The organism is Limosilactobacillus reuteri (assembly GCF_020785355.1).
Taxonomy (GTDB): Bacteria; Bacillota; Bacilli; order Lactobacillales; family Lactobacillaceae; genus Limosilactobacillus; species Limosilactobacillus reuteri_I.
Genome location: NZ_JAJGVH010000075.1, coordinates 1 through 57,671, shown reverse-complemented (window position 1 = coordinate 57,671; position 57,671 = coordinate 1). Strand labels below are relative to the sequence as shown.

55 protein-coding genes and 1 riboswitch (1 of these 56 running past the window's edge) are annotated in these 57,671 nt (G+C 39.3%); of the genes, 43 read left to right on the top strand and 12 right to left on the bottom strand.

Translation table 11 applies throughout. From position 1 onward, the window contains the following. From dnaG to pepT, 6 genes are all read left to right on the top strand, one after another. A protein-coding gene (dnaG, locus tag LMB56_RS06400; protein WP_216578252.1) for a DNA primase crosses the window boundary here: on the top strand, window positions 1-1,212 show its 3' portion. The gene continues 654 nt to the left of window position 1, outside the view; 1,212 of the gene's 1,866 nt are visible here — the last part of the coding sequence; the start codon falls outside the window, past its left edge; the stop codon is at window positions 1,210-1,212. Between the two features lies 1 nt (window position 1,213). Continuing rightward, on the top strand, window positions 1,214-2,356 hold the full coding sequence (rpoD, locus tag LMB56_RS06395) for an RNA polymerase sigma factor RpoD (protein WP_003665864.1): 1,143 nt from the start codon (window positions 1,214-1,216) through the stop codon (window positions 2,354-2,356). Between the two features lie 200 nt (window positions 2,357-2,556). Continuing rightward, window positions 2,557-3,741 carry an aminotransferase class I/II-fold pyridoxal phosphate-dependent enzyme gene (locus LMB56_RS06390; protein WP_229283584.1) on the top strand — a complete coding sequence of 395 codons (1,185 nt, stop codon included), beginning with the start codon at window positions 2,557-2,559 and terminating at the stop codon, window positions 3,739-3,741. Between the two features lie 97 nt (window positions 3,742-3,838). Next, window positions 3,839-4,546 carry a tRNA (adenine(22)-N(1))-methyltransferase gene (locus LMB56_RS06385; protein ID WP_324294724.1) on the top strand — a complete coding sequence of 236 codons (708 nt, stop codon included), beginning with the start codon at window positions 3,839-3,841 and terminating at the stop codon, window positions 4,544-4,546. Beyond that, entirely contained in the window at window positions 4,533-5,357 is an 825-nt protein-coding gene (locus tag LMB56_RS06380; RefSeq protein ID WP_229283586.1) for a Nif3-like dinuclear metal center hexameric protein, read from the top strand. Before LMB56_RS06385 ends, LMB56_RS06380 begins: the two co-directional genes overlap by 14 nt. Before the next feature lie 24 nt (window positions 5,358-5,381). Continuing rightward, window positions 5,382-6,632: a peptidase T gene (pepT, locus tag LMB56_RS06375; protein WP_229283587.1), complete on the top strand. Its 1,251-nt coding sequence runs from the start codon at window positions 5,382-5,384 to the stop codon at window positions 6,630-6,632. Window positions 6,633-6,673: 41 nt separating this feature from the next. On the opposite strand, the gene LMB56_RS06370 is transcribed toward pepT, so the two are convergent. Continuing rightward, window positions 6,674-6,916, bottom strand: coding sequence for a YjzD family protein (locus tag LMB56_RS06370; protein WP_019253448.1), 243 nt, complete (start codon window positions 6,914-6,916; stop codon window positions 6,674-6,676). An 82-nt stretch (window positions 6,917-6,998) separates the two neighbouring features. Here LMB56_RS06370 and dnaE point away from each other — a divergent pair, with 82 nt between their 5' ends. From dnaE to LMB56_RS06265, 21 genes are all read left to right on the top strand, one after another. Next, window positions 6,999-10,346 carry a DNA polymerase III subunit alpha gene (gene dnaE / locus LMB56_RS06365; RefSeq protein ID WP_229283588.1) on the top strand — a complete coding sequence of 1,116 codons (3,348 nt, stop codon included), beginning with the start codon at window positions 6,999-7,001 and terminating at the stop codon, window positions 10,344-10,346. 185 nt (window positions 10,347-10,531) lie between these two features. Beyond that, on the top strand, window positions 10,532-11,953 hold the full coding sequence (pyk, locus tag LMB56_RS06360) for a pyruvate kinase (protein ID WP_003665875.1): 1,422 nt from the start codon (window positions 10,532-10,534) through the stop codon (window positions 11,951-11,953). 141 nt (window positions 11,954-12,094) lie between these two features. Further along, window positions 12,095-12,976, top strand: coding sequence for a CvfB family protein (locus LMB56_RS06355; protein ID WP_229283589.1), 882 nt, complete (start codon window positions 12,095-12,097; stop codon window positions 12,974-12,976). Further along, window positions 12,976-13,869, top strand: a complete 894-nt coding sequence (locus tag LMB56_RS06350; RefSeq protein ID WP_229283590.1) for a tyrosine-type recombinase/integrase — start codon at window positions 12,976-12,978, stop codon at window positions 13,867-13,869. The genes LMB56_RS06355 and LMB56_RS06350 overlap by 1 nt, the downstream gene beginning before the upstream one ends. Window positions 13,870-13,882: 13 nt before the next feature. Then, the gene (locus LMB56_RS06345) at window positions 13,883-14,239 is read left to right on the top strand and encodes a reductase (RefSeq protein ID WP_229283591.1); all 357 of its coding nucleotides are present in this window, start codon (window positions 13,883-13,885) and stop codon (window positions 14,237-14,239) included. After that, on the top strand, window positions 14,232-15,023 hold the full coding sequence (locus LMB56_RS06340) for a segregation and condensation protein A (protein ID WP_229283592.1): 792 nt from the start codon (window positions 14,232-14,234) through the stop codon (window positions 15,021-15,023). The genes LMB56_RS06345 and LMB56_RS06340 overlap by 8 nt, the downstream gene beginning before the upstream one ends. Continuing rightward, window positions 14,986-15,591 carry an SMC-Scp complex subunit ScpB gene (gene scpB, locus LMB56_RS06335; protein ID WP_229283593.1) on the top strand — a complete coding sequence of 202 codons (606 nt, stop codon included), beginning with the start codon at window positions 14,986-14,988 and terminating at the stop codon, window positions 15,589-15,591. The genes LMB56_RS06340 and scpB overlap by 38 nt, the downstream gene beginning before the upstream one ends. Further along, complete coding sequence (locus LMB56_RS06330; protein ID WP_117115200.1) at window positions 15,591-16,304, top strand: pseudouridine synthase; 714 nt, start codon at window positions 15,591-15,593, stop codon at window positions 16,302-16,304. Before scpB ends, LMB56_RS06330 begins: the two co-directional genes overlap by 1 nt. Window positions 16,305-16,439: 135 nt before the next feature. After that, window positions 16,440-16,559: riboswitch (FMN riboswitch) on the top strand. 117 nt (window positions 16,560-16,676) lie between these two features. Continuing rightward, window positions 16,677-17,255, top strand: coding sequence for an ECF transporter S component (locus tag LMB56_RS06325; protein WP_229283594.1), 579 nt, complete (start codon window positions 16,677-16,679; stop codon window positions 17,253-17,255). Window positions 17,256-17,355: 100 nt separating this feature from the next. Then, the gene (locus LMB56_RS10495; RefSeq protein ID WP_229283595.1) at window positions 17,356-18,381 is read left to right on the top strand and encodes a helix-turn-helix domain-containing protein; all 1,026 of its coding nucleotides are present in this window, start codon (window positions 17,356-17,358) and stop codon (window positions 18,379-18,381) included. Then, a complete protein-coding gene (locus LMB56_RS06315; protein ID WP_229283596.1) occupies window positions 18,371-19,810 on the top strand; it encodes a RecQ family ATP-dependent DNA helicase in 1,440 nt (479 codons plus the stop codon). Before LMB56_RS10495 ends, LMB56_RS06315 begins: the two co-directional genes overlap by 11 nt. An 84-nt stretch (window positions 19,811-19,894) precedes the next feature. After that, complete coding sequence (locus LMB56_RS06310) at window positions 19,895-20,467, top strand: hypothetical protein (RefSeq protein WP_042746293.1); 573 nt, start codon at window positions 19,895-19,897, stop codon at window positions 20,465-20,467. Between the two features lie 73 nt (window positions 20,468-20,540). Continuing rightward, window positions 20,541-21,227: a (d)CMP kinase gene (gene cmk, locus LMB56_RS06305; protein ID WP_229283597.1), complete on the top strand. Its 687-nt coding sequence runs from the start codon at window positions 20,541-20,543 to the stop codon at window positions 21,225-21,227. Between the two features lie 72 nt (window positions 21,228-21,299). After that, a complete protein-coding gene (rpsA, locus tag LMB56_RS06300; RefSeq protein WP_003666049.1) occupies window positions 21,300-22,550 on the top strand; it encodes a 30S ribosomal protein S1 in 1,251 nt (416 codons plus the stop codon). Between the two features lie 229 nt (window positions 22,551-22,779). After that, window positions 22,780-24,093 carry a ribosome biogenesis GTPase Der gene (gene der / locus LMB56_RS06295; protein ID WP_229280049.1) on the top strand — a complete coding sequence of 438 codons (1,314 nt, stop codon included), beginning with the start codon at window positions 22,780-22,782 and terminating at the stop codon, window positions 24,091-24,093. Between the two features lie 209 nt (window positions 24,094-24,302). Next, window positions 24,303-24,578, top strand: a complete 276-nt coding sequence (locus tag LMB56_RS06290; protein WP_003666054.1) for an HU family DNA-binding protein — start codon at window positions 24,303-24,305, stop codon at window positions 24,576-24,578. Window positions 24,579-24,712: 134 nt separating this feature from the next. Next, window positions 24,713-25,978, top strand: coding sequence for a tetratricopeptide repeat protein (locus LMB56_RS06285; protein WP_229280050.1), 1,266 nt, complete (start codon window positions 24,713-24,715; stop codon window positions 25,976-25,978). Between the two features lie 125 nt (window positions 25,979-26,103). Further along, window positions 26,104-27,315, top strand: a complete 1,212-nt coding sequence (locus LMB56_RS06280) for a CCA tRNA nucleotidyltransferase (RefSeq protein ID WP_229283598.1) — start codon at window positions 26,104-26,106, stop codon at window positions 27,313-27,315. 1 nt (window position 27,316) lies between these two features. Next, window positions 27,317-29,227, top strand: coding sequence for an ABC-F family ATP-binding cassette domain-containing protein (locus LMB56_RS06275; protein WP_229283599.1), 1,911 nt, complete (start codon window positions 27,317-27,319; stop codon window positions 29,225-29,227). Between the two features lie 17 nt (window positions 29,228-29,244). Then, the gene (locus LMB56_RS06270) at window positions 29,245-30,207 is read left to right on the top strand and encodes a thymidylate synthase (RefSeq protein WP_229283600.1); all 963 of its coding nucleotides are present in this window, start codon (window positions 29,245-29,247) and stop codon (window positions 30,205-30,207) included. Between the two features lie 15 nt (window positions 30,208-30,222). Then, complete coding sequence (locus tag LMB56_RS06265; protein ID WP_229283601.1) at window positions 30,223-30,711, top strand: dihydrofolate reductase; 489 nt, start codon at window positions 30,223-30,225, stop codon at window positions 30,709-30,711. Here the strand turns inward: LMB56_RS06265 and trhA are convergent. Further along, the gene (gene trhA / locus LMB56_RS06260; RefSeq protein ID WP_229283602.1) at window positions 30,700-31,344 is read right to left on the bottom strand and encodes a PAQR family membrane homeostasis protein TrhA; all 645 of its coding nucleotides are present in this window, start codon (window positions 31,342-31,344) and stop codon (window positions 30,700-30,702) included. The two genes, LMB56_RS06265 and trhA, sit on opposite strands and share 12 nt — an antisense overlap. A gap of 178 nt (window positions 31,345-31,522) precedes the next feature. Here trhA and LMB56_RS06255 point away from each other — a divergent pair, with 178 nt between their 5' ends. The 9 genes from LMB56_RS06255 (at window position 31,523) to LMB56_RS06215 (ending at window position 40,067) form a co-directional block, all read left to right on the top strand. Further along, entirely contained in the window at window positions 31,523-32,365 is an 843-nt protein-coding gene (locus LMB56_RS06255) for a DegV family protein (protein ID WP_153701982.1), read from the top strand. Window positions 32,366-32,457: 92 nt separating this feature from the next. Beyond that, entirely contained in the window at window positions 32,458-33,384 is a 927-nt protein-coding gene (locus LMB56_RS06250; RefSeq protein WP_229283603.1) for an SGNH/GDSL hydrolase family protein, read from the top strand. A 3-nt stretch (window positions 33,385-33,387) separates the two neighbouring features. Next, complete coding sequence (locus tag LMB56_RS06245; protein ID WP_003670905.1) at window positions 33,388-33,990, top strand: YpmS family protein; 603 nt, start codon at window positions 33,388-33,390, stop codon at window positions 33,988-33,990. Window positions 33,991-34,008: 18 nt separating this feature from the next. After that, window positions 34,009-34,230: a YozE family protein gene (locus tag LMB56_RS06240; protein ID WP_003670906.1), complete on the top strand. Its 222-nt coding sequence runs from the start codon at window positions 34,009-34,011 to the stop codon at window positions 34,228-34,230. A 20-nt stretch (window positions 34,231-34,250) separates the two neighbouring features. Further along, window positions 34,251-35,123 (top strand): ribosome biogenesis GTPase YlqF, encoded by an 873-nt coding sequence (gene ylqF / locus LMB56_RS06235; RefSeq protein ID WP_019254033.1) that lies wholly within the window; start codon window positions 34,251-34,253, stop codon window positions 35,121-35,123. Beyond that, a complete protein-coding gene (locus LMB56_RS06230) occupies window positions 35,116-35,886 on the top strand; it encodes a ribonuclease HII (RefSeq protein ID WP_229283604.1) in 771 nt (256 codons plus the stop codon). The genes ylqF and LMB56_RS06230 overlap by 8 nt, the downstream gene beginning before the upstream one ends. Window positions 35,887-35,936: 50 nt before the next feature. Next, a complete protein-coding gene (gene dprA, locus LMB56_RS06225; protein ID WP_229283605.1) occupies window positions 35,937-36,812 on the top strand; it encodes a DNA-processing protein DprA in 876 nt (291 codons plus the stop codon). 121 nt (window positions 36,813-36,933) lie between these two features. Next, window positions 36,934-39,054 (top strand): type I DNA topoisomerase, encoded by a 2,121-nt coding sequence (topA, locus tag LMB56_RS06220; protein ID WP_035169862.1) that lies wholly within the window; start codon window positions 36,934-36,936, stop codon window positions 39,052-39,054. Window positions 39,055-39,188: 134 nt separating this feature from the next. Next, window positions 39,189-40,067 carry an aldose 1-epimerase family protein gene (locus LMB56_RS06215; RefSeq protein ID WP_459075849.1) on the top strand — a complete coding sequence of 293 codons (879 nt, stop codon included), beginning with the start codon at window positions 39,189-39,191 and terminating at the stop codon, window positions 40,065-40,067. 41 nt (window positions 40,068-40,108) lie between these two features. Here the strand turns inward: LMB56_RS06215 and plsY are convergent, their stop codons facing one another. Then, on the bottom strand, window positions 40,109-40,738 hold the full coding sequence (plsY, locus tag LMB56_RS06210) for a glycerol-3-phosphate 1-O-acyltransferase PlsY (RefSeq protein ID WP_003666074.1): 630 nt from the start codon (window positions 40,736-40,738) through the stop codon (window positions 40,109-40,111). Window positions 40,739-40,948: 210 nt separating this feature from the next. Here plsY and parE point away from each other — a divergent pair, with 210 nt between their 5' ends. The 5 genes from parE to LMB56_RS06185 all read left to right on the top strand — a co-directional run bounded on the left by parE (window position 40,949) and on the right by LMB56_RS06185 (window position 47,505). After that, window positions 40,949-42,973 (top strand): DNA topoisomerase IV subunit B, encoded by a 2,025-nt coding sequence (gene parE / locus LMB56_RS06205; RefSeq protein WP_267865207.1) that lies wholly within the window; start codon window positions 40,949-40,951, stop codon window positions 42,971-42,973. 18 nt (window positions 42,974-42,991) lie between these two features. Continuing rightward, complete coding sequence (gene parC, locus LMB56_RS06200; protein ID WP_229283608.1) at window positions 42,992-45,457, top strand: DNA topoisomerase IV subunit A; 2,466 nt, start codon at window positions 42,992-42,994, stop codon at window positions 45,455-45,457. Between the two features lie 16 nt (window positions 45,458-45,473). Then, window positions 45,474-45,941 (top strand): NUDIX hydrolase, encoded by a 468-nt coding sequence (locus tag LMB56_RS06195; protein ID WP_229283609.1) that lies wholly within the window; start codon window positions 45,474-45,476, stop codon window positions 45,939-45,941. A 108-nt stretch (window positions 45,942-46,049) separates the two neighbouring features. Further along, a complete protein-coding gene (locus LMB56_RS06190; RefSeq protein WP_003668076.1) occupies window positions 46,050-46,985 on the top strand; it encodes a manganese-dependent inorganic pyrophosphatase in 936 nt (311 codons plus the stop codon). A 130-nt stretch (window positions 46,986-47,115) separates the two neighbouring features. Then, a complete protein-coding gene (locus LMB56_RS06185) occupies window positions 47,116-47,505 on the top strand; it encodes an iron-sulfur cluster biosynthesis family protein (RefSeq protein WP_324294725.1) in 390 nt (129 codons plus the stop codon). A gap of 64 nt (window positions 47,506-47,569) precedes the next feature. On the opposite strand, the gene LMB56_RS06180 is transcribed toward LMB56_RS06185, so the two are convergent. After that, window positions 47,570-47,893: a hypothetical protein gene (locus LMB56_RS06180; protein WP_229283611.1), complete on the bottom strand. Its 324-nt coding sequence runs from the start codon at window positions 47,891-47,893 to the stop codon at window positions 47,570-47,572. A 126-nt stretch (window positions 47,894-48,019) separates the two neighbouring features. On the opposite strand from LMB56_RS06180, the gene LMB56_RS06175 reads away from it, so the two are divergent. Together LMB56_RS06175 and LMB56_RS06170 are read left to right on the top strand one after the other, a co-directional pair. Then, the gene (locus LMB56_RS06175; RefSeq protein WP_003666088.1) at window positions 48,020-48,160 is read left to right on the top strand and encodes a hypothetical protein; all 141 of its coding nucleotides are present in this window, start codon (window positions 48,020-48,022) and stop codon (window positions 48,158-48,160) included. A 28-nt stretch (window positions 48,161-48,188) separates the two neighbouring features. After that, entirely contained in the window at window positions 48,189-48,683 is a 495-nt protein-coding gene (locus LMB56_RS06170; protein ID WP_229283612.1) for a GNAT family N-acetyltransferase, read from the top strand. A gap of 151 nt (window positions 48,684-48,834) precedes the next feature. On the opposite strand, the gene LMB56_RS06165 is transcribed toward LMB56_RS06170, so the two are convergent. The 8 genes from LMB56_RS06165 to LMB56_RS06130 form a co-directional block, all read right to left on the bottom strand. Beyond that, window positions 48,835-49,218, bottom strand: a complete 384-nt coding sequence (locus tag LMB56_RS06165; protein ID WP_003674201.1) for an Asp23/Gls24 family envelope stress response protein — start codon at window positions 49,216-49,218, stop codon at window positions 48,835-48,837. Between the two features lie 17 nt (window positions 49,219-49,235). Continuing rightward, a complete protein-coding gene (locus tag LMB56_RS06160; protein ID WP_019253406.1) occupies window positions 49,236-49,427 on the bottom strand; it encodes a hypothetical protein in 192 nt (63 codons plus the stop codon). 14 nt (window positions 49,428-49,441) lie between these two features. Continuing rightward, on the bottom strand, window positions 49,442-49,987 hold the full coding sequence (gene amaP / locus LMB56_RS06155; RefSeq protein ID WP_016496899.1) for an alkaline shock response membrane anchor protein AmaP: 546 nt from the start codon (window positions 49,985-49,987) through the stop codon (window positions 49,442-49,444). 183 nt (window positions 49,988-50,170) lie between these two features. Next, the gene (locus LMB56_RS06150; RefSeq protein ID WP_229283613.1) at window positions 50,171-51,700 is read right to left on the bottom strand and encodes a gluconokinase; all 1,530 of its coding nucleotides are present in this window, start codon (window positions 51,698-51,700) and stop codon (window positions 50,171-50,173) included. Window positions 51,701-51,751: 51 nt separating this feature from the next. Next, a complete protein-coding gene (locus LMB56_RS06145) occupies window positions 51,752-52,771 on the bottom strand; it encodes a LacI family DNA-binding transcriptional regulator (protein ID WP_019252584.1) in 1,020 nt (339 codons plus the stop codon). Between the two features lie 79 nt (window positions 52,772-52,850). Beyond that, a complete protein-coding gene (locus LMB56_RS06140; protein WP_016496896.1) occupies window positions 52,851-54,194 on the bottom strand; it encodes a gluconate:H+ symporter in 1,344 nt (447 codons plus the stop codon). Window positions 54,195-54,206: 12 nt separating this feature from the next. Further along, window positions 54,207-55,736: a gluconokinase gene (locus LMB56_RS06135; RefSeq protein ID WP_229283614.1), complete on the bottom strand. Its 1,530-nt coding sequence runs from the start codon at window positions 55,734-55,736 to the stop codon at window positions 54,207-54,209. A 353-nt stretch (window positions 55,737-56,089) separates the two neighbouring features. Then, on the bottom strand, window positions 56,090-57,319 hold the full coding sequence (locus tag LMB56_RS06130) for an IS110 family RNA-guided transposase (RefSeq protein ID WP_229282092.1): 1,230 nt from the start codon (window positions 57,317-57,319) through the stop codon (window positions 56,090-56,092). Window positions 57,320-57,671: the final 352 nt, after the last annotated feature.

Genomic DNA, 57,671 nt, shown 5'->3' with positions numbered 1-57,671 from the left:
GGTCGATTAATCGATACCAGTAAAACAAATTTACCTAAATATTTAAATAGTCCTGAGACACCAATTTTCAACAAACGACGGACATTATTTAATTTTGACGTTGCACGAAAAGCAGCCCGAAAAGATGGTCGATTATACTTATTTGAAGGATTTATGGATGTGATTTCTGCTTTTGCCGCAGGAATCGAAAATGGAATTGCTTCAATGGGGACCAGTTTTACCGAAGAGCAAGTAGCGATTATTGGTCGTGCTACAAAGCAATTAGATATTTGCTATGATGGAGATCAACCGGGACAAAATGCAATTGATCGTGCAATTAGTCTCGTTAATGATCATCGACCTAATCAGCTGCAGGTGAAGGTTGTCCAATTACCAGCTGGGATTGATCCAGATGAATATGTTCAAAAGTATGGTCCACAGCAATTTAACGCCTATCTTACTAATAAGGAAGAAACAACAACAGAATTTTACCTGCGCTTTTTAAGAAATGGGAAGAATTTAGATAATCAGAATGAGCTGATGCAATATCTTAATCAAGCACTGAAGGTAATTGCTCAAGTTCAAGCTCCCTTAGAAGAAGATATGTACTTGCAACGGTTAGCAAGTGAGTTCAATTTAGATCGGCAAACCTTAAAGACGCAGTTAGATCAATTGCGACAGCAACTAGGAATTCATAATCAGCCATGGATTAAGCAACAGCCTTCACTAGTGCGTCATCAACAGTTTCAACAAACTAGTGAAGAAGAACATCGAAAAGTTAAACTTAGTAGGACTGAATTAGCGGAACAGATCTTACTAAGGTACATGCTATATGATCGTGAAGTGTGGATGCATGTAACATCAGATCACGATTTTCATTTTGCACATGAAAAATATCAAACCTTGTATTTATTAGCAGCAAGTTATTTTTCTGAAAACGGATCGTATTCAACCGCTGACTTTCTTGATTATTTAGATGAAAGTAGTTTACAAGGTACTCTTGGACAAATTGAAAATTTAAATGTTGACCAAGAAGTTGATATGCGGGCAATTGATGATTGTATCCATATGATCGCAGAACAAACACCGTTAGCTGCGCAAATTGCAGATAAGCAAGCCCAGTTAAAAGAAGCTAATTCATTGCATAATACAGAATTAGCTACGCAATTAACGATTGAACTGGTAAAATTATTAAAGCAGCAGCAACGCTTAAAAACGGAGGAGACTAATTAATATGGCAAAGAGCAAGAAAAAAGACATTGTTATTTCTAACAGCGCCGATTTCGACCAACAAGAATATGACACCGCAGTTGGTAAGTTAATTCGTAATTACAAGAAGCAAAAGCAGATTGAATACGATGAATTAACTACTAAAATTGCTAAACCATTTGAATTGAACGCTGATGGGATTGATAATTTACTTCAAAATATTGAAGATGCCGGAATTAGTGTTGTCGATGAAAATGGGGACCCAGATCCTCGTGCTTTAAAAGCTACTGAAAAATTATCACAATCTGCCATGAAGGATACATCAGCACCAACTGGGGTTAAAATTAACGATCCTGTGCGGATGTATTTGAAAGAGATTGGTCGTGTAAACCTTTTGACGGCTGATGAAGAAGTCCAGCTTGCTTTACGGATTGAAAAAGGTGATGAAGTAGCTAAACAAGAGCTAGCTGAGGCAAACTTACGGTTAGTTGTTTCAATTGCAAAGCGTTATGTTGGCCGTGGGATGCAGTTTCTTGATTTAATCCAGGAAGGTAACATGGGACTTATGAAAGCCGTTGAAAAATTCGATTACCGGCGAGGATTTAAGTTCTCTACTTATGCTACCTGGTGGATTCGTCAGGCTATTACGCGGGCGATTGCTGATCAAGCCCGGACAATTCGGATTCCGGTTCATATGGTTGAAACTATTAACAAATTGATCCGGATTCAACGGCAATTACTTCAAGATTTAGGTCGTGAACCGTTACCAGAAGAAATTGGTGCAGAAATGGATATGCCAACTGAGAAAGTGCGGAATATTCTTAAAATTGCCCAAGAACCAGTTTCGCTTGAAACGCCTATTGGTGAAGAGGATGATTCTCATTTAGGGGACTTTATTGAAGATCAAGATGCAACAAGTCCAGCTGACCATGCTGCTTATGAAATGATGAAAAAGCAGCTTGAAAATGTTTTGGATACGTTAACCGATCGTGAAGAGAACGTTCTTCGGCTTCGTTTTGGCTTAGATGATGGTCGAACACGGACCCTTGAAGAAGTCGGAAAAGTCTTCGGGGTAACGCGGGAACGGATTCGTCAGATTGAAGCTAAGGCGCTCCGAAAATTACGCCACCCATCACGTTCTAAGCAATTAAAAGATTTCTTAGAATAAAAAAATATATATACGTAAAAAATGAATTTACACAAAAAGCAACTTGAGTTAATTAATTATCTTAAGCTGCTTTTTAATTTTATTTAAAATAAATGAGAGAAATCTTATTTTTATATTGAAAACATTCAATTGTTCGGGTAAAATTTTTATAAAGCGTTTTTTAAATCTATTATAAATAAAAATTGAGGAGAGATCGAACAATGCCAGAACTATCTGCTGATTTATATGGAACTGTTAGTCATAAGTTAGATGCGTTACAGCCATCAGGTATCCGTGAATTCAACAAAGAAGTTTCAAAGATTCCGGGGATTATTAAATTAACATTAGGAGAACCAGACATGGCAACTCCTGAACACGTTAAGCAAGCGGCCATTAGAAGTATTGAGGAAGATGATTCTCATTATGCTCCACAAATGGGAAAGCCAGAATTACTTGAAGCAATCAGTGATTATATTCAGAATACTCGTGATGTGCACTATGACCCACAAACAGAAATAATTGCAACTGTGGGAGCAACCGAAGCCCTCGATGCAACCTTATTTGCAATTCTTAATACTGGAGATAAAGTTGTGGTTCCTACCCCGATTTTCTCCCTATATTTCCCATTGATTGAAATGACAGGAGCAACAGTTGTTCAGGTTGATACTTCAGCAGATAATTTTGTTTTGACTCCAGAAAAACTTGAAGAAGTCCTTGAAGAAGAGGGAAAAGGCGTCAAAGCCGTTATTCTTAACTACCCAAGCAACCCAACTGGTCGTGAATATCCTCAAGAAGTTCTAGCAGGATTAGCTGAAGTAATTAAGAAGCATCATTTATATGCGATTGCTGATGAAATCTATAGCGAATTAGTCTATGGGGTAGAGCACTATTCAATTGCTACCATGATTCCAGAGCGGACGATTTTCATCTCTGGACTTTCAAAATCTCACGCAATGACTGGTTACCGTTTAGGATATGTTGCTGCTCCAGCTAAGATCATGGCTAATATTTCAAAGATGCATGCTTTCTTAGTCACAACAGTAACTAATAACGTTCAAGTTGCAGCAGCTGAAGCACTGACAAATGGTTTAAATGATCCATTAGAATTTCGAAAGATTTACCAGCATCGTCGCGATTTACTTGTTACCGGTCTTAAGAAATTAGGCTTTGAAATGTTAACTCCTGAAGGGGCATTTTACCTTTTTGCTAAGATTCCAGCTCAATTTGGAACTGACGATGTTGCCTTTGCAAAGCAGCTTGCTAAAGAAGCAAAGGTTGGAGTAACACCAGGTAGTGCATTTGGTAAGGGTGGCGATGGTTATGTTCGTCTGTCATATGCCTCCTCTGATGAAAACCTAACAGAAGCCATTAAACGAATTGGTGAATTTTTAGACCATCTTGCGTAAATTAGAAGGAAGTAGGAATAGGACTCCTAAGTGGGTGCTATCTTGCTTCCTCTTTTTGTTATAATTAATTTATTAAATAGATAAAGGAATGATTTTTGTGGATGAAAAGCACTTATCAGCACGTCTAGCATGTGTTGCTTCCCTTGTTCCAGCAGGTGTGCGGGTAGCTGATATTGGTTCTGACCATGCGTATTTACCAGCCGCATTAGTGTTAGATGGTAAAATTGATTTTGCAATTGCTGGAGAAGTAGTAAAGGGTCCTTATGAAAATGCCGTTCGTGAAATAAAAGACCACCAATTAGAAGGCCAAGTTATCCCACGTTTGGCAGACGGTTTAGCAGCGATTGAACCAGCAGATAAAGTCGATACAATTACGATTGCCGGAATGGGCGGGAGTTTGATTGCTTCGATTTTAGAGAAAGACAAGAATAAGTTAACAGGAATTAAGCGACTTGTCCTTCAACCGAATGTAGGGGAAAGTCAGTTGCGTGAATGGTTAATGAATAATCATTACCAAATAATGAACGAAAAAATAATTGAAGAAGACAATCATATTTATGAGATTATCGTTGCTGAGCCATCAGTTGTCCCATTTAGATACAGTAAGTATGAGCTTGATTTTGGACCATTTTTATTGGAAAACAAAGGGCCTGTTTTTAGGAAAAAATGGCAAGAATATCTTCAACGTGAAGCCCATGTTATTGATCAGATGCAAAAGGCTCAACAGCCACCAGTAAAAAAGATTAATGAGATAAATCAGTTTTTATCACAAGTAAAGGAAGCGATCGCCGATGACAATCGGTAACCAATTAATTGCGCGTTTTGAAAAATTTGCTAATCCGCAACTAGCAGAAAAATGGGACCATGTCGGTCTACAAATTGGCAATCCAGATCTCCCGATTACTCGACTAATGACCACCCTTGATGTTCGCCCAGAAGTGGTTGATGAAGCAATTGAACAAAATGTTGACTTTATTTTTGCTCATCATCCCATTATGTTTCACCCAGCAAAGAATCTAGATACGCGGGATCCGCAAAATGCAATGTACGCTAAACTTTTGACAAATAATATTACTGTTTATGCAGCTCATACGAATTTGGATACTGCTAATGGCGGAATGAATGACTGGTTAGCAGATCAACTTCACCTAACTAATACTGTGCCTTTAGTGCCAGCAGGAAATGATCCAATAAGCGGTGAACCAGTTGGAATGGGGCGTGTTGGTGAGCTGAATGAACCATTAACACCGCAAAAATTTGCAAATTATTGTATGGGTGTTTTTGGCATCCGCGGATTACGGTTAATTGTCAACCCGCTTGACCAAGAGAGAGAGATTAAACGTGTTGCAGTACTTGGTGGTGCTGGTCAAGATTTTTATCAACAAGCTCTTGAAGCTGGAGCTGATGCTTATGTCACTGGAGATGTAAGTTACCACTTTGCGCACGATATGATTGCTAATCACCTTGTCGTTATTGATCCTGGACATCATATTGAAGTGGTAGCTGCCCACCAGCTTGCTAACTTAATCACCCAGTGGAAGAATGAAAATAATTGGCAGTTTGAGGTGCTAGAGAGTAGAGTTAATACAGAGCCGTTTACTTTTATTACTAAATAGGTTTTAGATAAGGAGATGCTAATCATGAGTGAGGAAAAGTATGAGGGGTTATTACCACGTTTTTTGAAGTATGTTAAAACTGAAACAAGGTCAAATCCAGATTCAAAAACAATTCCTTCTGATCCTAAGGAAACTGCATTTTTAAATGAATTAAAAGATGAATTGATATCTTTAGGGTTGAGTGATGTTCACATTAATCCACAAAGTTCATATTTGGTCGCCACAATTCCAAGTAATATTGACAAGGATGTGCCAACGGTTGGCTTCATTGCCCATATCGACACTGCAGATTTTAATGCTCATAACGTTAATCCACAGATTGTCGAAGATTACGATGGCAAGTCAGATATTAAGCTTGATAAAGATGGCCAATATGTCTTAACTACTACTGAATTTCCATCATTGAAAAAATATCAGGGCAATACTTTAATTACTACTGATGGGTCTACTTTGCTTGGGGCTGATGACAAGTCAGGAGTAGCGGAGATTGTTACAATGGCTGCTTACCTGATGGCTCATCCTGAAATCAAGCACGGAACAATTAAGATTGGTTTAGGACCTGATGAGGAAATCGGCACCGGGGCTGATCATTTTGATGTTAAAGATTTTGGGGCCGATTTTGCCTATACGGTTGATGGTGGCCCACTTGGCGAATTGGAATATGAAACATTTAATGCAGCTCAGGCAGAAATTGAGATTCAAGGAAAAGATGTTCACACTGGGGTTGCTAAGGGAACGATGATCAATGCTATTCAGGTTGCAATTGACTTGCAAAATAGTTTGCCGGCACATGATCGCGCAGAACGGACAGATGGACGGCAAGGATTCTATCACTTATACAAGTTTGATGGCACTGTTGATCATGCCTCAATGACTTATTTAATTCGTGATCATGATAAGCAAACATTTATTGAACGGAAGCATTTACTCGAACGGGTTGTTGATGGTTTAAATGATGAACTTGGTGCAGACTTAGTAACGATGAATCTTTATGACCAATACTACAACTTAAAAGATGCGCTTAAGGATCACATGGAAGTTGTTGAAATCGCGAAGAAAGCTATGGAAAATCTAGACATTAAACCTGATATCTATCCAGTTCGTGGCGGGACGGATGGTTCAACAATTTCTTACAAGGGCTTACCAACTCCTAATCTTTTTGCTGGTGGAGAAAATATGCATTCCCGTTATGAATATGTATCACTGCAAACGATGGAACGGGCATTGGATACCCTGCTTGAGATTGTGCGGTTGACTGCGGAAGAAGATAAATAAATTAAAAAGGATCGAGCCATTTTGGACTCAATCCTTTTTAATTAATCTTCATTTTTGCTAGGATTTGCATCTGCGGTAATCTTATCCACACAATTGATAACGACTAATCCCATAATTACAGAACACCAGCCGACAAGGGTGTAGTCTGGTGTCATCGATTCTAGTTGACTTGTGATGTAAGCTAGGACCTCACCCAGAATAAGTGCCCAAATACCAGCCACGATATTCTTTGATAAAAAGTTCATGTTGGTCATCCCCTTTGAAGTCATACCATATTCTAGCATATTTATTAATGCTTTTGAAAGGGTTGGGTTAATTTCTCTATTTAGTCTGATTTGATATAATTTTATTGAGAGGTGAAATGAAGTGGATTTTACGCCCTTAGATGTTAAGAGTAGTTATAGTTTGCTAAAAAGTCCAACCCGGATTTCTGACCTAGTTACAACAGCTAAGGAACGAGGGTATAAGGCATTAGCGTTAACAGACGAAAATGTTTTATATGGGGCTGTCGAATTTTATAATGCAGCTAAAAAAGCAGGAATTAAACCCATTCTCGGCTTGCGGCTGGTAGTTGCATTAAATGAGACGGATGGTACCAAGCTAGATTTAGTATTTCTAGCTAAGAATCAACGAGGGTATCAGCATCTGATGGACCTATCGACGCTTCAGCAAACACGAAAAGATAAAAAAGTACCTTTAACGGTTGCGCAAATTAGTCCTTTATTGGATGATTTATTTATAATTATTCCTCCTCAAAGTACGGTTTTTAGTGTGCTTGCTCAGCCAACATCAATTTTAACTGAGCTTGCTAATCTGGGGGATGATGATAGCGTTCTGTTAGGAGTCAATTCGCGGTTAGATGACGTTCAAATAGATACCTTGCGACAATTATCAAAACAATTATCTTTGCCATTAGTAGGGACGTCTCCAGTTGATTATTTAAATGCTAATGACCTTTTTGCTAGTCGGGTTTTACAAGCAATTGATGCCGGCGTTGAGTTAAAAGATCCGACGATAGAAGCGGGGCGAAGAGGACAACATTATCTCCATTTGAAAGAACAGGTTGTCCAAGATTACAAGGCAAAGGGGCTTAGTGCAGCCGCACAAAAGACAGTTGAAGTAGCAGCCCTGTGCAACGTTGAACTTCAATTTAGGGCCCCGGTCCTTCCTCATTTTAAAAATCAAGCAGGGGTATCATCGCAACAATATTTACGTTCCCTATGTATTCAAGGATTGAAAAAAAGGCGAGTTGCACCAGGAAAAACTATTCAACAGTACCAAGAACGTTTAGCGATGGAATTAAAAGTAATTCATGAAATGGGCTTTGATGATTATTTCTTAATTGTATGGGATGTAATGAATTTTGCTCACCAGCAAAAGATTACGACCGACCCTGGACGGGGATCAGCTGCGGGATCATTAGTTGCCTATGCTTTAGCTATTACAGAGGTTGATCCTTTGCAATATGACTTATTATTTGAACGCTTTCTGAATCCAGAACGAGCCCAAATGCCCGATATTGACTTAGATATTCCCGATAATCGGCGTGATGAAGTCTTGCAATATGTGCATCAAAAATATGGTCACCAACGCGTAGCCCAAATTATTACTTTTGGGACATTGGCTGCTAAACAAGTCGTTCGTGATGTGAGTCGGGTCTTTAACTTACCCCGTTACGATATGCAAAGGTTAATCGACGCATTACCGCATGGCCTTCACGTGACAATCAAAGATGCATTAAAGGAGTCGCAACAATTAAAAAATCTTCTTGATGATAATCCTAAATTTCGTTTGCTGATTCAAGTTGCACAGCAATTAGAGGGATTGCCGCGGCATTATTCAATTCACGCGGCAGGAATTGTCCTTTCTGAGCAGCCACTACATGAAGTTGTGCCGTTGCAGGATGGTAGTGATGGCTTGTTAATGACGCAGTTTGCCAAAGACACAGTAGAAGCGCTGGGGTTATTAAAAATGGATTTCTTGGGATTGAAGAACCTTTCAATCATGGATAATACTCTTCAAATGATTCGGCAAGAAGATCCTAATTTTGATTTACAAAAAATTAACTTTAACGATCCATTGACTCTCCAACTATTCCAGCGAGGAAAAACTGAAGGGATTTTTCAATTTGAATCAAGTGGGATCAGAAATGTATTGGTCAATCTTCATCCAACGAATTTTGAAGATATTGTGGCAGTGAACGCACTTTATCGTCCGGGTCCAATGGAAAATATTCCTCATTTTACCGCCCGCAAAGCTGGAAAAGAGAAAATTACTTATCCTGCTCCTTCACTTGAAAAAATTCTGGGACCAACTTACGGTATTTTGGTCTATCAAGAGCAGGTAATGCAGCTGGCCTCGGTAATGGCTGGTTTTACCTTAGGAGAAGCGGATCTTTTACGCCGGGCAATGAGTAAGAAGAAAAAGGCCACAATGGAGGATATGCGGACAAAATTTATTGCCGGCGCAACAGAACACGGCTATTCAGCACAAGTTGCTCACCAGGTATTTGAATATATTGATCGCTTTGCTAATTATGGGTTCAATCGTTCGCATGCAGTTGCTTATTCTATGATGGCGTTTGAGATGGCATATTTGAAAGTTCATTACCCTGCAGCTTTTTTTACAGCCCTAATGAATGCAGAAACTAATATTGAGAAATTGAAGCGTCATGTGGGGGATGCAAAGCAATTTGGCGTCAAGATTAGTGGCCCGCGAATCAATATAAGTGAGAGTAGTTTTCTATTACATGATGGAACAGTTTACTTTGGCTTTTCTGCTATTAAAGGAGTACGTCGTGATTTTGTCGCCGCGATTCTTGAAGAACGGCAGGAAAATGGCAAATTTACAGATCTTCGTAATTTTATTACCCGCATTCCAGAACGTTGGCAAAAGCAAGAATTAATCGAACCATTAATCTATAGTGGGGCCTTTGATAATATGGGGTACAATCGAGCCGAGATGATTGACGCCCTTCCTAAATTAATTTCCGGGATTGAGTTGTTTGCCGGTTTTGCTAATTTTGACGATCCTACGCTCCAAACGGCAATCGACCAACGAAACGAATTCCCTCTGTTGACCCGTTTAACGAAGGAGAATGAATACTTAGGAGTATATCTTTCTGGCCACCCAGTTACTCAATATTACCAATTAGGACAGCAGCTCCATGCAACTAAAATTGCTGATTTATACCCGAATTCAGAAGCGACAATAATTGTCCTTACAAATCACGTTAAGACTATTTATACTAAACGTGAACATCGGGAAATGGCCTTTGTTAATGGAACAGATGAGACCGGAGTAGTTGATATTACTGTCTTTCCTAAACAATATCAGCAGTTCAAAGAGCAACTAGAAACAAATAAGATCTTAATTGTCAGAGGTCGAGTAGAATATCGGGAGGGACGAGGCCTACAATTAGTTGCTAATCAATTGCAGGATGTTAAAAAAGTTCAACAGGAGCGCCCTAGTCAACGATGGGTTTTACGAATCTTACCGTCATTAGACACTGAGATGGTGCATCGAGAGTTAAATAATATTTTTAATGAATACCATGGTTCAATTCCTGTCTTGTTGTTTTATCCAGCAAACGATAAGAAGATCCTACTTGATCAAAAGCGATGGTTAAAAAATTCTCAGAAAGCAAAAAAGGCGCTTGTTGCCGTTCTTGGCCAAGAAAACGTTGTCTTACAACAGCTTAATAGTAATCACTGAAAGCTCTAAAATTAAATAACAGTTAGAAAAAATAACTAATTTTAGAATGATAGCGCTTTTTTAAAACCTTTTGCATAAAAAATAAAGACACGTTATTTGAAAAGTGCTATCATAACAGTGTGCAAATGAGGCATACAATTACAGATCGTGATTGATGCTATAGATGCAAAAGGAGAGATTCATTTATGAAGAAAACCAAGATTGTAAGTACACTTGGTCCTGCAAGTACTGATGTTGATACGATCGTTAAGTTGATCAATGCGGGAGCTAACATTTTCCGTTTCAACTTCTCACACGGTGACCACCCAGAACACTTGGGTCGGATCGAAAACGTACACAAGGCTGAAGAAATTACTGGCAAGCACGTTGGTCTTATGCTTGATACTAAGGGTGCCGAAATTCGGACTACTGTTCAAAAAGAAGGTAAGATCAACTTTGAAATTGGCGACAAGGTTCGCATTTCAATGGATCCTTCAATTGAAGGTACTCATGACAAGATTGCTGTTACCTACCCAGGCTTATACGATGATACTCATGTTGGTGGCCATGTTCTTTTTGATGATGGTTTAATTGACATGGTTATTGATGAAAAAGACGATGCAAACAAGGAACTTGTATGTCACGTCTTAAACCATGGTGTTCTTGGTTCTCGGAAGGGTGTTAACGCCCCTGGTGTATCAATCAACTTACCAGGTATTACTGAAAAGGACAGTAGCGATATTCGTTTTGGTTTGGAAAACAAGATTAACTACATTGCTGCATCCTTCGTTCGTAAGGCTCAAGATGTTCTTGACATTCGTGAATTACTTAAGGAAAAGAACATGGAAGATGTTCAAATTTTCCCTAAGATTGAATCTCAAGAAGGTATCGACAACTTTGAAGAAATCATCGCTGTTTCTGACGGTTTAATGGTACCTCGTGGTGACATGGGTGTTGAAATTCCTGCCCAAAATGTGCCAATTGTTCAAAAACACATGATCAAGCGTTGTAACGAATTAGGTAAGCCAGTTATTACTGCTACCCAAATGCTTGACTCAATGCAAGAAAACCCACGTCCAACCCGTGCCGAAGTATCAGACGTTGCTAACGCCGTATTTGATGGTACTGATGCTACTATGCTTTCTGGTGAAAGTGCTAACGGTGACTACCCAGTTGAATCTGTTGCAATGATGAACGACATTGATATCAAGGCTGAAAACCACCTTTGGGAATTCGGTACTGAAAAGTTCGATTGGGACAAGTCTGACGTAACTGAAACTATCGGTTCTGCTGTTGCTAACGCAGCTAAAGACTTAGACATTCACACAATTGTTGCTTACACTGCTTCAGGCTACACTGCTAAGATGATTTCTAAGTACCGTCCTAATGCTGATATCGTTGCATTAACTCCAAACGAACGTGTAGAACGTGGACTTATGATCAACTGGGGTGTTCAACCATACGTTGTTGATGAAATGAAGAACACTGATACAATGTTCGACTTAGCTGCTAAGAAGGCTGTTGAACTTGGCTTTGCTAAGAAGGGCGACAAGATCATCATCGTTGCCGGTGTTCCTTTAGGTGTACCAGGTGCAACTAACATGATGCGTGTTAAGACTATCGACTAATATTTTATAATATTGTCTGCGAAAAGATCGGTCATTGGTAACCGGTCTTTTTTTATACCAATGATAATCATTGATCTTACTAGCAAAATAAGCTTTTACCGTGTAAAATCGATATAGAATAAAAAAGGATAAGTGATAAAAATGAATTCAGCATTAGGAAAAGTTGTTACAGCGGTAATGATTGATGAAAATGATACCGATTATTTTGTTCAACCAGATCGTAATGGGCAAACATATCGATTACCGAAAAGTGAAAGTCCTCAAGAATTACATATTGGTGGACAGGTACGCGGCTTTGTTTATGAAAATGAGGATCATCAACTACAGATGACCTGTGAGCACATTCCAACGATCCAGGTTGACCATTATGATTATGGTACAGTAGTTAATGTTCGTCGTGATCTAGGAGTTTTTGTTGATATCGGTCTTCCCAATAAGGATATTGTTGTCTCTTTAGATGACTTGCCAAGTTTGAAACACTTATGGCCACAACCAGGTGACCGTTTATTAATGTCCCTTCAAGTTGATGATAAGGATCGTCTATGGGGTAAATTAGCAGATGATCAAATCTATCAAACTATTTCAGCAGCTCCAGATAAACGCTTGCTCAACCATGATACTTATGCCACGGTTTACCGCCTCAAGATGAGTGGAACCTTTGTGATTACTGATGACTATCGTTTAGGATTTATCCATCCAAGTGAACGAGACCAAGAACCACGATTAGGTCAACGGGTTAAAGCGCGGGTTATTGGGATTTCATCACATGGTAGTCTTAATCTCTCACTTAAGCCTCGTGCCTACCAAGCTATTGGTGAAGATGCACAAATGATTTTGACAATGTTAGAACATGATATAAATCACCGCTTGCCATATACTGATAAGACGAACCCATCGATCATTCGCGATGTCTTTGGCATAAGCAAGGGGCAGTTTAAACGTGCTATTGGGCATTTGCTTAAAGAAAAATTAGTAAAACAAGAAAATGGCCAATTAATCCTAGTAAAAGAGAATCAAGATTAATGAATAATGAAGTGGCTGCGTTTTTAGCTTTTTTAAAAGATGAACGACAATTAAGCGATAATACCTTGATGAGTTATCAACGGGACTTAGAACAAACTGTGACTTATTTAGAAGATCGAGGAATTGCTGATTGGCAACAGGTGGACCACTATTTGCTAATTGACCTCCTTAATAGTTTTCGTCAGCAGGGAAAAGCTAATTCAACAATTAACCGTGTGATTTCAAGTTTACGGCAATTTTATAAATACATGATCCGTCACCATAACCTAACCATTAATCCAATGGAAATGATTGATCACCAGTATACCTTTAACCAACCACCTGCACCGGTAATTTTAACTGAAAAAGAAATTGAACAACTGCTGGCAGTCCCGGATGTTTCAACCCCAATTGGTCTTCGTGATCGAGCGTTGTTAGAGATTATGGATGCAACGGGAATGAGGGTTAGTGAAGTAATTGCTTTGGATCGGACAGCACTTCATCTCGACGTTAAGCTTCTACAACTAACGGGAAAGAATGAACGTGAACGAATGATTCCCTTAAGTCAACCAGCAGTTAAGTGGCTTACCGACTACCTAGACCGCGGTCGGCCACGTTTACTCAGAGATGAGCACGAAACGCGGGTGTTCTTAAATGCTCATGGTTATCCTTTGACGCGGCAAGGAATTTGGAAAAAAATGAAGGAATGGGTTAGTGAGGCTAAAATCAAAAAAGAAGTTACTCCTCAAACCATGCGCTATTCTTTTGCTGTTCATTTAATAGAAAATGGCGCCGACGTCCAATTAATCCAAGAAATCCTTGGTTATAACGCGATGAAGGCTCTCCAACCATATTTACAGGTTTCGCCGCAACAGTTATCTGCTAACTATATGAAATATCATCCGCGTGCATAGAAAGGAAAATACGATGTTAGTTCGTTATCGAAAAGATTACCAAAAAATCGCCCTAGGTTTATTGTCCTTAGTAAAAGACCTTCGAAAAGATAATCGCTTTATGGAGGAGATGGACTGGGCACTTGCTAATGGTTGGCCAATCTTTTTGTGGAAAGACATGGATGATAGCCACTTTATTGGAATTGTGATTTTAGAAATAGGAGATTGTTACGTACTGATTCGCCGCTTATCATTTACGCCAAGCGAACGAACGGGGCATAATATTTTTTCCTTATTAGATGGCGTTCACGATCAGTATCCTCATAAACGCCTCATGGGAACCTTAGCAACCCAACCAATAATTAGCATGTGGGAGAGAAATAATGAATAAGCAAGTGCAACCACAAAATCCATTTCAACCAGTCATAAAAGTTCATGACTTTGAAGGGCCACTAGATTTATTACTTCATTTAATAAAGCAATCTGAAATGGATATTTATGATATTCAGATTTCGCAAATTACAAGCCAATACCTTGATTACCTTCACCAAATGCAAAGCCACCAATTAGAAGTCGCGGGTGAATATTTTGTAATGGCTGCGACTCTGATGGACATTAAAAGTCAGATGCTGTTACCTTCGTCGCCAGTATTGGATGATGAGCCAGAAGTAGAGGAGATTGATCCCCGGCAAGAATTAGTGGAACAGCTTTTGGAATATCAGCGTTATAAAAAAGCGGCAGATCGATTAAAAGATAAAGAAAATCTGCGTCAACAGGAGTATACTCGGCCAGCAATGCAGGTTCCTCGTGAAATGGTAAAATCTCATGTGGAGCCGGGCATCAAATTAACGGATTTGCAACAAGCTTTTGTAGCAGTTCTCCGCCGCCAACAATTAGCTACTCCATTAGTTGAAACTGTTGCAGCTGAAAAAGTAAGCGTTGGGCAACAAATGAACCACGTGATTGAAATTGTTCATGATGGTCCGGTTAGATTTGAAGACTTGTTTGAAGATTTACATACTCGTGATGGCTTAGTTACAACTTTTTTAGCAATTCTTGAACTAGCAAAACATCAAGCAATTACTATTAACCAAGGTGGCTTGTTTGAACCAATAATTTTAGCGGAGGGACCTAAGAGTGACGAATACGAAACTAACCAACCAAGCGCAGATTGAAGGGTTACTTTTTATTAGTGGGGATGAAGGAATTACCCTAGGCGATTTAGCAAAAATTTCTGGTTTTATGAAACCGGCTGTTCTAGCAATATTACAAAAGCTAAAAAAGAAGTATGAAGATGATCCCACGTCTGCTTTTATCTTACTTGAAAGTGATCAGACCTATCGTTTAGCAACCAAGTCCCAGTTAGCAGAGGTCATTAAACATTACTTTGAAGTTCCATTAACGGTGCCATTAACTAAAGCATTATTAGAAGTATTGGCCATTGTTGCTTATCGGCAACCAATTACGCGACTAGAAATTGACGATATTCGTGGAGTGCAAAGTTCAGGATCATTACAAAAATTAATGGTTCGTGGGTTAGTTGACACTCATGGACGCTTGGATGCACCTGGCCGGCCATTTTTATATTCAACAACTCCGGCTTTCTTAAACTATTTCGGGTTAAGCGATTTGGATGAACTTCCACCGCTACCTGATCAAGATGAATTAGAAATGAGTAATATTAATGGTGATATTTTCCTCGAAGCGTTACAAGCACGAGAAGAACGAAAGGACGATAATTAATGGAACGATTACAAAAGGCAATGGCGGAAGCAGGAGTAGCTTCTCGTCGAGCGTCAGAAAAACTTATCCTTCAAGGGAAAGTTGCAGTTAATGGCAAGATTGTGACTGAACTTGGGACTAAAGTTGGCGTTCATGATGAGATTGTAGTAAATGGGGTTCCAATCCATCATGAACAACACGTTTACTACTTGCTAAATAAACCGCGGGGTGTTATCTCAAGTGCTCATGATGATAAGGGGCGGCGAACAGTCGTTGACATTATTCATGATGCTGATATTGATGAACGCATTTATCCAGTTGGTCGATTAGACTATGACACAACCGGGATTCTTCTCCTAACAAATGATGGTGCTTTGGCAAATAAACTGATGCATCCTAAATATGAAGTTGAAAAAACTTATGTTGCTAAGGTTGAAGGAATCGTTAAAAATGATGAGTTAAAACAATTACGTTTAGGGGTGGTCATCGATGGGCGAAAGACAAAACCGGCTAAATCGAAGCTCCTGAATGTTGACCGTGCCAAGAAGACAAGTCTTGTTCAATTAACAATCCATGAAGGACGAAACCACCAAGTTAAGAATATGTTTAAGGCAGTAGGACATCCGGTGACTAAACTTCATCGTGAAACATATGGACCATTAAATTTATATGGTCTTCAGCCGGGTGAATTTCGCGCATTAAAGCCTGAAGAAGTGCAGTTGCTAAAGAAGTAAAATTGAATTTGTGAAATGATCTGAGGGGTAGTTATGGGGCAAACTTCTTGGAATTTTACGAAAAAAAGAGCCAAGCTATAAACGTTGACATGACGGCAAAAGCCTATTAGAATAGGATTTGTAAAAATATAAAACGTTTGTCTTCAAGGCGCGGTGAAATTCCCGACCGGCGGTGACAGCCCGCAACCCATTGTTAATGGTTGATCTGGTGTAATTCCAGAGCCGACAGTATAGTCTGGTATAAAGAAGATTTCTGTATTAAATAATCTTTAAATAGTTTATTTGCGTTGCTGACAAACAAATGGTAAATCGGCAACGCTTTTTTAATACAGGATGCCAAATGGAGACAATCTCAGATGGAGGTTGTTATTAATGACAGTAACGCATCAACGTATTCAACGATTGGTAGGTATAGCATGTTTGGGTGCCCTAGCATTTATTTTAATGTTTTTTGAGTTTCCGGTTTTGCCGATGGCGCCCTACCTTAAACTGGATTTTTCTGATGTCCCTGTTTTGCTAGGGGGGTATATCTATGGGCCAGTTGGCGGAATTATTATCGCCGCAATTAAATGTTTAATTCATGGAATGATTCACGGCTTTTCTCCAGCTGAATTAATTGGAGTTACTAGTGATTTCATTTCATCCCTCGCTCTTCTGCTTCCGTTTTGTTGGATATGGCGTCATCATAACTGGAGTAAGAAAAGACAAGCGATTACTGGAATTGTTTTGGGAACGGTAACATTGACTGTCTTAATGTCCCTGTTGAACCTGTGGATCCTTACGCCTTTATATATGGCGGTTTGGAACTGGAAGTCGACATTACCAGTATCCCAGCTAGTGGCGATTGGTGTGTTGCCTTTTAACATTATTAAAGGTTTGGTTGTTACAATTGTATATATAATTATCGCGGGTCGGTTACGTTCATGGCTAGACCAGCATAGAATGATCTAAAAAGATAGATTAAGAGGCTGAGATTTTTTCTTGGCCTTTTATTTTTATGGTAGAATTTTTAAATAAATTACGTATATAAATATATAGGGGGGTGAAATCCGTGAATAAATTATTACGCTTTTTTAGCTATCACCAGCCACGGCGAATTCGTGTAATTGAAAACACTCTTCGAAGCCGGCGAACAGTCGCAACCCTCTTTTGGGCTCGACAATATGGAATTTTAGAGTGGTTAGGGGCAGACCGCGCAATGAACCGTCAAGAATATGATCAGCTTATTAATCAACTTGTTGCTGATAAATTATTAGCGATTGATGATCAATCCCAAGCAATTCTTACAGAAGAGGGCGCGAAAGTCTTAAAAAACGAAGAAGAGAGTTTCTACATTCCGTCGTTTTACGACTGGTACTGGTTAACCAATACTCAACGGATAATTCAACGACTTTTTTTGGCTATTCAAGTCGTATCAGAGTTCTCACATCATCAAAGAAAATATGTCCCATTGGCTATTTCATATAGTGAAATGGTTGCGGTGAAGCAGTGGTTTCGACAAAATTATCATCACGATCTGGTTAAAAATCTCTATACTGATCTCCATCGGTTTGGCAGCGCTTTGGAAAGTGAAGATCCACGAATGATAACAGACCTTTTTAATGTCATGATTGGTTATCAGCGATCAGGATGGACAATTAATCAAGCAGCTCAAGATTTGAAAATAAAAATCGATGATATCCAGTACTTACGTCATGACGAGATGTTAGCAGTTAGCGCTTATGCTCGTAATTTTCCTGGTCCACTGCAACAATTGCTCCTTCCATTGATCAATGAGAGTCCACTAAATCGGAGTGCCCAAGTAACATTTGACTTGTATACCCAGGGAGAGCCAATTGAACTGATTGCTCAAGAGCGACGGTTGAAAGAAAATACAATTAGGGAGCATCTTTTAGAAGCAGCAATCCTCATTCCTGACAAGCTAGATTGGGATATTCTTTTGCCAGAGAGTAAGCGTGACGAACTTAGTCGATTCTATAAGGGCGAACCAACAACATGGAAATTCGATGAGCAAATTGCCAGTTTTTATGAATATCGCCTATATCAAATATTTCAAGGAATAACAAATGAAAAATAAGCAAGAAATTCTAGATGTTTTACAAAATCATTTTGGCTTTGATAATTTTCGTCCAGGCCAAGAAGAGACAATTAACGCCTTGCTGGAAGGAAAAGATACTTTGTCAATTCTTCCCACTGGTGCCGGAAAATCCCTTTTATATCAATTACCAGCTTATTTATTGCCAGGAACGATTCTCATTGTTTCACCGTTGATTTCGCTAATGCAGGATCAAGTTGACCGTCTTCATCGTCAGGGAGAAAAACGAGTCATTATGTTAAGCGGCCAACTTGTCGGAAAAGAGCGAGCAAGTGTCCTCCGCAATTTGAAATCATTTAAATTTATATTTACTTCTCCGGAAATGCTTGATAACCAGCAAGTTTTAACCGCGCTTAAGAAAAATAAGATTGCGTTAATGGTTATTGATGAAGCCCATTGCATCTCACAGTGGGGCCCTGATTTTCGTCCTGAATATTTATTGCTAAAGGAAGTTCGGCAGCAATTAGGATCGCCGACAACATTGCTGTTAACGGCAACTGCTACGCCCCGTATTCGGCAGGACATTTTGAAAAAAATGGGAATGGCGACTGCCTATCAGGTAATTAAATCTGTTGACCGTCCTAACATTTTTTTAGCTGTTCAGTCCATCGCTACTCAAAAGGAAAAAGATGGTGAACTTCTGAAACTAGTTCAAAAATTCACTGGTCCCGGGATTATTTACTTCGCAAGTCGCAAGCTGGCTTCTCAGATGGCAGAATGGCTTGAAAACCAAACTGATTTAAATGTGGCAGCTTATCATGCTGGCGTTGCTCCAATTGAACGATTTCGAATTCAAAATCAATTTATGAATAATGAATTACAGGTGATATGTGCAACGAGTGCCTTTGGGATGGGGATTGATAAAAATGATATTCGTTACGTTATTCATTATCATTTGCCAAGTAATTTAGAGAATTATTTACAGGAAATCGGTCGGGCTGGTCGTGATGGTAAGCAGAGTTTGGCGGTTCTTCTATATGCAAATGGTGATGAAATGATTCAACGACAATTAACAAGCGTTGATCTCCCACCAGTTACAATTCTAGAGCAGATTAAGAATGGCAAGTTATCAGCAAGTGTTTTGGGGGAGCAAGCATCTTTATTTGAGTTTTATCTTGAACATTCTTTTACACCTCAGCAAATAATTACGATGTTTGAGCGACGTAAAATTCAAACAGAAAAAGAATTGCAAGAGATGGTTGCTTATATCAAAGAGGACGGTTGTAAACGAGAATATCTTTTAACATACTTTGGTGAGCAATTTGACGGTTCGAATGAATTCTGTTGTGATTATGAGCTTTCAGATTGGGAAGCTAAACTAATTTTGCCGGTCAGTCAGCCGCTTTCTGAAAACAATAAAGTAGGTTGGGAAGACCGCTTAAAAGCCTTGTTAAATATTACTGAAAATTAAAGTTTAGTGTTGTTGCTAGACAATCATCAAAAGTTTGCGATACAATCAGAATGTTAATTCTCAAAATAAGGAGGCATGATTACTTTGAGTGAGGAACGGAAAGAGAGCCGACGAGCTAATGATGAATTATGGGATAAAAAGTTTACAGATAACGAAGATCTTGATAGTGATGGCCATTTGTCACGAACGGAACACCGTAAGCAACGATCACATAATTCAATGATTACTACGATCTTAATCGTGTTAATTATTGTTCTCGCCGCTACACCACTTATTTATTGGATTAATAATAAACAGTCCTTCAATCATCCAGTGAGAACTGAACAAGTAGCTACTAGTTCTGAAAATAGTAAAAAAAAAGAATCTCACAGTTCGAGTACCTCTAGTGAGCATTCAAAGAAGGAATCTAGTGTAAGCAGTAGCGAATCCTCTTCTTCAAGTATTGAGGAATCAAGTTCGACGCAAACCAGCCAAAGTTATAGTGCTCCGCAAAGCAGTAGTAGCTATTATCGATATAGTAGTAGTTATCGTTATGGTAATGGGTATCAAAACCGGACTACTCCTAATCGCTACAGTAGTTATCAGCAGCGTTATAACAATAACCAAACCTATAATCGCTACAATAATAATACAGAAAATACAAACCGTTATCGTTAAAAATAGAGTATTAGCAGCAATTTTCTGATAAAGTAGTGTATTGGATTGAAAATAGAGGAGTGAATAACTAATAATGTGTAAGAGATTGCAAGTAGCAATTGATGGTCCGGCCTCAGCAGGAAAGAGCACGGTCGCCAAATTAGTAGCAAAAAAGTTTAATTATGTCTATTGTGATACCGGCGCAATGTACCGAGCTGTTACATTAGCAGCATTAAACCAGGGCATTGATCCTAAAGATGATACAAAGGTTGCTGAAATTGCTCGGCAAATAAAAATTGATTTTGAACCTGGTGAAACTGAACAAAGAGTTTTCTTGGATGGTAAAGAGGTGACTCATGATATTCGGTTGCCGAAAGTAGCAGCAAATGTATCTGCTGTGGCGGCAGTTCCAGCTGTTCGCGAAGAGATGACTAAGCAACAGCGGCAAATTGCCGAAAGTGGTGGAATTGTAATGGATGGACGGGATATTGGTACAACTGTTTTACCACAAGCATCTGTAAAGATATTCATGGTAGCGAGTGCCTATGAGCGGGCACGACGGCGATATGCTGAAAACCAGGCAAAAGGGATTAATACAACATCGCTTGAAGAATTACAAAAAGCAATTGAATTAAGGGATAAAAAAGACTCAACACGAAAAGTTTCACCTCTTACACAAGCACCTGATGCAATCAAATTGGATACAACAAATATGACAATTGATGAAGTTGTGAGTGAAATCAGTAAAATAATTAAAAAAACACAAGATGAATTAGCCTAAATACTGGAAATGTGAAACAAATTTTAGTAAAATATCTTTTAGAGTTGATTGTTGCAAGGAGGATTTTTTTTAATGGCTGAAAACAACGAAAATAAAAACGATATGTTAGAAGCGCTTGATAGCATTGAACAAGTTAAGGTGGGCGATGTTGTCAAGGGTGAAGTTTTGGCAATCGATGACGATCGTCAAGCTATCGTTGGTATTAAAGATGCAGGGGTTGAAGGTGTCGTCCCTGCTAAGGAATTATCAACCAAGCCAGTTGAAGACATCAATGATGCTGTAAAAGTAGGTGACGAATTAGACTTAGTTGTCATTTCTAAGATCGGTAACGATAAGGAAAATGGTAGCTACCTTCTTTCTCACCGTCGTCTTGAAGCCCGTAAGGTATGGGATGACATTCAAAAGAAATTTGATGAAGGTGAACACATTACCGCCAAAGTCACTCAAGCTGTTAAGGGTGGATTAGTCGTTGATGCTGGAGTTCGTGGCTTCGTCCCTGCTTCAATGATTACTGATCACTATGTTGAAGACCTTAATCAATTTAAGGGTCAAGAACTTGAATTTAAGATTGTTGAAATCGAACCAAGCGAAAACCGTTTGATTCTTTCACACAAGGAAATTATTCAAGCTCAACACGAAAAGGCTGCTGAAAAGGTATTTGCTGAATTACAACCAGGTGATGTTGTTGAAGGTAAAGTTGCACGGATGACTAACTTCGGTGCATTTATTGACCTTGGCGGCGTTGATGGATTAGTTCACGTTTCTGAAATTTCATACGATCACGTTGACAAGCCTTCTGATGTATTGACTGCTGGTCAAGATGTTAAGGTTAAGGTATTAAGCGTTGACCCTGAACGTGAACGGATTTCATTATCCATTAAGCAAACTTTACCAGGACCATGGGATGATATTGAAGAAAAGGCTCCAGTTGACAGCGTATTAACTGGTACTGTTAAGCGTTTGACTAGCTTTGGTGCTTTCGTTGAAGTATTCCCTGGTGTTGAAGGTTTAGTTCACATTTCACAAATCTCACACAAGCACATTGCTACACCTGCAGATGTTCTTAAGCCAGGTCAAGAAGTACAAGTTAAGGTAATCAATGTTGATCCTGAACACCAACGTCTTGGCTTATCAATGAAGGCTCTTGAAGAACGTCCAAAGGAAGACGAAAACAACAATAACAACGGTGAAAACTACCGTGGTCGTCGTCGTTCACGTCGTAACAATAACAACCGGAGCTTCATGAATAACGCTCCAGAAGAAGAAAGTGGCTTCTCAATGGGTGACTTAATTGGTGACAAGCTTAAGGACCTACGGAACTAGTTTCTTAAATTAATTATCTTTTAAGGGGAGGCTGGGAATTAACTCAGTCTCTTTACTTTTTTAAAGGTATTTATACAGTAGCGCGGTAGCTGGCTGGATTCCGAACGTTGATAAATCAACGTCCGGAACGCCTAGCCATCCTCGCGGGGGTGGGAAGACGAAGTCGCAAGCGACTTCTTTCCCACTCCCTCTTTAATCATTTAAAATAAAATGAAAGAAGGTGGAAAGATTGGCAAATCCAATCGTAGCAGTTGTTGGTCGTCCAAACGTTGGAAAATCAACATTATTCAATCGTATTGCAGGAGAACGGATTTCAATTGTTGAAGATACTCCTGGAGTTACTCGAGACCGTATTTATGCTCATGCTGAATGGTTAGGAAAACATTTTAGCATGATTGATACTGGTGGGATTGAAATATCAGATCAACCATTATTGACACAGATTCGTCAACAAGCAGAAATTGCTATTGATGAAGCAGATGTAATAATCTTCGTTGCCGATGTAGAAAACGGTGTAACTGATGCTGATGAGCAAGTAGCACGAATTTTATATCGCTCCAATAAACCAGTGGTCTTAGCCATTAATAAAGTCGATAATCCAGAACGCCGTAGTGATATTTATGATTATTATTCCCTTGGTTTAGGGGAGCCATATGCTGTTTCAAGTGTTCACGGTATTGGAATGGGTGACCTTTTGGATGCTGTTATTAAAGAGTTTCCTGATAACGCCGCTAATGATGAAGACGACTCCATTCACTTTAGCTTTATCGGTCGTCCTAATGTCGGAAAATCATCACTAGTTAACGCAATTTTAGGTGAGAACCGGGTAATTGTATCTAACGTTGCCGGAACTACCCGTGATGCCATTAATACTCAATTTGAAACAGCAGATGGACAAAAATTTACAATGGTTGATACTGCTGGAATCCGCAAAAAAGGAAAAATTTATGAGAACACTGAGCGTTATTCATTAATGCGTTCCATGCGGGCAATTGATGATAGTGATGTTGTACTTGTTGTCCTAAATGCAGAAGAAGGTATTCGCGAATTAGATAAGCATATTGCTGGATATGCCCACGAAGCAGGGTGTGGGGTTATTATCGTCGTTAATAAGTGGGATACATTAAAAGAAAAAGATCACCGAACGATGACAGACTTCACTAATTTGATTCGACAAGAATTCCAGTACCTTAGTTATGCACCAATTATTTTCGTTTCGGCGAAGACAAAGCAACGGTTAAATCAATTACCGGGATTAATCGAAGAAGTATATCAACACCACCGTCAACGGATCCAATCGGCAGTCTTAAATGATGTTTTGATGGATGCAATTGCTGCCAATCCGACTCCAACACAAAATGGTCGGCGTTTGCGAGTATACTATGGGACACAGGTTGCAACCGAACCACCAACATTTGTTATCTTTGTTAATGATCCAGAGTTAATGCACTTCTCCTATGAGCGTTATTTGGAAAATCAAATTCGGAAAGCCTTTGACTTTTCTGGTACACCGATCCATTTAATCAAGCGTCAACGGCAGTAAAAGTTAAAGAATTCATTGTAAAATGAAAAAACATTAAAAATGCGGCTAGAAGTTGAGAAAACCGCTTGTCAGCAGGCTTTCACTATGCTAATCTTAACAATGAAATGATACGAACTTCTCGTAGTTATTTCGTTAATTTTGGACCACTCAAAATTAACATTCACAGACGTGAGTTTAACACTCTCGTTATTTGTGGGAGGTGAAACAACATGGCAAACAAAGCAGAATTAGTAAGCAATGTTGCTACTGCAACTGGCTTAACCAAGAAGGATGCTACTGCAGCTGTAGATGCTGTTTTCAGTTCAATTCAAGCATCTTTAGCTAAGGGTGAAAAGGTTCAATTGATCGGCTTCGGTAACTTCGAAGTACGTCAACGTGCTGCACGTAAGGGCCGCAACCCACAAACTGGAGAAGAAATCAACATTCCTGCAAGCAAGGTACCAGCATTCAAGCCTGGTAAAGCTTTAAAGGACGCTGTTAAGTAATTAACAGTTAAATGTTAAAAAGAGACTAGGAAAGAAACTACCCTTCCCAGTCTCTTTTCTTTTTAAAGACTTGTTCAATGCTTAAAATCATCGATTGTGATATATTTAAAATGATAGTAAAAGGAGGGCATAATATGACCTACTCAGAACAAATGCTTGATCAATTAGAAGCAGGAAAGTTAAAAGAAGCCCAAAACTCATTTAAACTCGCACTAATTAATGATGATGATGATATGTTATTTAGCCTTGCAGAAGAATTATATGCATTAGGCTTTCTTCAACAGGCACGAACGATTTACTTAAAATTATTAGATCGTTATCCAGATGAAGATGAATTAAAGACTAATTTAGCGACGATTGCAATTGATGAAGGACATAATGACGAAGCTTTATCGTACTTAGCCCAGATTAAACCAGACTCGCCAGCTTATGTTCAATCATTACTGGTTGCAGCGGACTTATATCAAACCGAAGAAGAATTTGAAGTGACGGAGGAAAAGTTAAAAGAAGCTTACGCGTTGGCTCCCGATGAACCAGCTGTTGAATTTGCGCTTGGTGAATTTTACTTTATGGTTGGCCAATATTCTGAAGCAATCCAATATTACTTCCAACTAATTAAAAATGGGTATACTGACTTTGCAAAAGTTGATATAGCTGGACGTCTAGGGATTTGTTACGCTCAGAGCGGTCAGTTTAAGAAGGCTTTAGGGTACTTCAATCAGGTTAAACCGGAATACCAGACTAGTGATATTCGTTTCCAAAAGGGGCTGACCCAACTTCAATTAGGAGATACTGAAAAGGCAATAAAAATTTTAGAGGATCTTATTAACGATGATAACCAATATGCGTCTGCTTATCCTGAACTAGCAAAGGCGTATGAAAAGGAAAATAAGTATCAGCAGGCATTACGAGTTGTCCAAGAAGGGCTCAGTGTTGATCAATACAATGAATACCTTTATTCATTAGCAGCTGAAATTACCAGCCACCTTGGTGATCAAAAGTTAATGAAGAAATACTTGGTAAAGGCACATGAACTTGCTCCAGAGAATATGACGATCACCTTGCAATATAGTAATTTCTTGCTTCACCAACACGATGATGAGGCAAATATTAAGCTCCTGAGTCCATTGGTAAAAGAAGATGAAACAGATCCACAATTATATTGGAATCTAGCACGGTCATATCAACGAACTGACCAGCTTGAATTAGCCGGAAAATATTATGAAGCTGCTTTGCCGGCTTATAGTGAAAATCCAACATTCCTAAAAGAATTAATTAATTACTACCGCGAAACTGGTGAAACTGATAAGTTAATGGATGAATTGGAACACTATCTCCGGTTAGTCCCAACAGACACTGAAATGCAAGATCTCTATGACCAATATGAAGATTACAAATAATTTTTAATTTAAATGAGACAGGAAACGTTAACGATTTTAGCCGTTCTTTACGCTTCCTGTCTCTTTTTAGTAGTAACTTAATTTGTTATAATCAACTTTGATTATCAAAATGAGGACATGATTAAATGAAAATAAAACAATTACCAGCTATATTTGAACCAGCACGACCTGTCTTACAAAAAATAGAGGAGGCTGGCTACGAAGCATATTTTGTTGGCGGTTGTGTCCGTGACACTATCTTGCATGATGAGATTCATGATATAGATATAGCGACGAGTGCTTACCCTAGTGAAATAAAGGCGATTTTTAACCATACTGTTGATACCGGAATTGAACATGGTACAGTTATGATTCTCGACCATGGAACGGGATATGAAACAACTACTTTTAGAACCGAGTCAGGTTACCAAGACTACCGCCGTCCTGATAAAGTAACTTTTGTTCGTTCATTAAGTGAAGATCTCCGGCGTCGAGACTTCACAATCAACGCCCTCGCCTTACGTGAAGATGGGGAAGTTATTGATCTATTTGACGGACTAGAAGACCTGCAAAAACATCTTATTAAAGCGGTTGGCAACCCTAATGAACGTTTTCATGAAGATGCTTTACGGATGATGCGGGCCGTGCGTTTTGCAAGTAAGCTTGATTTTGTCATTGATACTGCAACGTTAAAAGGAATCAAAGAAAATGCACCATTATTAGAAAAAATTGCAGTTGAACGAATCCGGGTTGAGTTAGAAAAACTATTGTTGGGTCAAAATCCAGTAGCGGGCTTAAAAGATTTTATTGCGACTGGATTGTATCAATATTGTCCAGGGTTGGAAAATGCTCAAGCTGCTTTATCGGCTTTATTAATCCTTAACCAATGGCATTTGGAAAATGAGGCTCAATTATGGTCAGTTTTAGGCTTACAACTCCAGCTTGATCAAAAAGAAATTGGTAAATTCTTAAAGAAGTGGAAGACAGCAAATGATTTAATTGCGCAGGTCAAAAAAGTAGTTCCAGCAGTCCAAGCAATTCGTCAACGTGCGCTTACACCAACACTAATGTTTAATACCGGTGAAACAGCCCTCCATGATGCTAACCAAGTAGCTAAGTTATATGGATGGGCAATTGATGATGAAGAATTGCAAAAAGCTTATCAAAAGTTACCAATTAAAAACGCTAAAGAATTAGCAATTGATGGTCGAGTATTAATTACCAAAGCGGGGGTAAAACCGGGACCATTGATGGGGAAGATTCTTCAGCAATTAACGCTGGCAGTGGTAAATGGTGAGATAGCTAACAATGCTACAGTCTTATTAGAAAAAGTAGAAGAGATAACGAAAGAGGGATAATATGCAAACAATGCGTGCAGAGGGTCTAACCAGCACATACGGTGAGAAGACCTTATTTGATGATATTTCGTTTATTATCAATGAAAATGATCGAATTGGACTGATTGGTGTTAATGGAAGTGGAAAAACCAGTCTTCTTAACGTAATTAGTGGGGAAGTAAACCCAGAAGGCGGCGGGCAGATCACTAAGCCTAATGATTACACGATCGGTTATTTAAAACAGCAGCCTGAACTTGATGAAAACAAAACAATCATGGAAGCTGTTTTTGAAGGTAAACAACCAGTCTTTGAAACGATTCGCCAATATGAGCTGGCACTTGAACGCTTCACAAAGCACCCAGAAGATCCACAAGCAATCGACCGTTACACAAAAATGCAGGCACGGATGGACCAAGAAGATGCATGGGAAGCAGATAGTCGGGTGAAGACGATTCTGACCCAGTTAAAGATAAAAGATGTAAGTCAAAAGATTGCTCAACTTTCTGGAGGACAAAAGAAACGGGTTGGGTTAGCGCAAGTCTTAATTCAACAGCCAGACCTCTTATTGCTCGATGAACCGACTAACCACTTAGACCTTGATTCGGTAGTTTGGCTCCAGGATTTCCTTCGCAGTTATAAGGGTGCTGTCCTCGTTGTTACCCATGATCGGTACTTCCTTGATCAAATTACAAATCATATCTGGGAGCTATCTTTTGGTAAACTTTATCACTACGAGGGAAATTATCAGGACTTTGTAGCAAAAAAGGCGGAACGAGTAGAGTTAGCTAAAGATACTGAGAAAAAGAATCAACAGCTATATAAAAAAGAATTAGCCTGGATGCGGACAGGTGCAAAAGCCCGTTCCACAAAACAAAAAGGGCGAATCAATCGGTTCCACGAATTAGAAGGAAAAATCGGTAATCTTAAAACCGATGAAGATATTGCTATCAATCTCGGATCACAACGTCTAGGGAAAGATGTTATTCAATTTAAGGATGCTAACTTAAAATTTGATAATCACCAAATCCTCCATGACTTCAATTGGCTGGTTCAGGCAGGCGACCGAATTGGAATTACTGGTGAAAACGGGGCGGGTAAGACGAGTTTATTAAACGTGATTGCCCAACGCGTCCCCCTAGATAGTGGTGTCCTTAAGATTGGGGAGACCGTTAAGTTAGGGTATTATACCCAGCAAACAGAAGGAATTGACAATGATAAGCGGATGATTAGTTTCTTGTCTGAAATTGCAGATAATGTTACTGATAAGGATGGCAATAAGCTCAGCGTTACCCAATTATTAGAACGCTTCTTATTCCCTCGTTTTATGCATGGTACTTTGATCCGAAAGCTTTCTGGGGGTGAAAAGCGGCGATTATACCTCTTAAAGATCTTAATGCAGCAGCCTAATGTCTTACTACTCGATGAGCCAACTAACGACCTTGATATTGGAACATTAACAGTTCTTGAAGATTACCTAGATAATTTTGCGGGAACTGTAATTACGGTTTCTCATGATCGCTATTTCTTAGATAAAGTGGCTGACAATTTGCTAGTCTTCAACGGGAATGGAGATATTGAGCGTTATACGGGACGGTTTACTGATTATTTAACTGCTAAAAAGGAAGAAGCAGATAAGGATAAAGAGCTTAAAAATGATCAAAAAGCCCTTGCAAAAAAGCAGGTAAGTAAGCAAGAACCAGCTAAGAAAGAAAAAACAAAACTTACTTATGCTGAACAACTCGAGTGGGATCATATTGATGAAGAATTAGACGCCCTTGATCAACAGCATCAGCAATTAGAAAATGAAATGGCTGAAGCAGCAAGCGATTATACGAAAATTGCTAAGTTACAGAAGCAGCTAAATGAAATACAAGAAAAAATTGATGAAAAAACAGCTCGTTGGGAGTATTTAAGCACATACGTTGACGAGTAAAGGAAGGGAACATAAGGATGGCAACAAATATAAATGAAGAGCAATACTTAGACTTAATTCGTTATGTTTTGACGAATGGACATCAAAAGGGTGATCGGACAGGAACTGGTACTAAGTCTGTTTTCGGATATCAGATGCGGTTTGACCTAAGTAAAGGCTTTCCTATTTTAACTACCAAGAAAGTCCCATTTGGTTTGATTAAGAGTGAATTACTATGGTTTTTACGAGGTGACACTAACATTCGCTTCTTACTTCAACACAAGAATCATATTTGGGATGAATGGGCATTTAAGAAGTGGGTGGAAAGTGCTGAATATCAAGGCCCAGATATGACAGACTTTGGTCACCGCTGGCTTAAAGATCCAGAGTTTAAGCAGGTCTATCTTCAAGAAAAGAAGGCATTTTGTCAGCGAATTCTTGAAGATGATGATTTTGCCCAAAAGTATGGCGATTTAGGGCTTGTTTATGGAAGTCAGTGGCGAAAATGGAAGACGAGTCAAGGCGACACAATTGATCAAATCGATAACGTTATCCAGCAGATTAAAACTACTCCAGATTCACGGCGAATGATTGTTTCAGCTTGGAACCCAGAAGATGTTCCTTCCATGGCTCTCCCTCCATGTCACACAATGTTCCAATTTTATGTTAATGATGGAAAGCTTAGTTGTCAGCTCTATCAACGGAGTGCCGACATCTTCTTAGGGGTTCCATTCAATATTGCTAGTTATGCCTTATTGACGCATATGATTGCTCATCAATGCGGTCTAGAACCTGGCGAGTTTGTTCATACATTAGGGGACGCTCACATTTATCTGAACCACCTTGATCAAGTTAAAGAACAGCTGACAAGAACACCTCATGAAGCTCCTAAATTGATTTTACCTGCTGAACCAAAACCAATCGATCAATATGAAATGACTGATATTAAGTTAGAAGGCTATACTCATGAGCCGGCAATCAAGGCTCCTGTAGCAGTTTAAAAGGAGTGGTTCAAAATGAGTGAGCTGAATTTAATCTGGGCTGAAGATTTAAATGGCTGGATTGGCAAAGATAATACAATTCCATGGCATGTTTCGGCTGATATGAAGCATTTTAAGACAAAAACTACTGGTCACCCAATTATAATGGGGCGAAAAACTTTTGCCTCGCTTGGCAATAAACCGTTACCTAAACGGGAAAATATTGTGCTTACCAGTCAGAACATAGATGCTGAAGGAGTGAAAGTCGTTCATTCTTTAGCTGCCCTTAAAGAATATCTTAAGTCAAATCCAAACGAATATTTTGTAATCGGTGGGGCAACGATCTATCAGCAATTACTCCCAATGGCGACAAAGCTAACACGAACGGTGATAAATAAGCAAATTGTTGGAGATACAAAAATGCCAACGATCGATTATGACCGTTGGCATTTAGTAAACCGTAATAATTATGAAAAAGATGACCAGCTAGTTTGTCGTTTTGAAGAATGGGAACTAAACGTATAAAAGAATTGAAAAATACATTAATATCGTGCCGATGAGGACAAAAATATGCCAAATCAAATGGGTATATGCCGTTGGCCGGCTGTAAAAGAGGGCCCCAAGTGTAAAGGAGAGTCCTCCTAGTAGGAGCAAGCCGAAGCCAACTGGACCAAGCGCACGCCAGAGAGGCATGAAGGCGACTAGACATAGCCAACCCATAAGAATGTAAATAATGGTTGAATATTTACTTTTATGTTTTAACCAAATACATTTATACACGATTCCGATAACCGATAGACTCCAAATCACTCCGAAAATTGTCCAACCTAACCAGCCGCGGATACTAACTAAACAATAGGGGGTATAAGTCGCGGCAATAAGCACAAAGATCATTGAATGGTCGAGAATTTGAAAAACCCGTTTGGCTCGTGTAAAGATCAAGGCATGAAATAAGGTTGACGAAAGGTAAAAAAGAATTAAAGCACTTCCGTAAATAGTAAAGGTAACAATTCGCATGGGACTACCAGTATGAACAGCTCTGATAATTAACAAGATCAAGCCAGCAATCGATAGTCCTGCCCCTATCCCATGAGTAACCGCATTACCGATTTCTATTAATAAAGTGCGCCGATCTCTTGTCTCTTTTTGTGTATCCATCAAAAAACCCCTTTCCAAAGACCAATGAATTTTTAAAATATTTTTGTTATACTAAATAAATAGTAATTGATCCTACAAAATTAGATAAAATTGAGTATAATAGTACTTGAAATAAATTATCTAGTTCTCAATACTAGATAATTATAGCACAAATTGTTCAGGAAGAGTGGTAAGTTTCATGGCAAAGATAAAAATTGTTTGTGACTCATCAGCAGGATTAACTGATGAAGAAATTAAAAAATATGACATTACAATTATACCATTAAGTGTAATGATCGATGGGACGGTATACGTTGAGCGTGAAACAATTACAAACGAACAGTTCCCTGAAATGATGAAGAATGCTAAGTCACTACCAAAAACTTCCCAACCACCAATTGGAAAGTTTGTCGATGCGTTTGATAAGCTAGGCGAAGATGGTAGTGAAGTATTATGCGTTACAATGATGGAATCAATTAGTGGGACCGTCCACGCGGCTGAACAAGCAGCTGGAATGACAAAGACAAAAGTTACAGTCTACGATTCCCAGTCAACCGATCAAGTAATGGGCTTTGAAATCCTTGAAGCAGCCCAAGTGATTGAAGACGGTGGCAGCGTTGAGGATGCAATTGCTAAGATGAAAGAAGTACTTAGTAAATCTGAACTTTACTTGGCAATTGATAACCTTGATAATTTAGTTGCTGGTGGACGAATCAGCAAATTTGCTGGTGCTATTTCTAACCTGTTAAACATTAAGGTTATGCTCCATGTGTATGATGGTCAAATTCATATTGAATCAAAAGGCCGGGGTATTAAATCGATGCATAAAGAATGGGATAAGATTTTAGATGAGATGGCACGGGGACCGAAAGTTAAGCGAATTGGAATTTCTCATGTCGATGCTGGCAAAGAAGTAGAACGCTTATTAGCAAAACTAAAAGAACTTTATCCAGAAATCGAGGTTACTGTTCGAGAGACAGTGCCGATTATTGCAACTCACACTGGAATGGGTGCTTGTTGTTTGCTATACTATACAGAATAATCTTTGATAAAAATAAGTGGAGGCTGAGAAAAATGAAAATTTTTCCCAGCCTCTATCTTCTTAAAATTTTAAAATAAAGGACTATAGAATAGATGAAAAAGTGGACTAAATGGCTATTATTATCGCTTTTGGCTATTATGATTGTTGGTGGAGGATGGTATACTGTTAACCACTTTACAAATTTAACTAGTAATAGTTCAAAAGTTGTTAAACCAAAATATATTGAAAAGAAAAATGTAAAGCTGGTTGCACTAGGCGATTCCCTTACTCACGGTCAAGGGGATGAAACTAATAATGGTGGGTACGTTGGGGTAATTAAGGAAAAAATTGAACACCGTTATCACCAAACCAAGGTTACAACAGTCAATTACGGGGTAACAGGGGACCGATCCGACCAGATTCTTGACCGGTTAAACCAGCAATCTCAATTACGTAGTGACTTACGGAGCGCGGATGTGATTACGATGACTGTTGGTGGGAACGACTTGATGCAGATTCTGGAAAAAAACGTAATGGGCTCTGAACGGCAAGTCACCAGTAGTGTTGAAAGTGGTGAAAAAACTTATCAACAAAAATTAATTAAGCTATTTGATGCAGTTCGAAAGGAAAATCCTAAGGCCCCTATTTTTGTGATGAGTATTTATAATCCCTTCTATACCTATTTCCCAGATGTAACAATTATCAACAAGTCAATTAATCAATGGAACCAAACTACGCAAGATACAATGAATAATTATAAGTCGATGTATTTTGTGAACATTAATAAGCTGATGTCATACGGTCAATATCAGACTAAGAGTCAGCAACAACAGCTGATCAAGGAAGAAGAAAAGGCTAACCAAGGGCAGGTCAGTCAAAAGCGGGTCATTGAAATTATGAATCATAAGGATAAGAACCTTAATAAATATATTTCAACAGAAGATAATTTCCATCCTAATCATACGGGATATGTCAAAATTGCTGACCAATTATTTAAGGTAATGCAAAAACATGATAGCTGGGAATTCACACGGAGGTAAAAAATGAAAAATTCTGAAGAAAAAAAGACTAATTGGTGGAAATGGGCCTTTTTTTGCTTAGTCGCGCTGATTGTAATTAGTTGCGGGGTTGTATTGAACAAGGCGACTGCACCGACTCCTGCTACTACAACTAGCAAAGCAGTAAAGCCAAGCGATTCATCAGTAACGGTTGAATTGAATAAAAAACAGGTGAATGCTTTAGCTGCTAACTACCTGAATCAGTTTCTAAAAGGGCAGAAGATCCGTTATGATTTTATTGTTGGCGATCAGTATGCTACCCTGACAGGGAATACTAAGTTTCTAGGGGCTAAAGTGCGATTTGCCATTAACTTTATTCCTGAACGGTTAAGTAACGGAAATGTCTTGTTGCGGGCTAAGGGACTTTCAGTTGGACGGTTAAATATCCCGATCAAATTTGTGATGGGTTATATTGCAAAGAATTATAATATTCCTAAATGGGTAACAATTAATCCACAAAAGAAGACAGTTTTATTAGACCTTAACCGTTATAGCAAGCACCGTTCTCTTAAGTACTCTGCTCAGGAAATTAATATGCAAGAAGGACGGTTTAAGTTTTTAATCACGGTCCCAACAAGTAATGAATAAATATTGGAGGAAATTAAAATGAGAATGAGTTTTTATCAGTTTTTAATGACTCAACGAAACCCGAATAGTGCAGATGAAGTTCAACAGTTTGCAAACAACGCTTTTTTGGATACTACTTTTCCTAAGCATTCAGAGGATTTTGATGAAATTTCGCATTATTTAGAAGAAAATGCTGACTATTTGCCATCAATGACAATTTTTGATGAAGCTTGGCAACGGTATATTGATGCAATGAATTAGAAAAGAAGGGAGAAAGTCAAATGGCAACAATTCAATGGTTCCCAGGACACATGGCAAAAGCATTACGCCAAATTCGTGAACAAATGCCACTAGTAGATATTTTATTTGAGCTAGTAGATGCTCGTGTCCCCTATTCGTCACAAAATCCAGAAGTGGCACTAGCTGCAGGCGAAAAGCCAAAACTTTTAATTATGACAAAAACAGACCTAGCAGACCAGAAACGATTAAATGAATGGATTAAATACTTTGAGCAACATAATCAACCAGTTCTTGCCCTCGATTCACGCCAAAATAACGTGGCAAAAGTTGTAACGGCTAAAAGTAAAGAGATATTAAAAGATAAATTGGCAGAAGAAAAAGCCAAGGGAATGAAAAAGAGGCCAATTCGGGCAATGTGTGTTGGTGTTCCCAATGTAGGAAAATCAACCCTTTTAAATCACCTGGTAAAAAAGAACGTTGCGGCTACTGGAAACCGTCCCGGAGTCACTACTGGACAGCAATGGTTGCGGTCATCAGCAGAATTGGAATTACTTGATACTCCTGGTGTCCTTTGGCATAAATTTGCTACTCCTAAGCAGGGGATAATGCTTGCTTTAACAGGAGCAATTAAAGATAGCTTATACGCAAAGGATGATGTAGCGTTGTTTGCCCTTGATTACTTGCGGCAACATCAGCCAGAGGTGTTAAAGCAACGTTACCACTTAACTGATGCAGATCTGGACGAATCGGTTACCAATCCAGATTTACTATTAACGATTACTGCTAAAATGGGCTTTCGTGATGATTATGACCGGGCTAGTGAACGCTTGATTTTTGACTTGCGAAAGGGAAAATTAGGACCAATCACTTTGGAAGTACCCGCTGACCTAAATGAGGATGGACTAAATGAATAAGGAAACCATTAGTCAAATTAAGGCCCGTTTACAAACTATTACAGATACAACTGATCCTTACTTGCAAACTATTCGTGATGATTCGCGCAAGGGTGTTCAAACAGCAATTCAGCAATTTGAGCGGTGGCTTGCACGGCAGAAGGAAGCTAAAGAGGCGTTCAATAACCGGTTCAAATACGAAAAGTACTATTGGGAAAATGGATGTCAGTATATTGCAGGGATGGATGAAGTAGGAAGAGGACCATTGGCTGGGCCGGTGGTTACTTGTGCAGTAATTTTAAATGCAGATTTTGACCTGATAGGGGTAACTGATTCTAAACAATTAACTAGGCATGAACGGGAAAATTTGTATTTACGGATTGTTGATGAGGCGGTTGAAGTTAGCATCGCGGTGAATGATGCACCAGTGATTGATCAAATGAATATTTATGCTGCTACCCAGGATGCAATGATTCGGGCAGTTAACCACCTTCACCATCGGCCAGATCATCTGATTGTTGATGCTGTCCCGTTAGCAATTGATATTCCCCAGACGACTTTGATCAAGGGGGATCAAAAGAGTATTAGCGTTGCTGCAGCCAGTATTGTCGCAAAAGAATACCGTGATCACCTAATGCGGGACTATGATTATGTTTATCCAGGATATGGTTTTGCACAAAATATGGGTTATGGTACCAAAGAACATTTAGCCGGCTTAGAGAAAATGGGGGCAACTCCTATTCATCGGCGTTCTTTTAATCCCGTTCCAAAATATTTAAATTAAAAAATGCATTTTCAAAAGGCTTTCGTATATAAATATAGGGAGGCTTTTTTATGTTACAAGTAAACGATTTTCTATTACGGTTAAGTTTATGTCGCGGAATTGGCTTAGTTTCAAAGTATCGTCTATGGGAGTGTGCTCAACAGGCACGCTGCTTTAATAATATTGACTATTTGATTGACCATGCAAATGTTAGCTTACGAAGTGCATCGTCATTGAAAAATAATTGGATCAGTCCAGAGCTTGATCAAGCAGTGGCCTTAAACAGTCAGGAAAAATTTATTACGATTGCGGATCCGTTATACCCGATCACCTTGAAAGAAACGTACTGTCCGCCCTTGGTATTGTTTTATCGTGGTAATCTGAGCTTGCTCCATCAGCCTTCAATTGGTGTTGTTGGCACTAGGCAGATAACTAATTATGGACAGAGCGCTTTACGAGGATTGTTGCCACCAGTAATTAAGCGGCAGATAGTAGTAGTCAGCGGATTAGCTCAAGGAGTAGATGGTTTTAGCCATGAACTTGCGCTAAAATATGGCGGCCTTACTATTGGGGTGATTGGAACTGGTTTAGATCAAGCTTACCCCCGAAATCACCAAACCCTTCAAGATGAGGTGGCCAGACAAGGATTAGTAATTTCTGAGTATGGGCGGGGTGAACCACCTGTGGCTTATCACTTCCCGGAGCGAAACCGAATTATTGCAGGCTTAAGCGAAGTGGTTTTGGTTGTCGAGGCAAAGAAAAGGAGTGGGAGTTTAATCACGGCTAATATCGGCTTAGATGAAAATCGGTCTGTCTGCGCTATTCCTGGAAGGATTGATGCTCCCTTATCAGTAGGATGTAACAGCTTAATTGCAGCTGGCGCGAAACCAATTCTCAGCGCCCAAGATCTGCTAGATGAGTTTCGGCTGTACGATTCAAGGGCTTGATTTCTGGTGAGAAGTTGATTAAAATATTTTGTTCAGTTAGAGATTATATTTGACAGATGGTAGTCAAATGGATTAATAATATTATTGAATGAAATATTAAAAATGTTAGGAGCCTACCAGAATGGCAACCAAAACAACCAAATCAACGGCGAAAAAGACAACTCGTCGCCGTTCAAAAATTAAAAAAAATCTGGTGATCGTGGAGTCACCATCAAAGGCAAAAACAATCGGTAAATTTTTAGGCCGGTCCTATAAGGTTGTGGCTAGTTTAGGCCATATTCGGGACTTGCCAAAAAGCCGGATGGGGGTAGATATTGAAAATGACTACACCCCTGATTACATTTCAATTCGGGGGAAGGGTGATGTAATTAAGGAACTACGGAAGGACGCTAAAAATGCAAAAGCCGTATATCTTGCATCTGACCCGGACCGTGAAGGGGAAGCAATTGCCTGGCACGTTTCAAATATTTTAAAGCTTGACGATGATCAAAAGAACCGGGTTACCTTTAATGAAATTACTAAAGATGCTGTTAAAGAAGCTTTTAAGGAACCCCGAGAAATTAATATGGATCTCGTGGATGCCCAACAGGCACGACGGGTATTGGATCGATTAGTTGGATATTCAATTAGCCCAATTTTATGGAAGAAAGTCAAAAAAGGCTTAAGTGCTGGTCGTGTTCAATCAGTTGCCCTTTATCTGATTATTCAACGTGAAAATGAAATTAAAAACTTCAAACCAGAGGAATACTGGACAATTGATGCCGATTTCAAGAAGGGCAAAGAAGAATTCAAGGCTAGTTTTTACGGTGAAAATGGTAAGAAGGTTTCCTTGAAGAATAATGATGACGTTCAGGCAATCCTTTCTAAAATCGATAAAAAGAAAGATTTCGATGTTACTAAGGTGACTAAAAAAGAACGTCGTCGGCAACCACAGCCACCATATACGACCTCGACCATGCAACAGGATGCTAACCGTCGTTTGAACTTCCGAACACGAAAGACAATGATGGCAGCACAAATGTTATATGAAGGGATCGACATTAAAGAAGGAGCACCGGTTGGGTTAATTACCTATATGCGGACGGACTCGACTCGGGTGGCGTCAATTGCTAAGCATGAAGCATCTAACTATATTCATGAAAACTATGGAGCGGAATATGCGGCAATAAAGCCGGTTAAGGGTAAATTACCTGAAGGGGCACAAGATGCTCACGAAGCTATTCGGCCAACTTCAGTCTATCGGACACCAGCTAAAATGAAGCAATATTTAACCTCCGACCAGTATAAACTTTATAATTTAATTTGGTCGCGGTTTGTGGCTAGTCAAATGACTGCGGAAGTAATTGATACGATGAGCGTTAACCTCCAGCAAAATGGGGTCGATTTCCGTGCAAATGGATCAAAAGTTAAGTTCCCTGGGTTTACGAAAGTATATAAGCGAGGAACTGAAAAAGATAACTTGTTGCCAGAATTAACTGAAGGTGACAAGGCAAAAATGATAAAGGACGATCCAGCTCAGCACTTTACCCAGCCACCTGCTCGTTATACAGAAGCGGCTCTTATTAAAACTTTGGAAGAAAATGGTGTTGGTCGGCCATCAACCTATGCGCCAACCCTTGATACAATTCAGCGACGTTATTATGTTCGCCTTGTATCACGCCACTTTGAACCAACTGAACTGGGGGAAATTGTCAACCGAATTATCGAAAAGCAATTCCCTGATATTGTCAATGTCCAATTTACTGCCGATATTGAAGGCAAACTTGATGAGATTGAAGAGGGTAAGCAGAACTGGATTAATGTTGTTGATAAATTCTATCAACCATTCTCAAAAGAAGTTGATGCAGCTGAAGAAGAGGTTGATAAGATTGAGATGAAAGATGAGCTTGCTGGCACAGATTGTGAAATTTGCGGGGCCCCAATGGTTATAAAAATGGGTCGTTATGGTAAGTTCTATGCATGTTCTCGCTTCCCAAATTGTCGGAACACCAAGGCGATTGTAAAAGATACCGGAATTACATGTCCAAAGTGTGGGCAAGGAACGGTTGTTGAACGAAAATCAAAGAAGAACCGAACTTTCTATGGTTGTTCCCGTTATCCAGATTGTGACTTTGTTTCATGGGATAAACCAATTGGACGTAATTGTCCTAAGGATGGGCACTTCCTCGTTGAAAAGAAAGTCAAGGGTGGCAAACAGGTTGTCTGTCCAAATGGAGACTATAAAGAAGAAGTTCAAAAGTAAAAATATTGTGCTTGTTTTTACTGAATTTTACTTAAATATTTATTGAAAAGGGTTCCAAAATCTGCTATTGTGCGTTTGGAACCTTTTTTATATACTTAATGTTAAACGATTATCAATTGAAGGGATCGATAACAATGATTACTTTACAAAACCAACAATTAACTGTGCAAATTGATGAATTAGGTGCTCAATTACATAGTATTAAACGGCAGGATAACGAAATCGAATACTTATGGCAGGGGGATCCCGCTTCATGGAATCGCCAAGCACCAATCCTCTTTCCGTTCGTTGGCCGCTTAAAAGATGATCAATATCAATATGGCAACCAAACTTATCATCAAACACAACATGGTTTTGCACGTGATCGAAAATTCCAAGTTATTGAGCAAACACCATCGCTGGTTGTGATGGAACAGCATGATGATAGTGAAACTAAGAAGGCATTTCCTTTTTCATTTAGTCTTCAGGTAAAATTCGAATTAGTTGTTGATAAGGTTGAAATCAGTTATGTGGTAAAAAACCCGAGTGGAGATGAAACATTAATCTATGCTATTGGAGCACATCCTGGTTTTAATATGCCATTAACTGGTGCCGGGAGTTTTGAACAAACAGAATTAAGCGTTAAACCCGCAACAGAATATTCACGGATCGTTTTAGATGGCGCCTATAACGATTCAACTCATCCACAATTGATTGATATGAGGGATTCATTATCACTTAATCATGATCTTTTTAATAAGGATGCTATTATTTTCAAAACAGATGGCGGCCATTTTACAGCCAAATTAACAGATACTGTTGCTAATCATGGGGTCATAGTTGATACCTTTAATACGGAATACGTGGGAGTTTGGTCGCAATATCCAAATACAGCTCCATTTGTATGTGTAGAACCATGGTGGGGAATAGCAGATAATGTCAATGCTGATGGGCTGCTCCTTCATAAGCAAGGGATGCACCGTCTAGCACCAAATGAAACAGATAATTATCACTTTAGTATTAAGCCATTTTAACGAAAAAATAGGAGACCGTGAAAATGATTATTTCCAGTCTCCTATTTATTTTGTTTTTTTTCTCGTAAATAATAGCCAAGGCCAAAACTTACCATCGATTCTTTTCCTGATAAAATTCGGTGAATGTTTGATCGGTGGCGGTAAAAGACCACTCCTGTTAATATTCCTGCCACGATTGCTAAAATCCAAGCATGAATGAAGAGGGCAATAATGAAAATTGCACTAATCCCTACCATACTGGCGGCACTAACCATACTTGTCAAGCATAAGACAAAGATAAAAATCAAACAGGCAACAACAAAGAGGAGGGGGTTATAAGCTAATAGAATCCCCGCGCTAGTTGCCACTGCTTTCCCACCATGAAAATTATCGAATATTGATACAGTGTGACCAAGACTGGCAAAGAGTCCGATCAATAGTGGGTTAACAGTTCCAGATATTCCTAAAAAGTATGGCTGACTAGCAGCGAGTGTTCCCTTTAGAATATCGATAAACAAAACAACAACGCCCGCCTTAAACCCCAATGTCCGAAAGGTATTCGTTGTTCCGATATTACCGCTACCTAACTTGCGAATATCCTTATGATAAATATACTTACCGATCCAGAGACCAGTTGGGATTGAACCTAATAGGTAAGCGATAATAATCATCCCAATAATTTCAAAAAACATATAAATAGCTCCTTAATAATAGCTTATACAGCTTTTAAGCATAGCATGAATATTTAATTTTAACCACTAGGAAGGCACAATTTGCCATTCTCCAAAGTTTTCAGTATCATTTTAATTATGAATTGAAATTGTGGCCAGTTTAGCTTTACAATTAACAAATGTAAATGGTAAAATAATTTTTCGAACATACGTTTAGGTATAATATTGGCAATGGGAGGTCATTTTGTGGCCAAAGAAGAAGTAAAATATGATGCCTCATCCATACAAGTATTAAAAGGGCTTGAGGCGGTACGAAAAAGACCAGGGATGTATATTGGATCTACTGATTCTCGTGGATTGCATCACCTGGTATATGAAATAGTGGATAATGCCGTTGATGAAGCGTTATCCGGTTATGGTGATGAGATTAACGTCACCATTGAAGCAGACAATGCGATTACAGTTCAAGATCATGGTCGGGGGATGCCGGTGGGAATGCATGCTTCTGGCAAACCGACACCCGAAGTTATTATGACGGTTCTTCATGCTGGAGGAAAATTTGGTCAGTCAGATGGTTATAAGACTTCAGGGGGACTTCATGGTGTTGGAGCTTCCGTTGTAAATGCCTTATCATCACATTTGACCCTGACAATTGTCCGTGATCACGTCCGTTACCAAGAAATTTTTAAGGATGGCGGTCAACCAGTTGGAACATTGAAAAAATTAGGAAAAACCAAAGCTGAGAACGGAACGACCGTTTCATTTAAGCCGGACCCGAGGATTTTTTCAACTACTGTTTATGACTATAATACCTTAGCTAATCGGCTTCGTGAGTCGGCCTTTTTATTGAAAGGGATTAAGATTACCCTTACCGATAAGCGAGCTGGTCAAGAAAAACAAGATGTATTCCAGTTCGCCGATGGAATTCAAGAATTCGTTTCTTATCTTAACGAGGGTAAGGACGTTTTAGGAAAGACGCTTTACTTTGATGGAAAACAAGACGGGGTCGAAGTTGAAGTGGCGGCTCAATATAATGATGGTTATTCTGAGAGCTTGCTATCATTTGTCAACAATGTTCGAACTCCAGATGGTGGTACTCATGAAGCCGGATTCCGGAGTGCCTGGACGAAGACGTTCAATGAATACGCAAAAAAGGTTGGTCTGTTAAAGGCTAATGATAAAAATCTGGAAGGTAGTGATGTTCGGGAAGGGTTAACAGCCGTGATCTCTGTCCGGATTCCAGAACGTCTACTTCAATTTGAAGGTCAGACAAAGGATAAACTAGGAACTCCGGAAGCACGGAAAATTGTTGATGCGATTGTCAGCGAGCAGCTTAACTATGCCCTAATGGAAAATGGCGACTTTGCTCAGATGTTAATTCGTAAGGCATTAAAGGCGCGTGAAGCTCGAGAAGCTGCCCGTAAAGCCCGTAATCAAGCTCGTGGTGGTAAACGAAAGGGCAAAAAAGAACGCAATCTTTCTGGAAAATTGACTCCTGCCCAATCAAAAAATGCTAAGAAAAATGAATTATTCCTAGTCGAAGGGGATTCGGCCGGTGGTTCAGCCAAGCAGGGACGTGACCGTAAATTCCAAGCAATTTTACCATTACGAGGGAAAGTGCTAAATACAGAAAAGGCGAAGTTAGATGATGTCTTAAAAAACGAAGAATTGAATACGATTATCTATACTGTTGGCGCTGGGGCCGGTTCTGAATTTAACGTTGAAGATTCAAACTACGATAAGATTATTATTATGACTGATGCCGATGATGATGGTGCTCATATTCAGATTCTTCTTCTTACCTTCTTCTACAAGTATATGCGGCCAATGATCGAAGCTGGAAAGATCTATATTGCTCTTCCACCACTTTATCGTTTGCAACGAGGACGTGGAGCTAAGACTAATATCACGTATGCGTGGACTAATGAAGAATTAACAAAATTGACTAAAAAGATGGGCAAGGGAGCACAATTACAACGGTTCAAAGGGCTTGGTGAAATGAATGCCGATCAGTTATGGGAAACGACAATGAACCCAGATACCCGGACACTGATCCAAGTTCGGATCGAGGATGCTGAATTAGCTGAGCGTCGTGTAACTACTTTGATGGGTAATAAGGTGGAACCACGGCGAGAATGGATTGAAGAAAATGTCCAATTCACGTTAGCCGATGATCAAGAATCCGATCAATTAGTTGAGAATAAAGGGCAATTACCTCAAACTAAAGAGCCGACAATTAGTACATGGAATAAATAGAGAAGGGAATCAAGTTTTGTGAGAAACGGAAAAATTGAACATATGACGCTCGAACAGATCATGGGTGATCGTTTTGGGCGTTATTCCAAATCAATTATTCAAGAACGAGCTTTACCTGATATTCGTGACGGATTAAAACCGGTTCAGCGCCGGATTTTATTTGCCATGAATAAAGATGGAAATACTTATGATAAAGGATTTCGTAAGTCTGCTAAATCAGTTGGGAACGTAATGGGTAACTTCCACCCCCACGGTGATAGTTCGATTTATGAAGCATTAGTCCGGTTGAGTCAGGATTGGAAATTACGTGAACCCCTAATTGAAATGCACGGTAATAATGGATCAATGGATGGTGATCCACCAGCTGCCATGCGTTATACTGAGGCTCGGCTTAGTAAAATAGCAGGTTTAATGCTTCAAGATATCGACAAAGATACAGTTGAGATGGCCTTAAACTTCGATGATACTGAAAAGGAGCCGACAGTTTTACCAGCACGTATTCCGAACTTACTCGTTAATGGAGCAACTGGAATTTCTGCTGGATATGCTACTGAGATCCCAACGCATAATTTAAGCGAAGTTCTTGATGCATTGATTTATCTTATCAAGCATCCAAATGCTTCTTTAGATAAGTTAATGGAATTTATTCCTGGTCCTGATTTCCCAACTGGTGGAATCATTCAGGGGATTGATGGCATTCGTAAGGCATATCAGACTGGTCGCGGCCGGGTTGTAGTGCGAGCAAAAACGGAAATTGAAACCTTACGAGGTGGTCGTCAACAAATTAATGTGACGGAGATTCCTTATGAAGTAAATAAGGCGCAACTAGTTAAACGAATCAATGATCTGCGCCTTGCCAAAAAAGTTGAGGGAATTGCGGAAGCTCGCGATGAAACTGATCGTAGCGGATTACGAATTGCAATCGAACTCAAGCGGGGAGCTAATGCGAACGGTATTCTTAATTACTTATTAAAGAACACCGATTTACAGATTAACTATAACTTCAATATGGTTGCGATTGATGACCAGCGACCAATGCGTGTTGGGTTGAAGCGAATTTTGACTTCCTATCTCGAATTCCAGAAAGAGATTATTCGTCGACGGACACAATATAACCTAACGAAAGCGCAGCAACGTTTGCATATTGTCGAAGGGTTAATCAAAGCACTCTCAATTTTAGATAAGGTCATTAAAACAATTCGAGCAAGTAAGAATCGTAAGGATGCAAAGGAAAACTTAGTAAAAGAATACAACTTTACACCTGAACAGGCCGAAGCAATTGTTACCTTGCAACTTTATCGCTTAACAAATACGGATGTAACTGAGCTAGAAAAAGAACAAGAGCAACTAAATTCGCGGATTAATGAATATCAATTAATCTTAACTAACGAAAATGAGCTAGCAAAAGTCCTTACTAAGGAGATTAGGGCTATCAAGAAGGAATTTGGCAATCCGCGACGGACTAAGATTGAAAATCATGTTGAAAAACTTGAGATTGATACTAAAGTTACGGTTGCAAATGAAGATGTTGTGGTCTTGGTTTCGCATGCGGGCTATATCAAACGAAGCAGTATTCGTTCCTTCAAGGCTTCGGAAGCAGAAGAAAACGGCCTCCGGGAAGACGATTACCCATTATTGATTCAACAAACGAATACCTTATCGCATTTATTTATGTTTACCAACCTTGGGCATATTATTTACCGCCCAATTCATGAAATTGCGGATGCGCGGTGGAAGGATACTGGCGAGCATATCTCACAAACAATCGGCTTAGCAGATAATGAAGAGATCATTAAGGCGATGATTTTTGATAAACTGAATCAACCGGGAACAATTATCATGGGAACCAGCGATGGTCAAGTAAAGCAAACGGCCTTTAATGACTATAAACCCGGTTCTCGTTACAAGAGTCATGCAAGTGTTGCAATTAAGCTCAGGGATAATGCGCAAGTTGTAAATGTTGATTACTATGAACCAACAAATGAGAATTGTTCACTATTGACGATTAGTCGCCAAGGATATGCAGTGCGGTATGATGTCGCAGATGTTCCTGTAACAGGGATCCGGACAGCTGGTGTACGGGCCATTAACCTGAAAGATGATGACCAAGTGGCAGATCAAATCTTAGTTAAAGATGGTCAAAATATTGCTGTAATTACCCAACGAGGAGCATTTAAGGAAATGCCCGTTGATGAGATTGAGGTTGGGGCACGTGCACGACGAGGAGAACTTGTCCTTCGACGGTTAAAATCACATCCTCATGAAATTGCGGACTTCCTTGCTTATGACCCTGATTATCAGGGAGCTTTTGAGACTATTACTAACCGGCCAGCATTCCAAGATATAATGGCTACCGACCATCATCTAAGTTCGATCAAGTCAAACGGGACTTTTGTAATTGACACTGATACGCAAGGGGAACCAGTAAAGCTTCGAATGAAACAAACTAATATCTTAACGGAAGACCCTGTTAGTCAAAGCTAAGAAGAAGGCGAAAAATTTGGCATACATTAAAGAAATTCGTGATTTGGTGGGGCATCGTCCTTTAATCATGACTAGTGCTTCTGGAGCGCTTTTAGACCAGCAAGGAGCTGTCTTGCTTCAAGAACGCGCAGATACTGGTGATTGGGGCTTCCCAGGCGGCTATATGGAATTTGGCGAATCTTTTGAGCAAACTGTAAAGCGCGAATTTAAAGAAGATGCGGGAATTGAAATTGTGCCTGTCAAACGGCTAGCAATCCTTGATCAGGATTTTTATACTTATCCTAATGGTGACCGCGTTCAACCAATTAATGCTTTTTACTTGGTTGAAGAAACTAGCGCTAAACATTATCAGCCAAAAGTTACAGAAACGACAACCACTGAATATTTTTCATTAGATGAAGAACCGCCGCGCTTTTTTAACAATCAGCATGAACACATGTGGCAGATCTTAAAAGATTTTACCCATAATAAGAAAGATATTTAATAATTGTTCTTTAATCTATTAACTTCCATGATAGAATAGAAAATGTAGATTGTTTCACCTACTAGAAATAACTAAGATTAAAGTAGTGAACAAACAGGAGGAATTTATATGAGCAAAGAATTAGTATTTGGACACCAAAAGCCTGATACAGATGCGATTACCGCTGCAATGGCATTTTCATACTTCCAAAACCAATTGGGATACGAAACTGAAGCAGTTGCTTTAGGTGAACCAAATGATGAGACTAAGTTTGCATTGAAGACTTTCGGTATGGAAGCACCACGCGTAATCGAAACTGCTGCAAACGAAGTAGATAAGGTAATGCTTGTAGACCACAACGAACCACAACAAAGTGTTAGTGATATTGATAAGGTCACTGTAACGCACTTAGTTGACCACCACCGGATTGCCGGCTTTGAAACGGCTCAACCACTCTGGGCAACTGTTCGTCCTTATGGTTGTGTAAGTACAATCATTACAGAATTGTTCCAAGAAAAGCACATTAATATTCCCGCTAACTTGGCTGGGATGATGCTTTCTGCTATCATTTCTGATACCTTGCTTTTGAAGTCACCAACTACAACTGACCACGATCGTGAAGCTGTTAAGTACTTAGCAAAGATCGCTGGTGTTGAAGATTACGAAAAGTACGGCATTGAAATGCTTAAGGCTGGTACTAACCTTGGTGCTAAGTCTGATGCTGATATCGTTGATGGTGATGCTAAGACCTTTGAACTTGGCGGCAAGAAAGTTCGTATTGGTCAAGTTAACACTGTTGATTTAGATGATGTTTTTGCTCGTCAAGCTGATCTTGAAAGTCAAATGCAAAGTATGATGGATGATAACGATTATGATTTATTCTTATTAATCGCTACTAACATCTTAAACAGTGACTCAGAATTATTAGTTATTGGTGATCCTGCTGAAAAGGTTGAAGCAGCCTTTGGCAAGAAGCTTAACGAAAACAAGCGGATGAATTTACCGGGTGTTGTATCACGGAAGAAGCAAGTTGTTCCTCCTTTGACTGATGCATTCGAAGGTTAATAAATAAGTTAAATTAAAAACTGAGAAAAATCGCAAAATTTTTCTCAGTTTTTTTGAGCTTTAAATTTCAAAGCTTATTCTTAATTAGTTAAAATATAAGTACTGATTTTAAGAAATGGGGTTGATATTAATGAATATCACATTTACTGATCAAGCTATCGAACGTTTACAGCGTTATGAATTATCATCTAAGAAGATGCTCCTGGATTTTGATGATGGGGTTGGTCCATTTTCTGCAGTTGGGAGTTGCAGTTTAGATGGTGATTATCGACTAATCCTTGTTAAAGAGGATTTAGATACCCCAGATTATAATGAAAAGATTACCTCTAATTTAGGGGATGTTTTTATTAAAGACCATACAGCAGTTCAATTTGATGATGAAATGGAAGTAAGGTTTAACCCGCGATACTTTACAATGCCACTTGTCAGTCCTAAACGCGTTTTAACAGATAATCTTGAAGTTCTGGATCTTAGTAATACAGACTTAAATTCTCAAATTGATCGAGTACATGATTGCTAGCAATATAATAAGGGAGCGTGATAGAAGCCAGATACGGCTTCATAATCATGCTCCCTTATTGCTTTTAAAGAATAATTCTGAAGATAAAAGTGATAATAATTGCAAAAATTCCAATAATCGTTGCATAGGAAAAATGTTTACGTTGAGCTGGTTTAATTAATGCTTGCCTTCCCATGAAAATTGTGAATAAAGCCCATAAAAAAGTAGCAATAAGCAAAATATACAATTTCCAGTTGACTGGGAGATGATGGTAAAAATCGCCATAAAATACCATCATACCGATAAACATCACAATAGCATAGGCATAGTTGTCGCGGTGAAAGTTAAAATTAAAAAGATAAGCAAACGCGCAAAATAATAAAATACTAATAATATCGTTTAAAATCATACCCTCTACACACTTCCTTATGATTTTTATTATAGTCATTAACAGGATAAAGATAAAATATTAAGAAGCAATCGCAAATAATATGATATGATGGTCTTGTTAGAATTAATGAAGGCGGTGCTTACAGTGAAGAAAAAAGCTATGCGACGAGAAATAAAATTATTAACTGAAGAAAATCAACAATTACGGCGATATACCTTACTAGCATCAATCGGAATTTTATTAAGTATGATGATTGGGTTAGTTCGAATGGTTCAAAAAAATTAGTTTAGGAAATTTTTTAGAGGGAAGTATAGTGGAGTTAGGATACCGAAAAGCGACACTTGAAGATTTACCAAAAATTGTTGAAATTTATAACCAAATTATTCCATCACGGTTAGCGACTGCGGATCTTACCCCGATAACGGTTGAGGAACGGAAAGGGTGGTTTGAAGCGTTTGACGAAAATCATCCAATCTGGGTAATTGAATATCAAAATGAGGTTCTCGGGTGGGTTGCCCTTGAACATTTTTATGGTCGTCCAGCATATAATCATACTAGTGAAATTGCTATTTACCTTGATCAACGGTTGCGGAAACAAGGGGTTGGTACAAAAACCATGGAATTTATTATCGGTCAATTGCCTAAATTAACAGTTGATACAATCGTGGCTTATATCTTTGGTCATAATATTCCAAGCCTAAAGTTATTTAAATCGTTTGGTTTTACGCAATGGGGGCTTTTACCACAAGTAGCAGAGCTTGATGGGATTAAACGTGATTTAGTTATTTTAGGACGTCATTTTAAATGATTATTGTGTAAATATGACATAAGTAAAGCCACGTCCATAGGAAGCAACCAGAATAGGCCCCCAACGCCCGGTAAAGCCGAATGCTGGAGGCCGATGTTGCATGTGGGAGCTTCGTGTTGAAAACGAAGGTGCTCATGCTTTGCTTGTTCCCTTATTTTGTATCTTTTTTTACTTCTTCTCTTGTTTTAACATCATTGATATGTAGCTCAAATTTAACTAAATTTAAACCAGTCATCTTATTGATTGCATGTTGCACCTCAGAACAAACAGCTTTAAAAATTTCTGGAGCGCTTTTGCCATATTCGATGGTAGCTTCCATTTTTAATGCGACTTGCTTTTCACCAACATCGGCATTAATACCCTTGGTTGGATTGCTTCCGGAAGTTACTTTGTCCGCTAATTCACTAAACATATTTCCATCCAGGGAAAGGATTCCAGGAACTTTGCTAGCGGTGATCCCAGCAATTTTCTCAATTACTTGATCATCGAATGTTAATTGCTCATCAATTGTTTTATTATTTGTAGTGGTTGTCATATTAATTCCTCCTCGAATTAGTTGGCAAACTTATCTAACATTTTTATCGCAAGTTTATTTAATGAATAGCCCTTTGCATCAAGAATATAGCCAATTCCGCCCAAGATAGTGACAGCTAATAGAATGCCGATCATTGGGAGAAAACCCCACATAATCCAACTAATGCTAATAAGCAGTCCTAAGATAACGCCAATTGTAGCAAGTTTCATGGTGTACCTCCTTTTTAGACAATGTTAACTGATTCTTTGTTTGAGTATGGACTTAACTTAATATGTAATTTATTAAGATCAATGTCGAAGTCTCGTTTAAGGTTTTCTTTAATTGTCTGGAGTAGTACTGTATGAATTAGTTTTGGATTGGTTCTATTAGACATCATTCCGTGAATGGTAACGTCTGCATTATGATTGTTACGGTGCATTTTGAGTTTAATTACTGGGTTATAAAGGTCAAATTTAGCAATTGAAGTAGTTAGGCTGTGTTCAACCGCATGCTGATCAATTTGAATTTTGTTAGCACCATCCTTGGCGATTGTCATTTGTTTAGTTGTTGTTGGGCGAAAAACAGCAATTGCTATTACGGTTAAGGCGACAATGATTAAAAATACTGCGACTCCTGCTGAGAAACTTTGACCAATGGAACTATGAAGCCAATCATTAACTGGAATCGTCCAAGTTTGATCACGATAAAACCATAGCGACACGACAACAATTCCAACGATTACCTGAAGCATCATCACAAATGAAATCCACCATTTTTTCCATGCGGCCATTAGTACCACTTCCTTTCTATAAATAATTTTTTAGTACAAGCTAATAGTAACATGCTTGGAAGCGTTTTACGTTGCTTTTGGAAATGCTAAAGGTAATATTAAGAACCTGTTAACAGAATAGTCATAATTAAAAAATCGATCTCACATCGGAAAATGATTGTAAGATCGATTTTTTTTGATTCTTTAATTGTTTTGGCGTTCTTGTAGTTTAGCGATTTCAGAATAAGCCGGAGCAAGCATATCTTCAATTTGTTGGAAGAGTGGAGTATAACGTTGATATACTTTTACTGCGGCTGGATCTGGTTGGTAAGAACTAACCTTACCAATGAACTTCTGTGGTGTATCAAGACTATCGATCATTCCCAAACTTTGCATAGCCATAACTACTGACCCGAGGCAGCCAGATTCAAATGAGTCAGGAACGTTAACCGGACAGTTTAAGATATCAGCAAGCATTTGGCGCCATACTTTTGAGCGAGCAAAGCCACCTGTTGCAGTAACGCTCGCTGGTTCACCGACTAACGCTCGTACTGCTTGGAAGACTGTTGCAATGTTCATGCTAATTCCTTCCATGACTGCTCGTAGCATATCAGCCCGTGTATGGATATGAGAAAGTCCAAAGAAACTACCACGCGCTTTAGCATTCCACAATGGTGCCCGTTCACCGCCCAGGAAGGGATGAAAGAGGAGTCCATGCGCGCCTGCTGGTACTCCTTCAATAACGTGATTTGCCAAAGTATAAGGATCGACCTGTTCGTTTTTAACTGCGCTACTATCGACAAGGTGTTTTACTGCCCATTCATAGACATCGCCACCGTTATTAAGCGGACCACCAACGACCCACAATCCTTTATTAATAGCATAGCAGAAGAGGCGGCGTTCTGGATCAATAACAGGATGATCAGTTACGACTCGTACAGCTGCGGAAGTACCGATTGTAATTGCTACTGTATTTTGCTTAGTTGCACCAACACCAATATTTGAAAGGGCACCATCGTAAGCACCATAGACAAATGGCGTATCAGCGGGTACTCCTAGTTTTTCTTGGGCTTCGGGCACTAAGCCAATTGCTTGAGTTGTTCCATCGACAATTTCAGGCAGTTGATCTTTGGTTATTCCTGCAACCCGAAGAGCCTGGTCATCCCAATCACAAGTTTTAAGGTTCATCAAGCCAGTTGAGGAAGCGATTGACATATCAACCTTAAATTCATTAAATAACCGGTAGAAAAGGTAAGCCTTAATATCAGCAAAATATGCTGTGCGGCTAAATAAATCTGTTTCGTCTTCCCTTAACCAAAGGAGCTTTGTCAAGGTTGACATAGGGTGAACAGGAACCCCCGTCTTCATATATAGTTGTTGTCCTTCAGTCATCATCTTAAGGTTGTCTGCTGCGCGCTGAGCACGACTATCTGCCCAGGTGATTAACCGTGAAAGGGGCTTCTTATCTTTATCTAATAAGAGGAGGCTTTGATTTGCACTTGAAATTGAAACTGCTAGTAGGTTCCCCGTACTAAGGTCAGCTGCCGTAGCCACATCATGGATGGCTTGTTCAGCAGCATTGATTACTTCTTCTGGCTCTTGTTCTGCCATTCCCACGGCATTGCGGTGCAACTCGTAGCCATAATTAGCTTGTGTGATCACCTGCGCATTTTGATCATATAAAACGGCCTTTGTGCTAGAGGTTCCAACGTCAACACCAATTAAGTAGTTCATTTATTGTTTCTCCTTTAAAACTCAATTTAATTCTCTTTGTAATATTATATGCTAAAGTGACTGGTGTGCAATGATTTCAACTGGTAAAAGGGTAGTGGAACTGATGGTACTTTGTTGGTTAATTTGCGTTAAAAGTTTATTAGCTGCTAAGCTACCCATTAGCTCCATATCTTGCTTCAATAGAAAAATTCCATTAGCGACATATTGCGACCATTCCCAATCATCGAAGCTAACTAAGCCAAGATCGTCAGGGAAGGAAAGGTTTAGTTCCTTAAAAATCGCTAAAAGGTCAAATAAAATGGGTCCCATTAATGAAACGACAGCAGTTTTGCCTTTAAGCTCGTTTAACTGTTGCAGAAACGTTTTAGCAAGCCACTGCCGATCATGTCCTCGGGTTTCAATATTGTGATAGCTTAGCCCGTTATCAGCAGCAGCAACCTTTAAACCGGCAATTCGGGGAATTTGACCAGATGCCTCCGCAAAGTGTGCGCTGACAGTTAAAATATTCTGATATCCATTTTGATACAGAATCTTACCGAGGTTATAACAAGCATCACGATTAGCAGAAGTGACCTTGCCAACTGTAGAAGGCTGGTCATCAACTTCACGGTCAACGATCACTAGTGGAATATCGTTATGAATAGCAGGAGCAAATTGACTAAAGTGACGGGAATTAGGTTGGACAATAATACCGTCAACTCGTTGTTGGTATAGTCGCTGAAGAGCACGACTCTCATTTTCCCGTGAGTTGTTCGTATTCATGAGGAGAATATCATAGCCTGCCTGTTGCAAAACATCATCGATCCCTTTAGCAAGTAAAGATGAAAAGGGGTTAGAAATATCTCCAACGAGGATTCCGACAACGTGACTATGAGTTTGTCGAAGCTGTCGTGCGGAAGCGGTTGGAACAAAGTGAAGGTCTTTAATTGCTTTTTCCACCCGTTTCCGCGTTGCTGGGCGCATTTTATCATAACGACCATTAATAATACGTGAAACAGTAGTCGCTGAAACACCAGCTGCTTTAGCAACGTCAGCGATAGTAGTATGTTGCGTCATTTGTTTATTCATCATCCTTATTAGTTCTACTATTAAGAATACCAAACCATACAAAAAGCGTCACTAGCTAATTCGCTAGGACGCTTAAATTGACTTAGACAAATAATGAAATGGCGTAGACGGCTCCTAACCCAGCAATGGCTAAGACGGAAGTAAGAGTTGTCCACGAAAGCAAAGTTTCCTTTAATGAAAGGCCAAAGTATTCCTTAATCATCCAGAAACCGGCATCATTAACGTGTCCACAAAAGACAGAACCGGCACCGATGGAAAGAACCATTAATGTTGCCATAATTGAGTTACTACCAAATTGGTGAGCCATTGGAACAACAAGTCCGGCAGCAGTCATCGCAGCAACCGTTGAGGATCCAAGTGACATCCGTAATAATGCAGTAATTAACCAAGCAGCTAAAATTGGTGAAATGCTAGTTTGAGCAAATAGTCCAGAAATGTACTTAGAAATTCCACCATCAACAAGAACTTGCTTGAAGGCACCACCACCACCGATGATCAAAAGCATAACTGAGATTTGCTTGATTGAGTCGGCAAGGGAGGTCGAGATATCTTCCATTTTTTGGTTTCGTTGTAGTCCCATCGTAAAGATTGCAAAAATTAATGAAAGAAGCATTGCAAGATCAGGAGCACCAATAAATTGGATGAATTCATTAACGGGATTGTTCTTAGGGAAAATAAATGAACAAATAGTAGCAACGGCAATTAAGATAACTGGCATCATTGCAGTTAAAACGGAGATACCGAATTTAGGCGTTTCTTCAAGCTTGAATTCTTTATATTCGCCAAGAACTGAAATATCAATATTTTTGCGGTAAACACGTGGATATACTTTTTGTAATACCCAGTTATAAACTGGACCAGCAATAATGATTGTTGGGATTGCGGCTAAAATACCAAGCAGCAATACGTGTCCAAGGTTAGCGCCAAGAATGTCTGTAATAGCAGTTGGAGCGGGGTGTGGTGGTAAGAAAGCGTGGGTAACGTTTAAGGTAGCCGCCATTGGAATACCGAGGTACATCAATGGCATATCGAGTTCGCGGGCAATGATAAAGATAATTGGTAATACAACGACAAGCCCAACTTCAAAGAATAATGCTAACCCAATGATAAAGGAGGCAAGGATAACAGCAACTTGAATCCAGCGCCGACCAAACTTATTAATCAAGGTTGTTGCAATTCGATAGCCACCACCAGCATCAGAAACTAATTTACCAAGCATTGAACCGAAACCGAAGATGATAGCTAAGTGTCCAAGCTGGCCCCCGATCCCAGTTTCAATAGTTTGGGGAATCTTTGTAAGCGGGAGACCGAGTAACAAACCAACGATGAATGATGTGATTACTAAACCAACGAAAGTGTTCATTTTTAGTTTAACAATCATGAAAATTAAGATAATAACTCCGATTAAAACAATAAGTAAAGGCATAATAATAACCCCCTAATGAGTAGATTGTTGTTGTAATTTAGCGATGGTCGAATAGGCTGGTGTTAATAATCCCTCAACCTGTTGAAAGAGTGGTAAGTAATTTTGATAAACATTAACTGCCTCTTGATTTGGTTGATAGGAACTGATATCACCAATTAGTGTTTTGATGATTTCATAGTTTTCAATCATTCCTAGACTCTTCATTGCCATGGTGATTGCACCGAGACAACCGGATTCAAATGAGTTAGGGATATTGACTGGACAGTTTAAGACATCTGCTAACATCTGCCGCCAAACTTCAGCCCGCGCAAAACCGCCAGTTGCAGTTACGCTTGCGGGATTACCAACAAGGTCACGAACCGCTTGGAAAACAGTTGCAATATTCATACAAATTCCTTCCATTACTGAGCGCAGCATATCGGCACGGGTATGAATGTGGGAAAGTCCAAAGAAACTACCACGCGCATTTGCATCCCATAATGGTGCCCGTTCACCGCCAAGGAATGGGTGGAAAAGCAAACCGTGAGCTCCAGCAGGAACACCTTCAATAACCTGGTTAGCAAGAGTGTAAGGATCAATATTTTCATTTTTAACTGCACTAGCGTCAACTAAGTGCTCAACAGCCCACTGATAGACATCGCCACCATTATTAAGCGGACCGCCGATGACCCATAAGCCCTTATCTACGGCGTAACAGAAAAGTCGTTGCTGAGGATCGATTACTGGATGGTCAGTTACAACCCGCACACCAGCGGAAGTCCCAATCGTAATGGCAACAGTATTTTGCTTAATTGCCCCCACGCCTAAATTAGATAAAGCACCGTCAAAAGCACCATAGACAAATGGCGTGTCAGCGGGGATGCCCATTTTTGCTTGCGCTACTGCTGTTAAGCCAATCGCTTGGGTTGTTCCGTTCACGATTTCTGGTAATTGGGAACGATCGACGTTAGCGAGTTCCAATGCCTGATCATCCCAGTCACACGTATTGACATTCATCATTCCGGTACATGAAGCGATGGAAACATCAACCTTAAACGTATTGAAAAACTGGTGGAAGAGGTAGGACTTGATGTCGCCAAAATATGCAGTTTGGGCAACCTTATCTGCCTGTGTCTTGTTGAGCCACATAATCTTGGTCAATGGGGACATTGGATGAATAGGTGTACCTGTTTTAGCATAAATTTGCTGACCGGCTGGACTATTCTTTAATTCGTTTGCGACATCGCGCGCACGTGTATCAGCCCAAGTGATCACCCGTGAAAGAGGATTGAAATTCTTGTCGAGCATAATCACGCTTTGGTTAGCACTAGAAAATGATACCGCTAACAATTTTCCGTTTGTTAAATCTGCTTTTTGTGCCGCATCATGAATAACTTTTTCGACTGCTGCGACAATTGCAGTTGGGTTTTGTTCAGCCATTCCACTAGCATCGCGGTAAAGGGAATAACCTTGGCTAAATTGGTCTAACACAGTTGCATTTTGGTCATATAGAACTGCTTTTGTAGAAGTAGTTCCAACATCGACACCGATAAAATAATTCATTGTACTAATTCTCCCTTTATTAATTTGAAAACGCTTTAGTTTATCGTTACACCTAATAATATACTGTTGTATGTAAGCGATGTCAATAGCTTATTTAAGATTAGTTTATCGGTTTCCTAAAAATTAAAAATCGAAAGTGATTGCATCTTAATATTGAGGTGTGATACTATTAATTGCTTAATTTGTTATGGTTTAGCTGTAAGCAACGATTTTAAGTCATGTGGTAATAAGTCAAGATAAAATTATCACTGACAAACTTGTTTTGACCAGATTTTTGACGCACTTAAATAAGCCTTGATCCCAAGGTGTTTTAAAAGCTAAGCGTCGAGAATCAGTTTATCTTCCTATACCAATTACCTCTTTTCCTGATAGATTTGATGATTTTTGAGTAGGAAGAAAATCACCCTAATAAGTTTACGTGCGGTAAGGACGAGAGCGCGTTTTGATGGGGTATGCTTTACTTCTTGATATTTACGCCGATAATATTCACCAAAAACTGGATCTTGGATTCTAACTCTGTTGGCAGCTTCAACCAAATAGTATCTAAGATAAGCATTACCAGTTCTCTTGAGCGGAGTATTATCACTAGCGTAAGCTCCGGACTGCTTTTCTCGCCAGGAAAGCCCAGCATATTTAGCCAATTTAGCTTCATTATCAAATCGTTCGATTTGACCAATTTCAGCTAAAATACCAGCAGCGTATACTGGTCCAATTCCGGGAATGGAGCGCAAAATCTGTTCTTCATCAGTTACTTGAACTACTTTCTCAATTGCTTTGTCGAGGTCTTTAATCATCTTCTGAAAAGCTTTAATTTCCTCGGCATAAACGGAGAGAACTGTATCAACTGAATTAGCAATTACTTTGTCTAAACGATAAGAAGCACGAACTGCCTTTTGAATTATTTTCGCCAAGGCTTCAGGGTTCGCGAAGCGACCCCGGCCGTGTTCATTCAGATAATCGGCTAAATCAGTAATCGAAAGATTAAGTAAGTCATCAGTAGTCATATCTTCAGTTAGCAGACTCATCATCGTTGAACCAAAGATAGAAGTATTCAGTTCATCAGAAATTACTAATTTATTGAGCTTGTAGTATAGGTTCTCAATAAAGTGTTGCTTAGCCCGAGCTAAGCTTTGAACAAGCTCATATCGGGAACGCGTTAAGCGTTGCAGGGCAATGTAGTTCTCTTGACGAACAATCCCTACTGAATAGCGTCCAACACGTAGGAAGTCAGCAATGTAAAAAGCGTCGATTTGATCATTTTTATCTTCAGCGAAGACATCATGATAGCGCTTAGTTTTCTTAGGATCGATAACCACGGATTGTGTATTGAACTTTTTAAGGTCCGAGTCTTCTTGGAAAAACATTGCTGGGTGAAAGCTGTAAATGGAAGTGGCTTCCATGCCAATCACAACTTGGTCGAGATGATTTGAATTCGCCGTATCGATAATCATGTTTTTTAATTCTGTTGCGCCTTTCAAATCATTAACAAAGTTACCATGGAAAACAACTTCAGTTGTTTCTTCAGAAATCATTGAAGTTACTAAATCTTTTGAGCTAACGTCAATACCGACAAAAAGTTTCATTGGAATGGCCTCCTTTCATTAAAATTTACTGGTCTTAATCTGATCACTGCATGATAGCCCCTAATTACAATCACTAAAAACATCCTCGCAAGTATCAGTATTCATTGGTTAGAGAGTTAAAGCTGCACCTAATCCTACTCTGAATTAGTAAACTATCTAATCGATACAGCATGTGAGTTCGAAAATCAGTAGATTGGCTGGGCGGCAGACTTCATAAGTAGTTAAAAACTACAGGAGGTATTAACCTATACCAGTTGACCAAAGCCAATGATAATTAGAGGTTATCATGCGGTGACCAGAAAACAAGTTGTAATGTAGCAAAATCCGTAAGGATATATTTATAGAATACGAG

Coding starts and splice junctions, on each gene's coding strand:
- rpoD (WP_003665864.1), top strand. CDS start 1,214: ATGGCAAAGAGCAAGAAAAAAGACATTGTTATTTCTAACAGCGCCGAT.
- LMB56_RS06390 (WP_229283584.1), top strand. CDS start 2,557: ATGCCAGAACTATCTGCTGATTTATATGGAACTGTTAGTCATAAGTTA.
- LMB56_RS06380 (WP_229283586.1), top strand. CDS start 4,533: ATGACAATCGGTAACCAATTAATTGCGCGTTTTGAAAAATTTGCTAAT.
- pepT (WP_229283587.1), top strand. CDS start 5,382: ATGAGTGAGGAAAAGTATGAGGGGTTATTACCACGTTTTTTGAAGTAT.
- LMB56_RS06370 (WP_019253448.1), bottom strand. CDS start 6,916: ATGCTAGAATATGGTATGACTTCAAAGGGGATGACCAACATGAACTTT.
- pyk (WP_003665875.1), top strand. CDS start 10,532: ATGAAGAAAACCAAGATTGTAAGTACACTTGGTCCTGCAAGTACTGAT.
- LMB56_RS06355 (WP_229283589.1), top strand. CDS start 12,095: ATGAATTCAGCATTAGGAAAAGTTGTTACAGCGGTAATGATTGATGAA.
- LMB56_RS06350 (WP_229283590.1), top strand. CDS start 12,976: ATGAATAATGAAGTGGCTGCGTTTTTAGCTTTTTTAAAAGATGAACGA.
- LMB56_RS06345 (WP_229283591.1), top strand. CDS start 13,883: ATGTTAGTTCGTTATCGAAAAGATTACCAAAAAATCGCCCTAGGTTTA.
- LMB56_RS06340 (WP_229283592.1), top strand. CDS start 14,232: ATGAATAAGCAAGTGCAACCACAAAATCCATTTCAACCAGTCATAAAA.
- LMB56_RS06330 (WP_117115200.1), top strand. CDS start 15,591: ATGGAACGATTACAAAAGGCAATGGCGGAAGCAGGAGTAGCTTCTCGT.
- LMB56_RS06325 (WP_229283594.1), top strand. CDS start 16,677: ATGACAGTAACGCATCAACGTATTCAACGATTGGTAGGTATAGCATGT.
- LMB56_RS06315 (WP_229283596.1), top strand. CDS start 18,371: ATGAAAAATAAGCAAGAAATTCTAGATGTTTTACAAAATCATTTTGGC.
- cmk (WP_229283597.1), top strand. CDS start 20,541: ATGTGTAAGAGATTGCAAGTAGCAATTGATGGTCCGGCCTCAGCAGGA.
- rpsA (WP_003666049.1), top strand. CDS start 21,300: ATGGCTGAAAACAACGAAAATAAAAACGATATGTTAGAAGCGCTTGAT.
- LMB56_RS06290 (WP_003666054.1), top strand. CDS start 24,303: ATGGCAAACAAAGCAGAATTAGTAAGCAATGTTGCTACTGCAACTGGC.
- LMB56_RS06285 (WP_229280050.1), top strand. CDS start 24,713: ATGACCTACTCAGAACAAATGCTTGATCAATTAGAAGCAGGAAAGTTA.
- LMB56_RS06280 (WP_229283598.1), top strand. CDS start 26,104: ATGAAAATAAAACAATTACCAGCTATATTTGAACCAGCACGACCTGTC.
- LMB56_RS06275 (WP_229283599.1), top strand. CDS start 27,317: ATGCAAACAATGCGTGCAGAGGGTCTAACCAGCACATACGGTGAGAAG.
- LMB56_RS06270 (WP_229283600.1), top strand. CDS start 29,245: ATGGCAACAAATATAAATGAAGAGCAATACTTAGACTTAATTCGTTAT.
- LMB56_RS06265 (WP_229283601.1), top strand. CDS start 30,223: ATGAGTGAGCTGAATTTAATCTGGGCTGAAGATTTAAATGGCTGGATT.
- trhA (WP_229283602.1), bottom strand. CDS start 31,344: ATGGATACACAAAAAGAGACAAGAGATCGGCGCACTTTATTAATAGAA.
- LMB56_RS06255 (WP_153701982.1), top strand. CDS start 31,523: ATGGCAAAGATAAAAATTGTTTGTGACTCATCAGCAGGATTAACTGAT.
- LMB56_RS06250 (WP_229283603.1), top strand. CDS start 32,458: ATGAAAAAGTGGACTAAATGGCTATTATTATCGCTTTTGGCTATTATG.
- LMB56_RS06245 (WP_003670905.1), top strand. CDS start 33,388: ATGAAAAATTCTGAAGAAAAAAAGACTAATTGGTGGAAATGGGCCTTT.
- LMB56_RS06240 (WP_003670906.1), top strand. CDS start 34,009: ATGAGAATGAGTTTTTATCAGTTTTTAATGACTCAACGAAACCCGAAT.
- ylqF (WP_019254033.1), top strand. CDS start 34,251: ATGGCAACAATTCAATGGTTCCCAGGACACATGGCAAAAGCATTACGC.
- LMB56_RS06230 (WP_229283604.1), top strand. CDS start 35,116: ATGAATAAGGAAACCATTAGTCAAATTAAGGCCCGTTTACAAACTATT.
- dprA (WP_229283605.1), top strand. CDS start 35,937: ATGTTACAAGTAAACGATTTTCTATTACGGTTAAGTTTATGTCGCGGA.
- topA (WP_035169862.1), top strand. CDS start 36,934: ATGGCAACCAAAACAACCAAATCAACGGCGAAAAAGACAACTCGTCGC.
- LMB56_RS06215 (WP_459075849.1), top strand. CDS start 39,189: ATGATTACTTTACAAAACCAACAATTAACTGTGCAAATTGATGAATTA.
- plsY (WP_003666074.1), bottom strand. CDS start 40,738: ATGTTTTTTGAAATTATTGGGATGATTATTATCGCTTACCTATTAGGT.
- parE (WP_267865207.1), top strand. CDS start 40,949: ATGGGAGGTCATTTTGTGGCCAAAGAAGAAGTAAAATATGATGCCTCA.
- LMB56_RS06190 (WP_003668076.1), top strand. CDS start 46,050: ATGAGCAAAGAATTAGTATTTGGACACCAAAAGCCTGATACAGATGCG.
- LMB56_RS06185 (WP_324294725.1), top strand. CDS start 47,116: ATGAATATCACATTTACTGATCAAGCTATCGAACGTTTACAGCGTTAT.
- LMB56_RS06180 (WP_229283611.1), bottom strand. CDS start 47,893: ATGATTTTAAACGATATTATTAGTATTTTATTATTTTGCGCGTTTGCT.
- LMB56_RS06165 (WP_003674201.1), bottom strand. CDS start 49,218: ATGACAACCACTACAAATAATAAAACAATTGATGAGCAATTAACATTC.
- LMB56_RS06160 (WP_019253406.1), bottom strand. CDS start 49,427: ATGAAACTTGCTACAATTGGCGTTATCTTAGGACTGCTTATTAGCATT.
- amaP (WP_016496899.1), bottom strand. CDS start 49,987: ATGGCCGCATGGAAAAAATGGTGGATTTCATTTGTGATGATGCTTCAG.
- LMB56_RS06150 (WP_229283613.1), bottom strand. CDS start 51,700: ATGAACTACTTAATTGGTGTTGACGTTGGAACCTCTAGCACAAAGGCC.
- LMB56_RS06145 (WP_019252584.1), bottom strand. CDS start 52,771: ATGATGAATAAACAAATGACGCAACATACTACTATCGCTGACGTTGCT.
- LMB56_RS06140 (WP_016496896.1), bottom strand. CDS start 54,194: ATGCCTTTACTTATTGTTTTAATCGGAGTTATTATCTTAATTTTCATG.
- LMB56_RS06135 (WP_229283614.1), bottom strand. CDS start 55,736: ATGAATTATTTTATCGGTGTCGATGTTGGAACTACTTCTACAAAAGCA.
- LMB56_RS06130 (WP_229282092.1), bottom strand. CDS start 57,319: ATGAAACTTTTTGTCGGTATTGACGTTAGCTCAAAAGATTTAGTAACT.